52 protein-coding genes and 2 tRNA genes (2 of these 54 running past the window's edge) are annotated in these 56,844 nt (G+C 60.3%); 29 read left to right on the top strand and 25 right to left on the bottom strand.

Translation table 11 applies throughout. The features are described 5' to 3' along the window. On the top strand, positions 1–145 hold the final stretch of the coding sequence (locus GJU48_RS01590) for a YkgJ family cysteine cluster protein (protein ID WP_003171132.1). It extends 290 nt beyond the left edge of the window; only the last 145 of its 435 coding nucleotides appear in the window; its start codon lies off the left edge, out of view; its stop codon occupies positions 143–145. A 346-nt stretch (positions 146–491) separates the two neighbouring features. On the opposite strand, the gene typA is transcribed toward GJU48_RS01590, so the two are convergent. Together typA and thiI are read right to left on the bottom strand one after the other, a co-directional pair. After that, complete coding sequence (gene typA / locus GJU48_RS01585; RefSeq protein ID WP_094952189.1) at positions 492–2,312, bottom strand: translational GTPase TypA; 1,821 nt, start codon at positions 2,310–2,312, stop codon at positions 492–494. A gap of 139 nt (positions 2,313–2,451) precedes the next feature. Continuing rightward, the gene (gene thiI, locus GJU48_RS01580) at positions 2,452–3,906 is read right to left on the bottom strand and encodes a tRNA uracil 4-sulfurtransferase ThiI (protein ID WP_094952188.1); all 1,455 of its coding nucleotides are present in this window, start codon (positions 3,904–3,906) and stop codon (positions 2,452–2,454) included. Between the two features lie 334 nt (positions 3,907–4,240). Between thiI and glnA the strand changes: the two genes are divergently transcribed. Beyond that, a complete protein-coding gene (gene glnA, locus GJU48_RS01575; protein ID WP_017138628.1) occupies positions 4,241–5,647 on the top strand; it encodes a glutamate--ammonia ligase in 1,407 nt (468 codons plus the stop codon). 71 nt (positions 5,648–5,718) lie between these two features. Here glnA and GJU48_RS01570 read toward each other — a convergent pair whose 3' ends face one another. Then, positions 5,719–5,958, bottom strand: coding sequence for a DUF6124 family protein (locus GJU48_RS01570; RefSeq protein ID WP_083355706.1), 240 nt, complete (start codon positions 5,956–5,958; stop codon positions 5,719–5,721). Between the two features lie 349 nt (positions 5,959–6,307). Here GJU48_RS01570 and GJU48_RS01565 point away from each other — a divergent pair, with 349 nt between their 5' ends. From GJU48_RS01565 to ntrC, 3 genes are all read left to right on the top strand, one after another. Beyond that, positions 6,308–6,904, top strand: coding sequence for a chorismate mutase (locus tag GJU48_RS01565; RefSeq protein ID WP_094952187.1), 597 nt, complete (start codon positions 6,308–6,310; stop codon positions 6,902–6,904). Positions 6,905–7,290: 386 nt separating this feature from the next. After that, positions 7,291–8,376, top strand: coding sequence for a nitrogen regulation protein NR(II) (glnL, locus tag GJU48_RS01560; protein ID WP_078046461.1), 1,086 nt, complete (start codon positions 7,291–7,293; stop codon positions 8,374–8,376). Then, positions 8,373–9,809, top strand: a complete 1,437-nt coding sequence (gene ntrC, locus GJU48_RS01555; protein WP_094952186.1) for a nitrogen regulation protein NR(I) — start codon at positions 8,373–8,375, stop codon at positions 9,807–9,809. The genes glnL and ntrC overlap by 4 nt, the downstream gene beginning before the upstream one ends. 624 nt (positions 9,810–10,433) lie before the next feature. Here ntrC and GJU48_RS01550 read toward each other — a convergent pair. After that, positions 10,434–10,874, bottom strand: coding sequence for a hypothetical protein (locus GJU48_RS01550; protein ID WP_094952185.1), 441 nt, complete (start codon positions 10,872–10,874; stop codon positions 10,434–10,436). Between GJU48_RS01550 and GJU48_RS01545 the strand changes: the two genes are divergently transcribed. Next, positions 10,873–11,328 carry a tRNA (cytidine(34)-2'-O)-methyltransferase gene (locus GJU48_RS01545; RefSeq protein ID WP_003171120.1) on the top strand — a complete coding sequence of 152 codons (456 nt, stop codon included), beginning with the start codon at positions 10,873–10,875 and terminating at the stop codon, positions 11,326–11,328. The two genes, GJU48_RS01550 and GJU48_RS01545, sit on opposite strands and share 2 nt — an antisense overlap. Before the next feature lie 104 nt (positions 11,329–11,432). Here the strand turns inward: GJU48_RS01545 and secB are convergent, their stop codons facing one another. The 3 genes from secB to GJU48_RS01530 are packed head-to-tail and all read right to left on the bottom strand — an operon-like array spanning position 11,433 to position 12,624. Further along, a complete protein-coding gene (gene secB / locus GJU48_RS01540; protein WP_083355711.1) occupies positions 11,433–11,912 on the bottom strand; it encodes a protein-export chaperone SecB in 480 nt (159 codons plus the stop codon). 42 nt (positions 11,913–11,954) lie between these two features. Further along, positions 11,955–12,209, bottom strand: coding sequence for a glutaredoxin 3 (grxC, locus tag GJU48_RS01535; RefSeq protein ID WP_094952184.1), 255 nt, complete (start codon positions 12,207–12,209; stop codon positions 11,955–11,957). A gap of 1 nt (position 12,210) precedes the next feature. Next, the gene (locus tag GJU48_RS01530; RefSeq protein ID WP_094952183.1) at positions 12,211–12,624 is read right to left on the bottom strand and encodes a rhodanese-like domain-containing protein; all 414 of its coding nucleotides are present in this window, start codon (positions 12,622–12,624) and stop codon (positions 12,211–12,213) included. A gap of 151 nt (positions 12,625–12,775) precedes the next feature. Here GJU48_RS01530 and gpmI point away from each other — a divergent pair, with 151 nt between their 5' ends. The 5 genes from gpmI (at position 12,776) to GJU48_RS01505 (ending at position 18,213) form a co-directional block, all read left to right on the top strand. Further along, positions 12,776–14,302 (top strand): 2,3-bisphosphoglycerate-independent phosphoglycerate mutase, encoded by a 1,527-nt coding sequence (gene gpmI, locus GJU48_RS01525; protein WP_094952182.1) that lies wholly within the window; start codon positions 12,776–12,778, stop codon positions 14,300–14,302. Between the two features lie 256 nt (positions 14,303–14,558). Beyond that, complete coding sequence (locus GJU48_RS01520) at positions 14,559–15,854, top strand: murein hydrolase activator EnvC family protein (RefSeq protein WP_094952181.1); 1,296 nt, start codon at positions 14,559–14,561, stop codon at positions 15,852–15,854. 30 nt (positions 15,855–15,884) lie between these two features. Next, positions 15,885–17,213: a S41 family peptidase gene (locus GJU48_RS01515; RefSeq protein WP_094952180.1), complete on the top strand. Its 1,329-nt coding sequence runs from the start codon at positions 15,885–15,887 to the stop codon at positions 17,211–17,213. Position 17,214: 1 nt separating this feature from the next. Further along, positions 17,215–18,000, top strand: coding sequence for a divergent polysaccharide deacetylase family protein (locus GJU48_RS01510; protein WP_094952179.1), 786 nt, complete (start codon positions 17,215–17,217; stop codon positions 17,998–18,000). 63 nt (positions 18,001–18,063) lie between these two features. After that, positions 18,064–18,213, top strand: a complete 150-nt coding sequence (locus GJU48_RS01505) for a hypothetical protein (protein ID WP_155295914.1) — start codon at positions 18,064–18,066, stop codon at positions 18,211–18,213. A 101-nt stretch (positions 18,214–18,314) separates the two neighbouring features. On the opposite strand, the gene GJU48_RS01500 is transcribed toward GJU48_RS01505, so the two are convergent. The 7 genes from GJU48_RS01500 to GJU48_RS01470 all read right to left on the bottom strand — a co-directional run bounded on the left by GJU48_RS01500 (position 18,315) and on the right by GJU48_RS01470 (position 24,385). Next, on the bottom strand, positions 18,315–19,070 hold the full coding sequence (locus tag GJU48_RS01500) for a substrate-binding periplasmic protein (RefSeq protein ID WP_094952177.1): 756 nt from the start codon (positions 19,068–19,070) through the stop codon (positions 18,315–18,317). Between the two features lie 66 nt (positions 19,071–19,136). Continuing rightward, complete coding sequence (hisF, locus tag GJU48_RS01495) at positions 19,137–19,907, bottom strand: imidazole glycerol phosphate synthase subunit HisF (protein WP_003171107.1); 771 nt, start codon at positions 19,905–19,907, stop codon at positions 19,137–19,139. Between the two features lie 85 nt (positions 19,908–19,992). Further along, on the bottom strand, positions 19,993–20,730 hold the full coding sequence (gene hisA, locus GJU48_RS01490; protein ID WP_003187784.1) for a 1-(5-phosphoribosyl)-5-[(5-phosphoribosylamino)methylideneamino]imidazole-4-carboxamide isomerase: 738 nt from the start codon (positions 20,728–20,730) through the stop codon (positions 19,993–19,995). A 79-nt stretch (positions 20,731–20,809) separates the two neighbouring features. Beyond that, positions 20,810–21,067: a DUF2164 domain-containing protein gene (locus GJU48_RS01485; protein ID WP_094952176.1), complete on the bottom strand. Its 258-nt coding sequence runs from the start codon at positions 21,065–21,067 to the stop codon at positions 20,810–20,812. Next, positions 21,068–21,706, bottom strand: coding sequence for an imidazole glycerol phosphate synthase subunit HisH (gene hisH / locus GJU48_RS01480; protein WP_094952175.1), 639 nt, complete (start codon positions 21,704–21,706; stop codon positions 21,068–21,070). It abuts the gene before it with no gap. Further along, the gene (gene hisB / locus GJU48_RS01475) at positions 21,706–22,299 is read right to left on the bottom strand and encodes an imidazoleglycerol-phosphate dehydratase HisB (RefSeq protein ID WP_003218037.1); all 594 of its coding nucleotides are present in this window, start codon (positions 22,297–22,299) and stop codon (positions 21,706–21,708) included. The genes hisH and hisB overlap by 1 nt, the downstream gene beginning before the upstream one ends. 424 nt (positions 22,300–22,723) lie before the next feature. Further along, the gene (locus tag GJU48_RS01470) at positions 22,724–24,385 is read right to left on the bottom strand and encodes an OFA family MFS transporter (RefSeq protein WP_094952174.1); all 1,662 of its coding nucleotides are present in this window, start codon (positions 24,383–24,385) and stop codon (positions 22,724–22,726) included. Positions 24,386–24,711: 326 nt separating this feature from the next. Here GJU48_RS01470 and GJU48_RS01465 point away from each other — a divergent pair, with 326 nt between their 5' ends. From GJU48_RS01465 to GJU48_RS01445, 5 genes are all read left to right on the top strand, one after another. Next, positions 24,712–26,928, top strand: a complete 2,217-nt coding sequence (locus tag GJU48_RS01465; protein ID WP_094952173.1) for an AsmA family protein — start codon at positions 24,712–24,714, stop codon at positions 26,926–26,928. After that, positions 26,925–27,992, top strand: coding sequence for an A/G-specific adenine glycosylase (gene mutY / locus GJU48_RS01460; protein ID WP_094952172.1), 1,068 nt, complete (start codon positions 26,925–26,927; stop codon positions 27,990–27,992). The genes GJU48_RS01465 and mutY overlap by 4 nt, the downstream gene beginning before the upstream one ends. Next, complete coding sequence (locus tag GJU48_RS01455) at positions 27,989–28,261, top strand: oxidative damage protection protein (RefSeq protein ID WP_094952171.1); 273 nt, start codon at positions 27,989–27,991, stop codon at positions 28,259–28,261. Before mutY ends, GJU48_RS01455 begins: the two co-directional genes overlap by 4 nt. Before the next feature lie 103 nt (positions 28,262–28,364). After that, positions 28,365–28,440 (top strand) — tRNA-Phe (locus GJU48_RS01450). Positions 28,441–28,589: 149 nt separating this feature from the next. Then, positions 28,590–29,264, top strand: coding sequence for a hypothetical protein (locus GJU48_RS01445; RefSeq protein ID WP_083355727.1), 675 nt, complete (start codon positions 28,590–28,592; stop codon positions 29,262–29,264). 30 nt (positions 29,265–29,294) lie between these two features. On the opposite strand, the gene GJU48_RS01440 is transcribed toward GJU48_RS01445, so the two are convergent. Together GJU48_RS01440 and GJU48_RS01435 are read right to left on the bottom strand one after the other, a co-directional pair. Next, on the bottom strand, positions 29,295–30,902 hold the full coding sequence (locus GJU48_RS01440; protein WP_094953832.1) for an ArnT family glycosyltransferase: 1,608 nt from the start codon (positions 30,900–30,902) through the stop codon (positions 29,295–29,297). Between the two features lie 88 nt (positions 30,903–30,990). Beyond that, complete coding sequence (locus GJU48_RS01435; protein ID WP_094953833.1) at positions 30,991–31,956, bottom strand: arsenic resistance protein; 966 nt, start codon at positions 31,954–31,956, stop codon at positions 30,991–30,993. Positions 31,957–32,126: 170 nt separating this feature from the next. Here GJU48_RS01435 and GJU48_RS01430 point away from each other — a divergent pair, with 170 nt between their 5' ends. Together GJU48_RS01430 and GJU48_RS01425 are read left to right on the top strand one after the other, a co-directional pair. Continuing rightward, entirely contained in the window at positions 32,127–33,035 is a 909-nt protein-coding gene (locus GJU48_RS01430) for an alpha/beta hydrolase family protein (RefSeq protein ID WP_094953834.1), read from the top strand. A 70-nt stretch (positions 33,036–33,105) separates the two neighbouring features. Beyond that, a complete protein-coding gene (locus GJU48_RS01425) occupies positions 33,106–33,519 on the top strand; it encodes a hypothetical protein (protein WP_094953835.1) in 414 nt (137 codons plus the stop codon). A gap of 130 nt (positions 33,520–33,649) precedes the next feature. Here GJU48_RS01425 and gabP read toward each other — a convergent pair whose 3' ends face one another. Next, positions 33,650–35,041 (bottom strand): GABA permease, encoded by a 1,392-nt coding sequence (gabP, locus tag GJU48_RS01420; RefSeq protein ID WP_094952842.1) that lies wholly within the window; start codon positions 35,039–35,041, stop codon positions 33,650–33,652. Between the two features lie 555 nt (positions 35,042–35,596). Between gabP and GJU48_RS01415 the strand changes: the two genes are divergently transcribed. The 5 genes from GJU48_RS01415 (at position 35,597) to GJU48_RS01395 (ending at position 39,746) form a co-directional block, all read left to right on the top strand. Further along, positions 35,597–36,370 carry an ABC transporter ATP-binding protein gene (locus GJU48_RS01415; RefSeq protein WP_094952841.1) on the top strand — a complete coding sequence of 258 codons (774 nt, stop codon included), beginning with the start codon at positions 35,597–35,599 and terminating at the stop codon, positions 36,368–36,370. Positions 36,371–36,383: 13 nt separating this feature from the next. Further along, positions 36,384–37,136, top strand: a complete 753-nt coding sequence (locus GJU48_RS01410) for an ABC transporter substrate-binding protein (protein WP_094952840.1) — start codon at positions 36,384–36,386, stop codon at positions 37,134–37,136. A gap of 74 nt (positions 37,137–37,210) precedes the next feature. Beyond that, the gene (locus GJU48_RS01405; protein WP_094952839.1) at positions 37,211–37,906 is read left to right on the top strand and encodes an ABC transporter permease; all 696 of its coding nucleotides are present in this window, start codon (positions 37,211–37,213) and stop codon (positions 37,904–37,906) included. Between the two features lie 3 nt (positions 37,907–37,909). Then, complete coding sequence (locus GJU48_RS01400) at positions 37,910–38,578, top strand: ABC transporter permease (protein ID WP_155295913.1); 669 nt, start codon at positions 37,910–37,912, stop codon at positions 38,576–38,578. Beyond that, positions 38,559–39,746 (top strand): methyltransferase, encoded by a 1,188-nt coding sequence (locus GJU48_RS01395; protein ID WP_094952838.1) that lies wholly within the window; start codon positions 38,559–38,561, stop codon positions 39,744–39,746. The genes GJU48_RS01400 and GJU48_RS01395 overlap by 20 nt, the downstream gene beginning before the upstream one ends. 240 nt (positions 39,747–39,986) lie before the next feature. Here GJU48_RS01395 and bcsQ (GJU48_RS01390) read toward each other — a convergent pair whose 3' ends face one another. Continuing rightward, complete coding sequence (gene bcsQ, locus GJU48_RS01390) at positions 39,987–40,892, bottom strand: cellulose biosynthesis protein BcsQ (protein WP_094952837.1); 906 nt, start codon at positions 40,890–40,892, stop codon at positions 39,987–39,989. A 168-nt stretch (positions 40,893–41,060) separates the two neighbouring features. After that, positions 41,061–41,975 (bottom strand): cellulose biosynthesis protein BcsQ, encoded by a 915-nt coding sequence (gene bcsQ / locus GJU48_RS01385; RefSeq protein ID WP_242153937.1) that lies wholly within the window; start codon positions 41,973–41,975, stop codon positions 41,061–41,063. A gap of 490 nt (positions 41,976–42,465) precedes the next feature. Here bcsQ (GJU48_RS01385) and GJU48_RS01375 point away from each other — a divergent pair. Continuing rightward, positions 42,466–42,541: transfer RNA gene (locus tag GJU48_RS01375), tRNA-Thr, on the top strand. A gap of 132 nt (positions 42,542–42,673) precedes the next feature. Here the strand turns inward: GJU48_RS01375 and GJU48_RS01370 are convergent. Together GJU48_RS01370 and GJU48_RS01365 are read right to left on the bottom strand one after the other, a co-directional pair. After that, positions 42,674–42,889: a tautomerase family protein gene (locus GJU48_RS01370; RefSeq protein ID WP_155295912.1), complete on the bottom strand. Its 216-nt coding sequence runs from the start codon at positions 42,887–42,889 to the stop codon at positions 42,674–42,676. 205 nt (positions 42,890–43,094) lie between these two features. Further along, on the bottom strand, positions 43,095–44,369 hold the full coding sequence (locus GJU48_RS01365; RefSeq protein ID WP_155295911.1) for an OprD family porin: 1,275 nt from the start codon (positions 44,367–44,369) through the stop codon (positions 43,095–43,097). A 409-nt stretch (positions 44,370–44,778) separates the two neighbouring features. Between GJU48_RS01365 and GJU48_RS01360 the strand changes: the two genes are divergently transcribed. After that, entirely contained in the window at positions 44,779–46,866 is a 2,088-nt protein-coding gene (locus GJU48_RS01360) for a TonB-dependent receptor (RefSeq protein WP_094950901.1), read from the top strand. A gap of 119 nt (positions 46,867–46,985) precedes the next feature. Here GJU48_RS01360 and GJU48_RS01355 read toward each other — a convergent pair whose 3' ends face one another. The 3 genes from GJU48_RS01355 to GJU48_RS01345 form a co-directional block, all read right to left on the bottom strand. After that, complete coding sequence (locus GJU48_RS01355; RefSeq protein ID WP_094950900.1) at positions 46,986–47,201, bottom strand: hypothetical protein; 216 nt, start codon at positions 47,199–47,201, stop codon at positions 46,986–46,988. A gap of 234 nt (positions 47,202–47,435) precedes the next feature. Beyond that, positions 47,436–48,542 carry an agmatine deiminase gene (gene aguA / locus GJU48_RS01350; RefSeq protein ID WP_094950899.1) on the bottom strand — a complete coding sequence of 369 codons (1,107 nt, stop codon included), beginning with the start codon at positions 48,540–48,542 and terminating at the stop codon, positions 47,436–47,438. Positions 48,543–48,663: 121 nt separating this feature from the next. Beyond that, complete coding sequence (locus GJU48_RS01345; protein WP_094950898.1) at positions 48,664–51,567, bottom strand: aminotransferase; 2,904 nt, start codon at positions 51,565–51,567, stop codon at positions 48,664–48,666. 151 nt (positions 51,568–51,718) lie between these two features. Here GJU48_RS01345 and rfbB point away from each other — a divergent pair, with 151 nt between their 5' ends. From rfbB to GJU48_RS01325, 4 genes are all read left to right on the top strand, one after another. Then, positions 51,719–52,801, top strand: a complete 1,083-nt coding sequence (gene rfbB / locus GJU48_RS01340; RefSeq protein ID WP_094950897.1) for a dTDP-glucose 4,6-dehydratase — start codon at positions 51,719–51,721, stop codon at positions 52,799–52,801. A 207-nt stretch (positions 52,802–53,008) separates the two neighbouring features. Next, on the top strand, positions 53,009–54,817 hold the full coding sequence (locus GJU48_RS01335) for a sensor histidine kinase (RefSeq protein ID WP_094950896.1): 1,809 nt from the start codon (positions 53,009–53,011) through the stop codon (positions 54,815–54,817). Then, positions 54,814–56,199 (top strand): sigma-54-dependent transcriptional regulator, encoded by a 1,386-nt coding sequence (locus GJU48_RS01330; RefSeq protein ID WP_083355757.1) that lies wholly within the window; start codon positions 54,814–54,816, stop codon positions 56,197–56,199. Before GJU48_RS01335 ends, GJU48_RS01330 begins: the two co-directional genes overlap by 4 nt. A 26-nt stretch (positions 56,200–56,225) precedes the next feature. After that, entirely contained in the window at positions 56,226–56,681 is a 456-nt protein-coding gene (locus GJU48_RS01325; RefSeq protein ID WP_094950895.1) for a YiiD C-terminal domain-containing protein, read from the top strand. A 128-nt stretch (positions 56,682–56,809) separates the two neighbouring features. Here the strand turns inward: GJU48_RS01325 and cysQ are convergent, their stop codons facing one another. Then, positions 56,810–56,844 carry the 3' end of a 3'(2'),5'-bisphosphate nucleotidase CysQ gene (gene cysQ, locus GJU48_RS01320; protein ID WP_094950894.1) on the bottom strand. The gene runs 802 nt beyond the window's last position, so 35 of the gene's 837 nt are visible here — the last part of the coding sequence; its start codon lies beyond the right edge, outside the window — the gene reads right to left on this strand; it ends in the stop codon at positions 56,810–56,812.

The following is a 56,844-nucleotide window of genomic DNA, read 5'->3' as shown; positions in this document are numbered from 1 at the left end:
TAAGACGCGCTTCTGCACTATTTATGACAAGCGCCCGGATACCTGCCGCAACCACCCGAAAATCGGCCCGCGGCCTGGGTATTGCGCGTATAAGCCGAAGGAAGTGGTGCGCGAGACTAAGTTCAAGACCCTCGATAAGTTCTGATCATCGTTCCCACGCTCTGCGTGGGAACGCCTCTTGGGACGCTCCACGTCCCGCCTTTAAGAGCGGACGCGGAGCGTCCAGGAGCCGGGGGTGGCCCCGAGCAGCACCACCGGTATAAGCCGAAGGAAGTGGTGCGCGAGACTAAGTTCAAGACCCTCGATAAGTTCTGATCATCGTTCCCACGCTCTGCGTGGGAACGCCTCTTGGGACGCTCCACGTCCCGCCTTTAAGAGCGGACGCGGAGCGTCCAGAGCTACATTCCCACGCAGAGCGTGGGAACGATCAGGCATAAAAAAACGCCCCCGGCCTTTCGACCGGGGGCGTTTTTCATTCAGCCTGAGTTAACTCAGTTCTTGGCTTTCTTGGCAGCGCGGGTACGCTCGCCTTCGTCCAGGATCTTCTTACGCAGGCGGATCGACTTAGGCGTAACTTCGCACAGCTCGTCGTCCTGGATGAATTCCAGAGCCTGTTCCAGGGTGAAGCGAACAGGTGGAACCAGAGCGATGGTTTCGTCTTTACCCGAAGCACGCATGTTGTCGAGCTTCTTGCCTTTGGTTGGGTTGACGCCCATGTCGTTGTCACGGCTGTTCAGACCAACGATCTGACCGTTGTAGATCTCTTGACCGTGTTCAACGAACAGCTTGCCACGCGCCTGGAGAGTTTCCAGGGAGTAGGTCAGCGCCTTGCCGGTTTCTACCGATACCAGAACACCGTTCTGACGGCCGGACATGTCGCCGGACTTCATGGTGTCGTAGCGATCGAAGATCGAGGTCAGGATGCCAGCACCGTTGGTCAGGGTCAGGAACTGGTTACGGAAACCGATCAGACCACGAGCAGGGATGTTGTATTCCAGACGCACACGGCCTTTGCCATCCGGCACCATGTTGGTCAGGTCGCCGCGACGCAGGCCCATCTCTTCCATGACTTTGCCCTGGGATTCTTCCGGGGTGTCGATGGTCACGTCTTCAAACGGTTCCTGCTTCACGCCGTCAACCTGGCGGATGATCACTTCCGGACGACCAACGCCCATTTCGAAGCCTTCGCGACGCATGGTTTCAATCAGTACCGAGAGGTGCAGCTCACCACGGCCGGAAACCTTAAACTTGTCAGCCGAGTCGCCTTCTTCAACGCGCAGTGCAACGTTGTACAGCAGCTCTTTGTCCAGACGTTCCTTGATGTTACGGGAAGTCACGAACTTGCCTTCTTTACCGCAGAAAGGCGAGTCGTTTACCTGGAAGGTCATGGAAACGGTTGGCTCGTCAACGGTCAGAGGCTTCATCGCCTCGACAGTGTCCGGCTGGCACAGGGTGTCGGAGATGAACAGCGAGTCCATACCGCTGACGCACACGATGTCGCCTGCGAAAGCTTCTTCAACGTCGATACGGTGCAGACCGTGGTGACCCATCAGTTTCAGGATACGACCGTTACGCTTCTTACCGTCGGCACCGATAGCAACAACCGGAGTGTTCGGCTTGACGCTACCACGAGCGATACGGCCAACGCCGATAACACCCAGGAAGCTGTTGTAGTCCAGTGCCGAGATTTGCATCTGGAACGGGCCTTCACGGTCAACCTTCGGCGGTGGAACGTGGTCAACGATCGCCTGGTACAGCGGGGTCATGTCTTCCGCCATGGCGGTGTGTTCCAGACCGGCAATACCGTTCAGGGCAGAGGCGTAGATCACTTGGAAATCAAGCTGCTCTTCGGTTGCACCCAGGTTGTCGAACAGGTCGAAAATCTGGTCCAGAACCCAGTCCGGACGCGCGCCTGGACGGTCAACCTTGTTGATGCACACGATCGGACGCAGGCCGGCTTCGAAAGCCTTCTTGGTCACGAAACGGGTTTGCGGCATAGGGCCGTCTTGGGCATCAACCAGCAGCAGAACGGAGTCAACCATCGACATTACACGTTCAACTTCACCGCCGAAGTCGGCGTGGCCCGGGGTGTCCACGATGTTGATGTGGTAGCCGTTCCAGTTGATAGCGGTGTTTTTAGCCAGGATGGTAATACCGCGCTCTTTTTCCTGGTCGTTGGAGTCCATCACGCGCTCGTCGTTGAGCTCGTTGCGCTCCAGGGTGCCGGATTGACGCAGGAGTTTGTCTACCAGGGTGGTTTTACCATGGTCAACGTGAGCAATGATGGCGATGTTACGTAGATTTTCGATCACTTGTGTATCTCGATCAGAGGATTCGGTGTGCTGACAGGTCGTGGCAGCGATTAACAGTAGAGTCAGGCCTTGCCGTTACAGCTTGACGGCAGAGTCGGGGGGCCGGTGACGCAGGCCACAGGCAAACAGCCCCGGGCTCTTAGCTCGGTCGATAAACGCGCACATTGGCATGCCCCTCACTGAGCAAATGGTGGGCATGCAGGCGACTCATCACGCCTTTGTCGCAATACAGCAGGTACTGACGGCTGTTATCCAGTTCCTTGAAACGCGCGTTCAATGCGTAGAACGGCAGCGCTTGCACGTCGATGCCAGTGATTTCCAGCGGCTCATCTTCCGCGGCATCCGGGTGACGGATGTCGACGACAATCTGGCCGGCCAGGGCTTCGCTGACTTCTTCGATTTGCACGTCTTGGCCCAGTTCGTCGATTACGCGATCGATCGGGACCATTTTGGCGTTCTCGAGCGCACGCTCCAGAATCGCCATATCGAACTGTTGTTCTTCGTACTCCACGCGGTTGCGCTTGGCGTGGGTCTTGGGGTTCACCGAGATGACCCCGCAATATTCAGGCATGTGCTTGGCGAAATCCGCCGTGCCGATTTCTTCGGCCAGGTCGATGATGTCCTGCTTGTGACTGGCAATCAGCGGGCGCAGCACCAGCTTTTCGGTCACGCAGTCAATCAGCGACAGGTTCGGCAGCGTCTGGCTGGAAACCTGGGAGATCGCTTCGCCGGTCACCAGCGCGTCGATCTGCAACTGATCGGCGATTCGGGACGCAGCGCGCAACATCATACGCTTCAATACTACGCCCATATGACTGTTATCGACTTTGCCGAGAATTTCGCCCAGCACTTCCTCGAACGGTACGCTTACGAATAGCACGCGCTGGGAGCTGCCGTACTTCTTCCAGATAAAGTGCGCGACTTCCATCACGCCCAATTCGTGTGCACGCCCGCCCAGATTAAAGAAGCAGAAGTGGCTCATCAGGCCGCGGCGCATGATCTGGTAGGCCGCCACTGTGGAATCGAAACCGCCGGACATCAGTACCAGGGTCTGTTCCAGGGCGCCCAACGGGTAGCCGCCAATGCTGTTGTGCTGGCTGTGGATCACAAACAACCGTTGGTCGCGAATTTCCATGCGCACTTCAATTTGCGGCGCTTTCAGGGAAATTCCGGCGGCGCCGCACTCGCGACGCAGCTTGCTGCCGACGTATTTCTCGACGTCCATGGAGGTGAAGGTGTGCTTGCCGGCGCGCTTGCAGCGCACCGAAAAAATCTTGCCTTCTAACTCTGTGCCGAAATGCAGTTTGCACTTTTCGGTGATGTCGTCGAAGTCGCCCAGCGGGTACTCATCCACCTGCAGGAAATGCGCGATGCCCGGCATGCAGCTCAGGCGCTCGGTCATGTCCTTCAAGGCTTTGGCGTCGGTGACACGGGTTTCCAGCTCGAGGTTGTCCCACACGCCGTTCACCACCACAGCCGGGTCCAAGTAACGGAGCACGGCACGGATGTTCTTGGCCAACTGACGGATGAAACGCATCCGTACCGGTCGGCTTTTGATGGTGATCTCGGGGAACACTTTAACGATTAATTTCATGGAAACAGCGCGCGCCGGGCCTGCTGAAAAAGGGGGGCGCGGATTATAGCGGAAATCGCTCAAGGTTTAACCAGTTAATATGCATTGACGATACCGCGCACCAAAACGGGTCATTTGCGCAAATTAACGCTACATTGCAGTGCGTTAATTATTCCGCTTCAGCGGATTGCACCGTTATAGGGGCCATTTTGAGGCAAAAAGGCCATGTTGGCGCACTGGCATGCAATTTGCTCTCTTGTGAGGCAGGTTGCCTTGGTCGAGTATTCGCGCCGGCATCACCCACATTCTAAGGGCTAACTCCACTACCCCAGCCCGAAGCCACCCGGAGGACACCATGTCGAAGTCGGTTCAACTCATCAAAGATCATGACGTTAAATGGATTGATCTGCGCTTCACGGACACTAAAGGTACTCAGCACCACGTGACCATGCCGGCTCGCGACGCGCTGGATGATGCTTTCTTCGAAGAAGGCAAAATGTTCGACGGTTCCTCCATTGCTGGCTGGAAAGGCATCGAAGCTTCCGACATGATCCTGATGCCGGACGACAGCACTGCCGTTCTCGACCCGTTCACCGAAGACCCAACCCTGATCATCGTCTGCGACGTGATCGAGCCTTCGACCATGCAAGGCTACGACCGCGACCCACGTGCGATCGCCAAGCGTGCCGAGGAATACCTGAAGTCGACCGGTATCGGCGACACCGTATTCGTTGGCCCAGAGCCAGAATTCTTCATCTTTGATTCGGTCAAGTTCAAGTCCGACATCTCCGGCTCCATGTTCAAGATCTTCTCTGAACAAGGTTCGTGGATGTCCGACCAGGACATCGAAGGCGGCAACAAAGGCCACCGTCCAGGCATCAAAGGTGGCTACTTCCCAGTTCCGCCATTCGACCACGACCACGAAATCCGTACCTCCATGTGCAACGCCATGGAAGAAATGGGCTTGGTCATCGAAGTTCACCACCACGAAGTGGCGACTGCCGGCCAGAACGAAATCGGTGTGAAGTTCAACACCCTGGTGGCCAAGGCTGACGAAGTTCAGACCCTGAAGTACTGCGTACACAACGTGGCTGATGCCTACGGCCGTACCGCTACCTTCATGCCTAAGCCGCTGTATGGCGATAACGGTTCGGGTATGCACGTTCACCTGTCCATCGCCAAAGATGGCAAGAACACCTTCGCTGGCGAAGGTTATGCCGGCCTGTCCGACACCGCCCTGTACTTCATCGGCGGTATCATCAAGCACGGTAAGGCCCTGAACGGCTTCACCAACCCGTCGACCAACTCCTACAAGCGTCTGGTCCCAGGTTTCGAAGCGCCGGTAATGCTGGCCTACTCGGCTCGCAACCGTTCCGCCTCGATCCGTATTCCTTACGTGTCCAGCCCACGCGCTCGCCGTATCGAAGCGCGCTTCCCGGACCCAGCAGCTAACCCGTACCTGGCTTTCGCTGCCCTGGTCATGGCTGGCCTGGACGGTATCCAGAACAAGATCCACCCAGGCGACGCCGCCGACAAAAACTTGTACGACCTGCCGCCTGAAGAGGCCAAAGAGATCCCACAAGTGTGCGGCAGCCTGAAAGAAGCCCTGGAAGAGCTGGACAAGGGCCGTGCGTTCCTGACCAAAGGCGGCGTATTCAGCGACGACTTCATCGATGCCTACATCGAGCTGAAAAGCGAAGAAGAAATCAAAGTACGCACCTTCGTACACCCACTGGAATACGAGCTGTACTACAGCTGCTGATCCGGTAGCGCTGCTTAACGTGGCGTGATGAAAAAAGACCTCCTTCGGGAGGTCTTTTTTTTGCCTGGGGTTCAGCGGGCCGGGGCGTGGCGGTCGAGCATCTTGGCAATCATCAAGGTGCCCAAGGCACTGAGCTGGTGAATCGCCAGAACCGTATCGCGGTGTTTGCCTTCCAGCGCCTCGGACAAATCAAGCAACAAGGTGCTGACCGAGGAGAAGGCTTCGAAGCTGTTGACCAGCAGGGACTCGTCGTCGCTACCGGGATCGATGGTGAAGACGGATGGAGGTGGATTTGGGGTTGGTTTGAACATTTTCTACATTCCTCAATGAGGCCGCCTTCGCTTCGCTACTAAACGAAAGGGTGGCGGCTGTGCGCAGGTTAGTAGACCGGTGAATGTAGAAGCCCGGCGCATCCGAGGATGCCCTGGACTGATGGAGAATGCACGACCTACAATTCGAATCCAGGCTACTAAACCTGATCGCTGATGAGCAGCGACCGAGCAACCTTAAAGACGACAAGCCAGCCGTACAAGCCGGCGGATTCTGGCTCACCTGTAGGCAAGCACGCAAGTTAAGGTAGCCTCTGACTGACACCGCCCCCAACCTGCAAACCCAATCAACATGTGGGCGCTGGCTTGCCTGCGATAGCATCAGCTGGGTATACCTGCTGTACCGAGTTGCCCGCATCGCAGGCAAGCCAGCTCCCACAGGAGATCTGCTTTGAAACATCGACTTGTGTTCGCTTTGTTATTTATCAGCGCCAGTGCGAGCGCCGCGCCGCCCACCCTGGAGCCTCTGCTCAACAGCATCGCCGAGCGCCTGGAGATCGCCGACCAGGTTGCCCTGAGCAAATGGGACAGCCACAAGCCCGTAGAGGACAAGAAGCGCGAACAGGAAGTGATCGCCAGCGTCGTCGCCCAGGCGCCTACTTACAAACTGGACCCCGCCGCCGCCGAGCAATTTTTCTCGGCGCAGATCGAAGCCAATAAGTTGGTGCAATACACCCATCTATCCGACTGGCAGTTCCAAGGCAAAGCGCCCGACAACCCGCGCCCGGACCTGGTGAAGCAGATTCGTCCGCAGCTGGATCAACTGCAAAAACGCCTGCTCCAGCAGCTTGCGGACTTCACCCCACAGCGCACCGACCCACAGTGCCCGCAATGGTTGACGCAAGCCGTCCATGAGCCACAGAACGAACCAATGCGCCAACTGGCGATGATCCGCGCCACCGCTGAGCTGTGCATCTACAAAGGTTAAAGACTGCAAACCCAATCAGAACTGTGGGAGCTGGCTTGCCTGCGATAGCGTCGGCACATTCAATATTGCTATCCACAATTGCTATCGCAGGCAAGCCAGCTCCCACATTGACCTAGATACTCATGCCAATTCATCGCCAGCCCTCACTTCCTGAACAGGTTTCACAAAACCGCACTATATTGGTGCGATAGCCTGCACGCTTCCCATCTGCCCAGCCCATTTTGGTTCGATTCTTCCCGAACAAGCTGGCAGAACGCCACAGTTTCGCGCCTTAAACCCCTATTTCAGGGGTTTAAGGCTTCTTTTCGGAGCCTTGGTTTGGTTTTTGCATTTTCCTTGTATCAGCGTGTGCCTCAAGCCCGCGCCTTGCTCCAAAAGAGGTCCTGATGACCATCAGCGATGCACTGCACCGTTTGTTACTCGACAACCTGACCACCGCGACCATTCTGCTCAATGATGACCTGCGTCTTGAGTACATGAACCCGGCGGCGGAGATGCTCCTGGCCATCAGCGGCCAGCGCAGCCATGGGCAGTTCATCAGCGAATTGTTCACCGAGTCGGCCGAAGCCTTGAGTTCTTTGCGCCAGGCGGTGGAGCAGGCACACCCGTTCACCAAGCGCGAAGCGATGCTCACCGCCCTCACCGGCCAGACGCTGACGGTCGACTACGCCGTGACCCCGATCCTGAGCAACGGCACCACCCTGCTGCTGCTCGAAGTGCACCCACGTGACCGCCTGCTGCGCATCACCAAGGAAGAAGCGCAGCTGTCCAAGCAGGAAACCAGCAAGATGCTGGTGCGTGGCCTGGCCCACGAGATCAAGAACCCGTTGGGCGGGATTCGCGGCGCCGCGCAACTGCTGGCCCGCGAACTGCCGGAGGAGCACCTCAAGGACTACACCAACGTCATCATCGAGGAGGCCGACCGCTTGCGTAACCTGGTGGACCGCATGCTCGGCTCCAACAAGTTGCCATCGCTGGCGATGACCAACGTGCACGAGGTGCTGGAGCGCGTCTGCCAACTGGTCGAGGCCGAAAGCCAAGGCTGCATCACCCTGGTGCGCGACTACGACCCAAGCATTCCCGACGTGTTGATCGACCGCGAACAGATGATCCAGGCGGTGCTCAATATCGTGCGCAACGCCATGCAGGCCATCAGCAGCCAGAACGAGCTGCGCCTGGGCCGCATCAGCCTGCGCACCCGCGCCCTGCGCCAGTTCACCATCGGCCATGTGCGCCATCGCCTGGTGACCAAAGTCGAGATCATCGACAACGGCCCGGGCATTCCTGCGGAACTGCAGGAAACCATTTTCTTTCCCATGGTCAGCGGCCGCCCGGACGGTACCGGGCTGGGCCTGGCCATTACTCAGAACATCATCAGCCAGCACCAGGGCTTGATCGAATGTGAAAGCCATCCCGGCCACACCACGTTCTCGATCTTTCTGCCTCTGGAACAAGGAGCCCCATCGACATGAGCCGTAGTGAAACTGTCTGGATCGTCGATGACGACCGTTCTATCCGCTGGGTCCTCGAGAAAGCCTTGCAACAGGAAGGCATGACCACTCAGAGCTTCGACAGCGCCGACGGCGTGATGAGCCGCCTGGCGCGCCAGCAGCCGGACGTGATCATCTCCGACATCCGCATGCCCGGCGCCAGTGGCCTGGACTTGCTCGCGCGCATCCGTGAGCAGCACCCGCGCCTGCCGGTGATCATCATGACCGCGCACTCGGACCTGGACAGCGCTGTCGCGTCCTATCAAGGCGGCGCCTTTGAATACCTGCCCAAGCCGTTCGACGTGGATGAGGCGGTGGCGCTGGTCAAGCGCGCCAACCAGCACGCCCAGGAACAACAGAACCAGCAAGCCCCACCCGCCCTGACCCGCACCCCGGAAATCATCGGCGAAGCGCCGGCGATGCAGGAAGTGTTTCGCGCCATCGGGCGCTTGAGCCACTCCAACATCACCGTGCTGATCAACGGCGAGTCGGGCACCGGTAAAGAGCTGGTGGCGCATGCACTGCACCGCCACAGCCCACGGGCGGCCTCGCCGTTTATCGCGCTGAACATGGCGGCGATTCCCAAGGATTTGATGGAATCCGAGCTGTTCGGCCATGAGAAAGGCGCCTTCACCGGTGCCGCCAACCTGCGTCGCGGCCGCTTTGAACAGGCCGACGGCGGTACGCTGTTCCTGGATGAGATCGGCGACATGCCGGCCGACACCCAGACCCGCTTGCTGCGCGTATTGGCCGACGGCGAGTTCTATCGCGTTGGCGGGCACACGCCGGTCAAGGTCGACGTGCGCATCATCGCGGCGACCCACCAGAACCTCGAAACCCTGGTGCACGCGGGCAAATTCCGTGAAGACTTGTTCCACCGTCTGAACGTGATCCGTATCCATATCCCACGCATGTCGGACCGTCGCGAAGACATCCCGACCCTGGCCCGCCACTTCCTCAGCCGCGCCGCGCAGGAGCTGGCCGTCGAGCCGAAGCTGCTGAAAAGCGAGACTGAGGAATACCTCAAGAACCTGCCGTGGCCAGGTAACGTGCGCCAGCTGGAAAACACCTGCCGCTGGATCACCGTGATGGCTTCGGGTCGCGAAGTGCATATCAGCGACCTGCCGCCGGAGCTGCTCAGCCTGCCGCAGGACTCAGCCCCTGTGACCAACTGGGAACAGGCGCTGCGCCAATGGGCAGATCAGGCCTTGGCGCGTGGCCAGTCGAACCTGCTCGACAGCGCCGTGCCGGCGTTCGAGCGAATCATGATCGAAACCGCCTTGAAGCACACCGCCGGCCGCCGCCGCGACGCCGCCGTGCTGCTGGGCTGGGGCCGTAATACCCTGACGCGCAAGATCAAGGAGCTGGGGATGAAGGTGGATGGCGGGGATGAAGATGAGGGTGATGAGGGCTGACTGATCGCTCCCACGCTCTGCGTGGGAATGCCTCCCCGGACGCTCCGCGTCCAGGCCTCACTGCAACTTGAGGTCTGTGCACTGGTGACGCGGAGCGTCACACGATGCATTCCCACGCGGAGCGTGGGAACGATCAGATCAGATGCAGTGCACCGCTTCAATGCACCATGAACCGGCATCGGGCATGGATCCAACGCTTGAAACATCAGCCACGCTGAAAAAACCTTGAACAGCAAAAACACCAAAGCCCCGTATTCCGGGGCTTTGCGCTTTATGGCGTGATTTTTTGGCACAAATTACAAACTCTGGCACGCGCCCTGCAATAACCCTTGTACTACCCAGTTTCGGGGACCTTGGTACAGGCAGGCCGAGAATCCCCTCTTTACACCTGGGGTGCTTGATGCGGATCGCGTCGTGCCCCACACCCGTTTCGGGAACCTCGGTACAGGCAGGCCGGGGATTCCCTCTTTAACACCGAAGCCTTTGGCTTCACCCCGTTTTGGGAGCCCTGGTACAGGCAGGCCGGGAACTCCCTTCTTTACACTCGGAGCTTATGCGGCACAGCGCCCATAGCCCCAGCCCGTTTTGGGAACCTTGGTACAGGCAGGCCGGGGATTCCCTCTTTTATTGCTCTTGGAGATGGATCTCAAGCCGCCAGCGGCCATCGGCCTTCTCTCCCTTCCATTCCCCGCGCAACGGCCGAGCCGCCACCAGGTTGAGCAGCAAGCCGCTATCGGTCTTGCGGATGCGCCAGTTCACGTCCTTGTCATTGACCTTGAGTTGCCCATTGGCCACCTTGCCCTGCGCGTCGAACAGCAGCGCCACGGTGCCATCCACCTGCTCGCCGTGCAGCTTGGGCTCGCTGTTGAACCACACCACCACGCCGTCCTTTGCCAGCTCTACCTGTTGCAATTCGACCGGCTCCGGGGTGGTCAGGCGGCCAATCATCAGGCCGATCATCAAACCGACAATCACCATTGAGCCCAAGACCCTGGGCAATAGCTTCGGCCTTGGGTCGTCTTCAGGGGTAGAATGCAGCGCATCTTTGCCTTCGGAGCCGTGCATGTTTCACGTCATCCTTTTTCAACCAGAAATTCCGCCGAATACCGGCAACGTTATCAGGCTGTGCGCCAACAGTGGCTGCCACCTGCATTTGATTGAGCCGCTGGGCTTCGACATGGACGACAAGCGCCTGCGCCGGGCCGGGCTGGACTACCACGAGTACGCCACGCTCAAGCGCCACGCCGATCTGGCCAGCTGCCTGGAAAGCCTGGGCCACCCACGGCTGTTCGCGTTTACCACCAAGGGCTCGCGGCCGTTTCATGATGCCAGCTTTGCCGAAGGCGACGCCTTCCTGTTCGGCCCGGAAAGCCGTGGCCTGCCGGCCGAGGTGCTCGACGCACTGCCCGACGGCCATCGCCTGCGCTTGCCGATGCGCGAGGGTTGCCGCAGCTTGAACCTGTCGAACACCGTGGCCGTCGCGGTCTACGAAGGCTGGCGCCAGCTCGGCTTCAAGTAACACATAAAAACAAATGTGGGAGCGGGCTTGTGTGGGGGGGTGCCGGGGCCCGCAGGCAAGCCAGCTCCCACACAAGCCCGCTCCCACATTTTTACCGCGTCGACTTACTGAACGGTCGACGAACCTTCCTGTTGCATGCGCTGCAGCTCTTGCGCGTACAAGGCATCGAAGTTCACCGGAGCCAGCATCAGCGCAGGGAACGAGCCACGGGTGACCAGGCTGTCCAGGGTCTCACGGGCATACGGGAACAGGATGTTCGGGCAGAACGCGCCCAGGGTGTGGCTCATGGACGCTTCGTCCAGGCCCTGGATCAGGAAGATACCGGCCTGTTGCACTTCAGCGATGAAGGCGACTTCTTCGCCATTCTTGACGGTGACCGACAGGGTCAGCACGACTTCGTGGAAGTCACCTTCCAGTGCCTTTTGACGGGTGTTCAGGTCCAGCGCAACGCTTGGAGTCCATTCCTGACGGAAGATGGCCGGGCTTTTCGGCGCCTCGAACGACAGGTCACGCACGTAGATCCGCTGCAGCGAGAATTGTGGGCCTTGGGTTTCTGCTGCTTCAGTATTCTGTTGGTCAGTCATCACAGATCCTTCTTGATCTTGGGGTCTTTTAGGGTTTAGGAGTCAGACGAGCAGCAGCGCATCGAGTTTACCGGCGCGCTCCAGGGCGAACAGGTCATCGCAACCACCGACATGCTTGTCGCCGATCCAGATCTGCGGCACGGACGTGCGCCCCGCCTTCTGGGTCATTTCGGCGCGCACCTGAGGTTTGCCGTCGACCTTGATCTCTTCGAAGGCAACGCCCTTTTTCTCAAGCAGGGCCTTGGCCCGCATGCAGTAAGGGCACCAATCGCTGGAGTAAACGACAACCTGACTCATGTCACTTCACCAACGGCAGGTTATCGGCCTTCCAACTGCCGATACCGCCGGACAGTTTGGCGGCGGTGAAACCAGCCTTGAGCATCTCGCGGGCGTGGGTCCCGGCGTGCTGGCCTTGGGCGTCGACCAGAATAATGGTCTTGCCTTTGTATTTTTCCAGCTCGACCAGGCGTGCGATGAGCTTGTCCTGTGGAATGTTCAGGGCGCCGACGATATGGCCGGCGGCAAAATCCTTGACCGGGCGAATATCCACGACAACGGCCTCATCCTTGTTGACCAGCGCGGTCAGCTCCGACGTGCTCAGGCTGCGGCCACCGCGGCTCATTTCATGAGCGATCAGCAGCGCCAGCAGGATGACGAAGGCACCCGCGAGCAGGTAGTGGGCAGTGGCAAATGCAATCAGGTGATCAACCATCAAGGAGGTTCCAGGGCGTTAAAATGGCGGTAAGTATACACAGCCGTCAGGGGGGGCCAACCCCCGTAAAGCGGTGACGTGGTCGGAACTTCGCTTTAGACTGCTACTCCCTTTTAGATTGCCTTCCTTTATTACCGCCGCGAGAGGATCTATGACTACTACGCCTAAACCTTTGGTCCTGATAATTCTCGATGGCTTCGGACACAGTGAAAGCCACCACGACAACGCCGTGTACTCGGCCAAGAAGCCGGTACTCGACCGCCTCACCGCCACCGTACCCAACGGTTTGATCTCAGGTTCGGGGATGGATGTAGGCCTGCCGGACGGCCAGATGGGCAACTCGGAAGTCGGCCACATGAACCTCGGCGCCGGACGAGTGGTATACCAAGACTTCACGCGCGTGACCAAATCGATCCGCGACGGCGAGTTCTTCGAGAACCCGACCATTTGCGCGGCGGTGGATAAAGCAGTCGCAGCCGGCAAGGCCGTGCACTTCATGGGCCTGTTGTCCGACGGCGGCGTGCACAGCCACCAGGACCACCTGGTCGCCATGGCCGAGCTGGCGTTCAAGCGCGGCGCCGACAAGATCTACCTGCACGCCTTCCTCGACGGCCGCGACACCCCGCCAAAAAGCGCGCAGTCGTCCATCGAGCTGCTCGACGCCACCTTCGCCGCCCTCGGCAAGGGCCGCATCGCCAGCCTGGTCGGCCGTTACTTCGCCATGGACCGTGACAACCGCTGGGACCGCGTGGCCCAGGCCTACAACCTGATCGTCGACGGCCAGGCCGAATTCAACGCCGCCACCGCACAGGAAGGCCTGGAGGCCGCCTATGCGCGTGGCGAGAGCGATGAATTCGTCAAAGCCACTACCCTCGGCGAGCCGGTGAAAGTCGAAGACGGCGACGCCGTGGTGTTCATGAACTTCCGCGCCGACCGTGCCCGTGAGCTGAGCCACGTGTTCGTCGATGCCGGTTTCAAAGATTTTGAGCGCGCACGCCAACCGAAAGTCGAGTTCGTGATGCTCACCCAATACGCCGCCAACATTCCGGCCCCCTCGGCGTTTGCCCCGGGCAGCCTGGAAAACGTGTTGGGCGACTACCTGGCGAAAAACGGCAAGACCCAGTTGCGCATCGCCGAAACCGAAAAATACGCCCACGTGACCTTCTTCTTCTCCGGCGGGCGTGAAGAACCGTTCCCGGGCGAAGAACGCATCCTGATCCCGTCGCCAAAAGTCGCCACCTACGACCTGCAGCCGGAAATGAGCGCACCCGAAGTCACCGACAAGATCGTCGATGCCATCGACAATCAGCGTTACGACGTGATCGTGGTCAACTACGCCAACGGCGACATGGTGGGCCACAGCGGTAACCTGGAAGCGGCCGTAAAAGCCGTCGAATGCCTGGACCTGTGCGTCGGCCGCATCGTCGACGCCCTGGAGAAAGTCGGCGGCGAAGCGCTGATCACCGCCGACCACGGCAACTGCGAGCAGATGTCCGACGAATCCACCGGGCAAGCCCACACCGCCCACACCACCGAGCCGGTGCCGTTCATCTATGTCGGCAAGCGCGACCTGAAAGTGCGTGAAGGCGGAGTGCTGGCGGATGTGGCGCCGACCATGCTGAAGCTGATGGGGTTGGAGAAGCCGAAAGAGATGACCGGGACTTCGATTCTGGTTTGACCCTGAGACGCACCGCAAGCCCCTGTGGGAGCTGGCTTGCCTGCGATAGCATCAACTCGGTATCTCTGAAGCACCGAGGTGTCCGCATCGCAGGCAAGCCAGCACCCACAGGGTTGGAAGGTGCTTTTGAGGATATCTTTTTGCCACACCAACGCCACTCGGCACCTATCTTGCCCGCAAGCCCCAATTGGGCGTTTTTTTTGCGGCGCTTGGCGGGCATACTAGGCTGTCCCTTTCCCTGGTGTCGCCCGCCTCTATGCTTCGCGCCTTGATTACCCTCGCTCTTGTCTGCCTGCTCCAACCGGCGTTTGCCGATGAGCGCGCACAAACCCAACAACAGTTGGACGCTACGCGTCAGGACATTACTGAGCTGAAAAAACTGCTCGGCAAGCTCCAGGAAGAAAAATCCGGGGTGCAGAAAGACCTGCGCGGCACGGAAACCGAGATGGGCAAGCTCGAGAAGCAGGTCCAGGAGCTGCAAAAAGAATTAAAGAAGAGCGAGTCGGAACTGGAGCGACTCGACGCTGAGAAAAAAAAACTCCAGAGCGCACGCGTTGAACAGCAACGCCTGATCGCGATCCAGGCCCGCGCCGCCTACCAGAGCGGCCGCCAGGAATACCTCAAGCTGCTGCTTAACCAGCAGAACCCAGAAAAATTCGCGCGTACCCTCACCTATTACGACTACCTGAGCAAGGCACGTCTGGCGCAACTTAAGGGTTTTAACGAAACCCTGCGCCAACTGGCCAATGTCGAACAGGAAATTGCCGACCAGCAATCCCAGCTGCTCGACCAGAAAAGCGCCCTCGACACCCAGCGCGACCAACTGGACAAGGTACGTAAGGAGCGCCAGCTGGCACTGGCCAAGCTCAATAACGATGTAAAAGCCCGCGACGCCAAGCTCCAAGCACGCGAGCAGGACCAGGCCGACCTCGGCAAAGTGCTCAAAACCATCGAAGAAACCCTGGCCCGCCAGGCACGTGAGGCTGAAGAAGCGCGCCAGAAAGCGCTGATCGCCCAGCAGGAAGCGGAAAAAAAGCGCCAGCGTGAGGCCGAACTGGCAGCTACCACCGACGCACCGGCGCCCCGTAAACCGCCGCGCGCAGCCCCTGGGCCACTGGTTTCCAGCGCCGGCGAGAACTTCGGCGGCCCTTTTGCTTCAGCGCGCGGCAAACTTCCATGGCCCGTTGATGGTCGACTACTGGCACGCTTCGGTGAAACCCGTGGCGATGACACCCGCGCCAAGTGGGATGGCGTCATGATCAGCGCCGGCGCCGGCAGCCAGGTGCATGCCGTGCATGGTGGCCGTGTGGTGTTTGCCGATTGGCTGCGGGGCGCGGGTTTGTTGGTGATTCTTGACCACGGTAATGGCTATTTGAGCCTTTACGGCCACAATCAGACTTTACTCAAGTCGGCAGGTGATGTTGTAAAAGCCGGTGAATCCATCTCCACTGTCGGTAACAGTGGTGGGCAGGACACGCCAGCGCTGTACTTCGCTATTCGTCAGCAGGGCCGCCCGAGCGACCCTGCACAATGGTGCCGTTCCCAAGGATAGGGCCGCATCTACATTAGGAGTTCGTTCGACATGCTGCATTTGTCCCGCCTCACTTCGCTGGCCCTGACGATCGCCCTGGTGATCGGCGCGCCTCTGGCTTTTGCCGACCAGGCCGCTGGAGCTGCACCCGCCGCCACGACCGCGACCACGGCTGCGACCACCAAGGCCCCGCTGCCGTTGGACGAGCTGCGTACCTTTGCCGAGGTCATGGACCGGATCAAGGCAGCCTATGTCGAACCCGTAGACGATAAAACCCTGCTGGAAAATGCCATCAAGGGCATGCTCAGCAACCTCGACCCGCACTCTGCCTACCTGGGCCCGGAAGATTTCGCTGAGCTGCAGGAAAGCACCAGCGGCGAATTCGGCGGCCTGGGCATCGAAGTCGGCTCCGAAGACGGCCAGATCAAAGTGGTGTCGCCGATCGACGACACCCCAGCATCCAAGGCCGGTATCCAGGCCGGCGACTTGATCGTGAAGATCAACGGCCAGCCGACCCGTGGCCAGTCCATGACCGAAGCCGTCGACAAGATGCGCGGCAAGCTCGGCCAAAAAATCACCCTGACCTTGGTGCGCGACGGCGGCAACCCGTTTGACGTAACCCTGGCCCGCGCGACCATCACGGTCAAGAGCGTGAAGAGCCAGCTGCTGGAGTCGGGCTACGGTTACATCCGTATCACCCAGTTCCAGGTCAAGACCGGCGACGAAGTGGCCAAGGCCCTGGCCAAGCTGCGCAAAGACAACGGCAAGAAACTCAACGGCATCGTGCTCGACCTGCGTAACAACCCGGGCGGCGTGTTGCAGTCGGCGGTGGAAGTGGTCGACCACTTCATCACCAAAGGCCTGATCGTCTACACCAAGGGCCGTATCGCTAACTCCGAACTGCGCTTCTCAGCGACCGGCAATGACCTCAGCGAAAACGTGCCATTGGCTGTGCTGATCAACGGCGGCAGCGCCTCGGCCTCCGAAATCGTCGCCGGCGCCTTGCAAGACCAGAAACGCGGCGTACTGATGGGCACCACCAGTTTCGGCAAAGGCTCGGTGCAAACCGTGTTGCCGCTCAACAACGAGCGCGCGCTGAAGATCACCACGGCGCTGTACTACACGCCGAACGGTCGCTCGATCCAGGCCCAAGGCATCGTGCCGGACATCGAAGTACGTAAAGCCAAGATCACCAACGAGATCGACAGCGAGTACTACAAAGAGGCCGACCTGCAAGGCCACCTGGGCAATGGCAACGGCGGCGCCGACCAGCCGACCGGCAGCGCCACCAAAGCCAAGCCGATGCCGCAGGACGATGATTATCAACTGGCCCAGGCGCTGAGCCTGCTTAAAGGCCTGAGCATTACGCGCAGCCGTTGATATGCGTTTTGCCCTGATCATCGCTGTGCTGTGCAGCCTGGCAGGCGTCGCCCACGCGACGCCTGCGGGCGAGCCGCATAAAGCCTACCTGACCCTTATCATCGACGACCTGGGGCAAAACCTGCCCCGGGATCGTCGCGTGCTGGCCCTGCCTGGGCCGGTGACCATGGCGATCATGCCGGACACGCCCCACGCCGCCGAATTCGCCCGCGAAGCGCACAAGGCCGGCAAGATCGTGATCCTGCACATGCCCATGGACCCGGCTACCGGCCCGTTCGCCTGGCACCCCGACTTGCCCATCGAAGAACTCGGCAAACGCCTGGAGGCCGCCTTCAAGGCCGTGCCCTACACCGCCGGCATCAATAACCACATGGGCAGCCGCATGACCGCCCAACCGGCCGCCATGGCGTGGCTGATGGCCGAGCTGCAACGACGCAACAAGTTCTTTGTCGACAGCCGCACCAGTGCACAGACCGTCGCCGCCGCCGAGGCGCAGAAGATTGGCTTGGCGCATGTCTCGCGGGATGTATTCCTCGATGACGAGCGCACCGAAGCGGCGATCACCACGCAGCTGCAAACCGCAATCAAACTGGCGCACAAACAAGGTTCAGCCGTAATGATCGGCCACCCTTACCCGCAAACCCTGGCGGTATTGGAGCGCGAGTTGCCCAAGCTCAAGGCCCAGGGCATCGACTGGATTGATATCAAGTTGATGATCAGCGTACGTGGCAATCAGGCCATGGCCGGGCATGGGAAAAACGGCATTTATCTTCCGTTGCGTAGATAAATACAGCTCGGCAATGCGCTCGCTCTTCGATAGTTGATACTCCTATCAACTGGAGAGCCTCCAATGAAGCCTCTGCAATTCAACGACCTGCTCATCAACTTTACCAGCGAGTTTCTTCCGCTCTGGAGCGATAAGGGATCAGGCGCGCATAAAGACGTCGGCCTTTATACCGCCTGCTACGCCTGGATGACAGCCAGGTATCAGACACTGTGAGCTACAACAGCGGCGAGCACGTGTACATGAGCCAGTACCCCAGCGTGGAGCCACTGCCTGAGAAAGCGCCTGGAGTAGACCCCCTTGAAGCACAGCCCACACTAGAGATAGCGGGCTATGATCTGTTCGAGGACACCCTCGCCCCGTAACTGATCGAGTGCCGCTTGGAGTTTGGTCACCACGTCATCCGGCACGTCTTTGTTCAGCGCGAGGTAGAGCTGGGCGCTGTTGAAGCGCAACACGGTCTTGAGCCCCGTTACGCCGACCTGGCGCGCCAGGTAACGCCCGGCAGGATCGCCGGTGGCCCACAGGTCGATCTGGCCATCCATGAGCTTTTGCGCGTTGTCTTGGTCGCGCAGCACCACCAACGGGTTGAGGCCCTGTTTTTCCAGGGTCTGGGCAATGGCGTCGCCCTTGTAGGCACCAATCTTGTAACGACGGGCATGCTCAAGGTCCGACAGCTCTATCTTGCTGTCGGCCTTGGCCAACAACACCCAATCATCAGGGCCGATAGGGCCGACCCATTTGAACAAGGCTTCGCGATCCGGCAGGCGCGCCATCACGAATACGCCGTAACCGGGTTTTTCCAGGGCGAGTTTGTAGATTCGCTCCCAAGGAAACCGCAGGGTCAGGTTGTAGGAAATGCCGGCACGCTTGAAAGTCTCGCGGACGATGTCCACGGCGATGCCTTCGATGTTCTCGTCCTTGGCGAAATTTTTGCCGTTTTTCGCCATGTTGTAAGGCGGAAAGTTTTCCGTCAGCAACACCAGGGCGGCGTCAGACGGTTCTTCGGCGTGGGCAGCACCGGCCATAAGCACGGAGGTACTGGCGAGGGCGAGCAACAAGGTCTTGAACATGAAGGCTACCGGAATCCATGGCAAGCGCAAAGAGTGCCGCGCGCCTGCCATGGTGTCCAGTAGCGTTTAGCGAACGACGATACCGCGCGCCGCCATGTAGGCCTTGGCCTCGGGAACGGTGTATTCGCCAAAGTGGAAAATACTCGCCGCCAGCACGGCGCTGGCGTGGCCTTCGATCACGCCGTCGGCCAGGTGCTGCAGGTTGCCGACGCCGCCGGAGGCAATCACCGGAATGCCCAGCGCATCGCTGATGGCGCGGGTGACGCCGAGGTCGAAGCCGTTTTTCATGCCGTCCTGGTCCATGCTGGTCAGCAGGATTTCACCGGCGCCCAGGCCTTCCATCTTCATCGCCCACTCCACCGCGTCCAGCCCGGTGGGCTTGCGGCCGCCGTGAGTGAAGATCTCCCAGCGCGGTGTTTCACCCGGGCCGGAGACTTTTTTGGCGTCGATGGCGACCACGATGCATTGCGAGCCGAAGTGCTGCGCGGCTTCGCCGACAAACTCCGGGTTGAATACCGCCGCGGTATTGATCGAGACCTTGTCCGCGCCGGCATTGAGCAGGTTGCGGATGTCTTGCACGGTACGCACGCCGCCGCCCACGGTCAGCGGGATAAACACCTGGCTGGCCATGCGTTCCACGGTATGCAGCGTGGTGTCGCGGCCGTCGACGCTGGCGGTGATGTCGAGAAAGGTAATCTCGTCAGCACCTTGCTCATCGTAGCGACGCGCGATTTCCACCGGGTCGCCGGCGTCACGGATGTTCTCGAACTTGACGCCCTTGACCACGCGACCGTTGTCGACGTCCAGGCAAGGGATGATGCGTTTGGCCAGCGCCATGGTCAGTCCTCAGCCGTTGTAGGCGTCGCAGTAAGCCTGGGCTTCGGCGACGTCCAGATCGTTTGGCCAGCGCCATGGTCAGTCCTCAGCCGTTGTAGGCGTCGCAGTAAGCCTGGGCTTCGGCGACGTCCAAGGTACCTTCGTAGATCGCGCGGCCAGTGATGGCGCCGATGATGCCAGGCGCCTTGGCGTCCAGCAGCGACTTGATGTCGCCCAGGTTGTGGATACCACCGGAAGCGATCACCGGGATCTTGGTAGCCGCAGCCAAAGCAGCGGTGAACGGTACGTTGCAGCCCTGCATCATGCCGTCTTTGGCGATGTCGGTATAAACGATGGCGGACACACCGTCAGCTTCGAACTGCTTGGCCAGGTCGATCACCTGCACGGTGCTGATTTCAGCCCAGCCGTCGGTGGCGACAAAACCGTCTTTGGCGTCCAGGCCCACGATCACCTTGCCCGGGAACGCGCGGCAGGCTTCAGCAACGAAGGCTGGGTCTTTAACGGCTTTGGTGCCGATGATTACGTAGCTCACGCCGGCTTTGACGTAGTGCTCGATGGTTTCCAAGGAGCGAATACCGCCGCCGATCTGGATCGGCAGGTTCGGGTAGCGCTTGGCGATGGCGGTAACCACCTCACCATTCACCGGCTGGCCTTCGAAGGCGCCGTTCAAGTCCACCAGATGCAGACGACGGCAGCCACCTTCTACCCATTTGGCAGCCATGCTCACCGGGTCGTCGGAGAACACGGTGGAATCTTCCATGCGGCCTTGGCGCAGGCGTACACAAGCGCCGTCCTTGAGATCGATAGCGGGGATAATCAGCATCTGGCAAACCTTATTCGATATTCAGTGGGATAATCAGCATCTGGCAAACCTTATTCGATATTCAGCAATGCTTGGGAAATCAGGGTTTCTCAAGCGACCACAAGTCGCTTTCGATGCTTTCGAACCTTTCTTTAAGGAGCGTCTGCGTGTCGAAAATCGCCCTGTTGTAATAATGCGGCGCCACTTCGGTGGTGAACAACTCAAGAAGCTCGGCGACCTCGAACGAGCCCAGCTTGAGCTCGAAGCGGTCTTCCATGAAGCGCTTGATCGTGAGGGTAGCCTCACCCTCCTGTTCGGGCGTGAGGTTCAAGACCGGCACTTTCGGCTTCTTGGCCATTTACCAGCGACCATCCCACGCGGCGAAGTTCTGCAACAATTGCAGGCCATGGGTATGGCTCTTCTCCGGGTGGAATTGCACGGCAAAACGCGAACCTTCGGCCAGCGCTGCGGCGAAGTCGACGCCGTAGTGCCCGCCACCCACCACCTGGCGCGGGTTACCGGCGGCGATGTAGTAGCTGTGCACGAAGTAGAAACGCGCCATGTCTGGCACTTCGTGCCACAACGGGTGATCCACGGCCTGGCGAACTTCGTTCCAGCCCATATGCGGGACTTTCAGGTGTTCGCCGTCTTCGTGCAGGCCTTTACCGAAGAACTTCACCTGGCCTGGGAACAGGCCGATGCAGTCGACGCCGTCGTTCTCTTCACTGCTGTCGAGCAAAGCTTGCATGCCCACACAGATGCCGAGGAACGGCCGGTCCTGGCTGACTTCACGCACCAGGCTGTCAAAGCCCAGGCGGCGGATCTCAGCCATGCAATCGCGAATCGCGCCCACACCGGGAAATACGACCCGGTCGGCTTCGCGAATCACATTGGCATCGCTGGTGATCAGCACCTTGCCAGCGCCTACGTGTTCGAGGGCCTTGGCCACCGAGTGCAGGTTACCCATGCCGTAATCGATAACCGCGACCGTCTGCATTACAGAACGCCCTTGGTCGAAGGCATTTGCCCGGCCATGCGGTCATCCAGCTCCACCGCCATGCGCAGCGCGCGGCCGAAAGCCTTGAACACGGTTTCGATCTGGTGGTGGGTGTTGGTGCCGCGCAGGTTGTCGATGTGCAGGCTGACAAGTGCGTGGTTGACGAAGCCCTGGAAAAATTCCTGGAACAGGTCGACATCGAAGCCGCCCACGGTGGCGCGGGTGTAGGGCACATGCATCTGCAGGCCTGGGCGGCCGGAGAAGTCGATGACTACGCGCGACAGCGCTTCATCCAGCGGAACATAGGCGTGGCCGTAGCGACGGATGCCTTTTTTGTCACCGATGGCTTTGGCAAATGCCTGGCCCAACGTGATACCGACGTCTTCCACCGTGTGGTGGTCGTCGATATGCAGGTCGCCCTTGCTGACGATATCCAGGTCGATCAGCCCATGGCGGGCGATCTGGTCCAGCATGTGCTCAAGAAAAGGTACACCGATATCAAATCGGGCCTTTCCGGTGCCATCCAGGTTGATCGAGGCTTTGATCTGGGTTTCCAGAGTGTCGCGCTCGACGGACGCCTTACGTTCGGCCATCACCAACTCCGCAAAATCATTGGGCGAAAAAGGCGGCCATTATAGGGGCGCGGGCGCTAAACAGAAACATCGAAGGGGATAAGACTGATGGAGTGTCGGCGATAGACATGTGTGTACAAGCAGGCGCTCCAGAATGGTGCGCCGACCCGATATCTTCAGATGGGTGAAGATCAAGTGTGGGAGCTGGCTCCCACACAAGCCAGCTCCCACATGAGTCCGGCTCCCACAGAAACCGTGCCCACAAGGGGTTACGCGGTGTTAGTGGAACAATACCGCCGTCTTCTGCAAGGCGCTCCAGAATGGTGCGCCGACCCGATATCTTCAGATGGGTGAAGATCAAGTGTGGGAGCTGGCTCCCACACAAGCCAGCTCCCACATGAGTCCGGCTCCCACAGAAACCGTGCCCACAAGGGGTTACGCGGTGTTAGTGGAACAATACCGCCGTCTTCTGCAGGGTCACCCACACACCCCACGCCAACGGAATACCCACCACCAGCCAGGCGGCAATCGCCAATGGCACCGTGCCGGAAGCCGCTTTCCATTCCAGCGAGGTGGAAGCATCCGCCCCTTTGTCATGGCCCAGCGCCTGTTCGGCAGCCAGTTCGGCGTCGGTCATGAAGTACTTGTCAGCCACCGGGCGTACCAGCAGGTTGCAGATGAAGCCCAGCACCAGCAGGCCGGCGAGGATGTACAAGGTGATGTCGTAGGCCGCCGCACGTTCAACGCCGATGCTCAGCTGATACTCACGCAGGTAGTTCACCAGCACCGGGCCCAACACGCCCGCCGCTGCCCATGCGGTCAACAGGCGACCGTGGATCGCGCCAACCATCTGGGTGCCGAACAGGTCGGCCAGGTAAGCCGGGACAGTCGCGAAACCACCGCCGTACATCGACAGGATGATGCAGAACGCCGCCACAAACAGCGCTACGTTGCCCAGATGCCCCAGGTTCGGGATCAGCGCGTACAGGGCAAAACCCAGCGCGAAGAACACAAAGTAGGTGTTTTTACGCCCCAGGTAGTCGGAGAACGACGCCCAGAAGAACCGGCCACCGATGTTGAACAGGCTCAACAAACCGGTGAAGCCCGCGGCGATGGCGGCTATAGACGCAAGCTGCCCAGCATCCAGTTGGCCGAACGGCACATCAACACCCAGCAACTTGCCACCAAACACTTCCTGCAGCAGCGGCGAAGCCATGCCGAGGATGCCGATACCGGCAGACACGTTCAGGCACAGCACCAGCCACACCAGGCGAAATTGCGGGGTTTTCCACGCCACGTTCACGTGCACGTGACGGTGAGTGATCATCGCATTACTGGCTTTTTTCGCCGGCGCGGTCCAGCCCTCAGGCTTCCAGCCGGTCGGCGGAACGCGGTACGACAATGCGCCACCGATCATGAACACGAAGTAGATCGCGGCCATGACCACGAAGCTCTGCCACACGCCCACGCTGGTTGGCGAAGCGAAGTGGCCCATCAGCGCTGCGGCCAACGGTGCACCGACCATCGCGCCGCCGCCGAAGCCCATGATCGCCATGCCGGTGGCCATGCCGCGTTTGTCCGGGAACCACTTGATCAGGGTCGACACGGGCGAGATATAGCCCAGGCCCAGGCCGATGCCGCCAATGACCCCGGAGCCGATCCACATCAGCCAGATCTGGTGAGTATAGATGCCCAACGCCGAGATCAACAGGCCGCCGCACCAGCACAAGGCCGATACAACGCCGGCTTTACGTGGCCCGGCGTGTTCCAGCCAGCCGCCCCAGATCGCTGCCGAGCAGCCCAGGAAGATAAAGAACAGGGTGTAGATCCAGCCCAGCATGGAGATGGGCCAGTCGCATTGCGACGAGAAGACTTGTGCGATGAAGCTCATGTCCGGCGCGCAGGCAACCGGTGCGGTGATACCCAGCGCTTTGGACAGTGGCAACCAAAACACCGAGAACCCGTAGGCCATGCCGATGCACAGGTGGATGGCCAGGGCGGCCGGTGGAACCAGCCAGCGGTTGAACCCCGGCTTGGCGATAATGCGTTCCTTGGACAGGAACGCAGGCTGTGCGGCAGTACTGCCAGCCGCAGTGCTTGTGCTCATTGGTGTTTCCCCCAGTTATTAGTATGTGTCCGTCAGGCGCTCTCTCCCTCGACCTTGCACGCAGAGCGTTGGCCGTTGTTGTTGAGTAAAGCTCCATTTGAGCGCGACGCTGTGTCGCAGACGACAGACGAACCCGCGCAGATTAGCACCAGTGGATGACAGAAAAACCAAACTGACATCACCTTTTTCACGCAACCTGATCTGCCCGACAGCAAAATCCGATTTTGCTGCGTCTAGATACAATGTAACGATGCATGAACTGACGCAGGCCGTCGGGCGTTATACTCTGCGGCTAAATTTTGAAATCGACATACAAGGACTCGCCCATGAAAGCGTTCGGCAAAATCCTGGGTCTGGTACTTCTCGGGCTGTTGCTGATCATTGTGGCCCTGGGCTTTGCCCTGACCCACCTCTTCGATCCCAACGATTACAAAGACGAGATTCGCCAGATTGCCCGCGACAAGGCCCACATCGAGCTGACGCTCAATGGCGATATCGGTTGGAGCCTGTTCCCCTGGCTGGGCCTTGAGTTGCACGAAGCCAGCGTCGCGACCCTGACCAACCCGACCCAACCGTTCGCCGACCTGCAGATGATCGGCCTGTCGGTGCGCGTCCTGCCGCTGCTGCGCCGCGAAGTGCAGATGAGCGATGTGCGTGTCGAGGGCCTGAACCTGCGCCTGACCCGTGACAAACAAGGCCACGGCAACTGGGAGGACATCGGCAAGAACGTGGCCGAGACAACGGCCAATGCGCCGGTGCCTGCGCCAGTGGAAACGCCAGCCGAGCCCGAACCGGAAAAGCCGCCAAAACCGATCCGCCTGGACATCGACAGCCTGACCATCAACAACGCCCGCGTTGAATACAACGATGAGCAGACCGGCAAACAGTACAGCGCCGAAAGCATTCAGTTGAGCGCCGGCGCCGTGCACGAAGGCGCGAGCATTCCGCTCAAACTCACCGCATTCCTGGGCAGCAACCAGCCGCTGATGCGCGTCAAGACCGAGCTGAACGGCAACCTGCGCATTCAACGCGCGCTCCAGCGTTACCAATTCGAAGACATGAAACTCAGCGGCGAAGCCACCGGCGAGCCACTGCAAGGCAAAACCGTAACCTTCTCGACCCAAGGCCAGTTGCTGGTGGACCTGGCGGCTAACATCGCCGAATGGACCAACCTGAAACTTTCCGCCAACCAGCTGCGCGCCTTGGGCGAACTTAAGGTCAACGACCTGAACAAAACCCCGCAACTGAGCGGTGCCCTGTCCATTGCCCAGTTTGACCTGGCCAAGTTCCTCGACAGCGTGGGGCACCCGCTGCCGGCCATGGCCGCGGGCAGCCTGAGTAAAGTCGAGCTGGTCAGCCGCCTTAAAGGCACGCCCACCAGCATGGCGCTGGAAGACTTGAACCTGAAACTCGACAGCAGCACCTTTACCGGCCGCATCGCTGTGGACGACTTCGCCAAGCAATCGCTGCGTGTGCAACTCAAAGGCGACAGCTTCAACGCCGACAACTACCTGCCGGCCAAATCCGAAACCGCCAAAGGTGCAGCCGCCGCACGCCAGGCCGAAGTACAGAACAGCGAAGCCGGCGCCATGGCTGCCGGTGGCACCACACCCCTGCCGGACGCACCGACCAAAGGCGCGTGGAGCACCGACAAGCTGCTGCCATTGACCCGCCTGCGCACCTTGGATATCGACGCCGACCTGGCCTTTGGCGAACTGACCCTGAGCAAACTGCCGATCCAGAACGCCGCGCTCAAAGCGTCCGGCATCGATGGCCAGCTCAAACTCGAGACCCTCAGCGGCGGCCTCTACAACGGCACCTTCCAGGCCAACGGCACACTCGATGTGCGCCAGGACATCCCGGTGCTGGCGTTGCAGACCCGCATCAAGCAGGTACCGGTTGAACGCATCCTGCAAGCCCAGGGGCAAACCCCGCCGGTGAAAGGCCAGATCACCCTCGACAGCAACCTCAACGGCCGTGGTAACAGCCAGAAGGCGCTGATCGACAGCCTGAACGGCACCGCCAGCTTTGTGATCAATAACGGCGCGCTGCTCAACGCCAACATTGAACAACAACTGTGCACCGGCATCGCCCTGCTCAACCGCAAGACCTTGAGCACCACGCCACAAGGCAAAGACACGCCGTTCCAGGAACTGCGCGGCAACCTGACCTTGCGTAACGGTGTGGCCAGCAACCCTGACCTGAAAGTGCGCATCCCGGGCCTGACGGTCAACGGCAACGGTGACGTCGACCTGCGCGTGCTGGGCATGGACTACCGCGTCGGCATCATCGTCGAAGGCGACAAGCGCGACGTGCCGGACCCGGCCTGCCAGGTCGGCTCCAACTTCCAGGGCATCGAAGTGCCACTGCGCTGCCGTGGCCCGCTGGAACTGGGCGCCAAGGCCTGTCGCCTGGACAAGGACGGCTTGACTCAGGTCGCAGTCAAGGCCGCTGGCAACAGGCTCAGCGAGAAGCTCGAAGAGAAACTCGACAAGGTCAACCCGCAGTTGAAAGACGCCCTTAAAGGCCTGTTCAAACGATGAGAAACGAGCAGTTTTCACAGGCAGTGCTGGACTGGTACGACCGCCACGGTCGCCATGACCTGCCCTGGCAACAAGGCATCACGCCTTACCGGGTGTGGGTCTCGGAGATCATGCTGCAACAGACCCAGGTCAGCACGGTGCTCAATTACTTCGACCGTTTCATGGCCTCACTGCCGACGGTCGAAGCCCTGGCCGCCGCGCCGGAAGACGAAGTGCTGCACCTGTGGACCGGCCTGGGTTACTACACCCGCGCACGCAACCTGCAGAAGACCGCCAAGATCGTCGTCGCCGAATACGGCGGCGAGTTTCCCAAGGACGTCGAAAAGCTCACTGAACTGCCCGGCATTGGTTTGTCTACCGCCGGTGCGATCGCCAGCCTGAGCATGGGCCTGCGCGCGCCGATCCTCGACGGCAACGTGAAACGCGTACTGGCGCGTTTTACCGCGCAAGAGGGCTACCCAGGCGAGCCCAAGGTCGCCAAGCAGCTTTGGGCGACCGCAGAGCGCTTTACGCCACACGATCGCGTCAACGCCTACACCCAGGCGATGATGGACATGGGCGCCACGCTCTGCACCCGCAGCAAACCGAGCTGCCTGCTGTGCCCGCTGGAAAAAGGCTGCGAAGCCCATATGCTCGGCCTGGAGACCCGCTACCCGATCCCCAAGCCGCGCAAGACCATCCCGCAAAAGCGCACGCTGATGCCGATGTTGGCCAATGCCGAGGGCGCGATTCTGCTTTACCGTCGCCCTTCCACGGGCCTGTGGGGCGGTTTGTGGAGCTTGCCGGAGCTGGACGACCTCCAAGACCTGGAACACTTGGCCAACCAGCACGCGCTCGAGCTGAGCACGCCGCATGAACTGCCGGGGCTGATCCACACCTTCAGCCATTTCCAGCTGGCTATCGAACCCTGGCTGGTCCAGGTCGAGGAATCCGCCCATCACGTGGCCGAGGCCGACTGGCTCTGGTATAACCTCGCCACCCCGCCGCGCCTGGGCCTTGCCGCCCCGGTGAAAAAACTGCTGAAGCGCGCGGCCGAAGTATTGAACGCAGGAGTTCCGTCATGACCCGCACCATCATGTGCCGCAAGTACCACAAAGAATTGCCCGGCCTCGAACGCCCTCCGTACCCAGGTGCCAAGGGCCAGGACATTTTCGAGCACATCTCTGCACAGGCCTGGGGCGACTGGCTGAAACACCAGACCCTGCTGATCAACGAAAAACGCCTGAACATGATGAACGCCGAAGACCGTAAATACCTGTCAGGCGAGATGGACAAGTTCTTTTCCGGCGAGGATTACGCCAAAGCCGACGGTTACGTACCGCCTGCTCAATAATTGATCAAAAACCGGGGTCGGCACGTAAGCGACGGTAATAATTAAATATTTTTTGAAAACTTGCTTGACGACCCCCTGAAAAACCCGTTTAATGCGCCCCGTTGCCCAGATAGCTCAGTCGGTAGAGCAGGGGATTGAAAATCCCCGTGTCGGCGGTTCGATTCCGTCTCTGGGCACCAAAATACCGAGAAACCCCAAGGAACAATGTGTCCTTGGGGTTTTTTATTGCCTGCGATTTAATGGCGTTTCCGATAATGCCGAGGCTTATTTATCGCCCGGCTCAATCGTTTAGCGGGTACTAAATTTTTTACTGCAAGGTAGTTATTGGATGACCCGGTACTTGTTCTGCACGCTATTACTGCTGACGGCGCTGCTCAGTGGATGCGCCACGCAAATGGACGTAGCGATCAACGCAACACCCGACCCGGACTATCACTTTGATCGACAGGCAACGGTGCTGGTGACGACCTCCGTTGGCGGCAGCGCAGAAAGCACGCTTAACGCCCGCTACTACCTGCGCGATATGGTCAGCGCCATGAAGGACCAGGGTTTTCAAAAAGTGTTTACCGACACCACCCTGCCCAAGAACCACGCACCGATCAAAATGACCATCCTCCTCGATGTCGACAGCCACCAGGTGACCTACCGCTACACCGCCACCGAATATGGCCAGGTGCCAACCAGCACCACCACTCAGTGCAAGAAGAACAAGAAAAAAGAAGACCAACTGACCTGCACCAGCAAACCGAACACCACCTACGGCCCGGTGGGCACCTCAGAGCGAACCGGCTACACCACGCTCACCACCTTCACGGCCACGGCACGCGATGAAGTCAGCAGGCGTGCGGTGTACCTGTTGCGGGCGACGTCCTACAACGAAGACTGCCAGGCTGCCAAGGTCGAGGCCTTTCTGGTGGAACAGGGGCTGCAGAACCTGAATTTCCATGACCGCGTGCAACGCAACTACACCGTCACGATGCCTGAGGGGTACCGCTGCAAATAGCCAGCGGCTCATCCCCTCTCCTTTGCCCGCTTATTTGAGTAAAAACACCATCAGCGGGTTGTCGTTCAGCCGGCCCTCGAAAACGGGGGCCTGCGACGCCATCGGCGTGCCCTTCAACAGCGCAGTCTCCTTGCGCGACACAACAACCCAGGACGGCCTTGGCAACGTCGCCAACTTTTCAAGCTCATAACCCGCGACGAACAGCGGCTGCTCATCGTGATCCAGGTTCATCATGTAGCGCACCGCCCAGGTGTCGCGACCCAAATTGACGAACACCAAAGGCCCAGGCTCGGACACACGCAGCGCCTCGACCTGGCTGACAAACTTGTGGGTATCGAATTGCAGGTCCTTAGCCGGATCGATCACCACCACCAACAGCAACCACTGCGCCGCCAGGGCAATCAGGCTGAGCCACACCAAGCGCACGGCACGGTGCCAGGCAATCAACGCCGCCACTTGCAGAACCACCAGCCCACCGATCAACAGCGGCAACGGCACGTCCGGCCAATAGCCGCGCTTGTGCCAGGACTGCCGACACACAAACAGCACCACCACGCACAACGCCGGCAGCGCGGCGACGAGCCCTTCATAGCAGCGACGCACGCCGACCAGCCAGTTTTGCGCCTGGAGCAGCCCATAGGCGGCCACAGCGGCAAACATCGGCACCATCGGCAGAATGTAATAGGCGCGTTTGAAGTGCGGCACCGACAGCCCGAGCAAAATCATCAAGCCGCAGGCCCCCAGGCGCACGACCAGCTGGACGTCATCATTCACCCAACGTTCAGACCAGCGATGGCGCAGCGCAATCATCGTGGCCAGGGCCAACGGCACCACGGGGAAGTAGCGGTACAAACTCAGCTTGAAGTAAAAGTAGAACGGCTCGCCAGACTCATCCAGGCGCCCGCCGACCTGCATCTTGAACACCTCATCGGCAAAGGCATCGCCCCCGCTGATCCGCGCCAACTTCATCAGCACCCACCAGCACGCCACCAGCAACGCCAGCCCAACGAAGCCGTGGATCAACACCTGCTTGACCCGCTGCCCCGGCCGACCGAGCGCCCAATACACGCAGACCACACCACAGACCTCGATCAACCCCAGTGGCCCGCGAATCGCAAAGGCCAGGGCAAACAACGGGAATACGGCAAGCTGCCTCACTCGCGAGCCTAGACGCTCGCCGCTGTGCAGCAGGTAGAAACTGCCTACGCATAACAGCGCGATCATCAGGTCCAAGCAGACCGAGCGCGACTTATCGAGCAATTGGGTGGTGAGCAGCGTGAGCAGCACCGTCAGCAACGCCCAAGGCCGGCTGGACGGCGCCAGCAGGCGATAGACCACGGCAATCATGCCCGCCGAAGCAAGCGCGGTCGGCAGCACATTGGCCAGGTGATTCGGTGCACCGAACAAGCGCGCGAACACAAAGCTGAAGAAGGTCGCAGTACCGGGGTAATCCGCGTACGGCTGGCCGTAGGTGGTAGGGAAAAGACTCGCGCCATGGCGAAACATTTCCTGCATGAACAGCGCCCAACGCCCATCAAAGCCCTGGGGCTGCTCATCCCAGATGCCCCACGTGAACAACAACAAAGCAATCAGGAAAATGCCCAGGGACTCCAGGCGAAAACGGCTGCGGTGATCCATCGAATGTCCTTTCAGGTAGGCTGCGCCGACTCTATGGTGCCGACTCAGCCCCTGAATAGCGCCTGAACAAACCCGAACATTTATGGATTTAGCGACCGACGCGCCACACCAGCGCCGGAATCAGCCGGATATAGACCAGCTCGCCCACCAGTTCAAGCAGGGTTTGCAGGATGACCACCGTGGCCGCCAGCCCGCGCACGCCTTCAGGCAACGCCAACGCCAGGGGCAGCACCACCAAGGAGTTACGGGTCGACGCACTGAACGTGACCGCGCGCGCCGTCACCGCCGGCAACGCAAACAAGCGTGCAGCCAACGCGCCCATCAGCGGCGCCAGCAATAGAAAGCCCACATACACCGGGATTACCGGCAACAACAAGCCGATATCGCGCACCACCGAGGTGATCTGCGAGGCGATCACCACAAACAGCACCAATGCCATCGCCGGTACCGGTAACCAGGCCCAGGCGTTGTTCCACGCGTTTATCACGCTTGAGCGCCGCGCCAGGGATGTCGTCAGCACCGCCAGGATCATCGGCAGCACAATCAACCACAGGAACGCTTCGACAAACGGCCCCACCGCCACCACCACGGCGGATTGCGCACCCAGCATGAAACCCAAGTAAACCGGCAACAGCACCAGTTGCAGCAACAACAGCACTGGCGTCGCCGCCAACATCAGCCGCGAATCGCCCTTGCCGATATGGGTAAACACCACCACGTAATCGATACACGGCGTGAGCAATACCAGCAACGCCCCCACCAGCAACGCCGGGCGCTCCACCAGGCCACGGGTCAATGCCCACACCAGCAACGGCACCAGAATGAAATTGGCCAACAGTAACGCCGAAATAAAGCGCTTATTGCCCAAGCCTTGGCGCAGGTCCAGAAACGGAATTTGCAGGAACATCGCATACATCAGCAACGCAATGGCGGGCGTGACCAATACACTGAGGCCGTGGGCCGACAACGGCGCGAGCACACCAAATGCGGCCGCCAGGAGGACGGCGACGAAGTAGATGGGGATTTGGTGGTGTTCGAGGGTGTCGCGGGTCATGGGCCGACTCTGGCAGATCAATAGATCGCAAGCCTAAGCACCCAGGGAGCTAAGGTCGAGCATCACGATATTTCTTACGCCCATGACGCCCTAAATTTGTTAATTTCGGTTTCTTATAAAAGCGCGTGGCCCTACAGCCCACACCAAAAGCGCAAGGATCAAGCCGACCTATGAACCTGCCCACCCGACCCGCCCCAGAAGCATTCCGCGAGCCCGCGGCGGATAACTACGCTGTTGGCGGCTTCACCTGGCGCCATGTCAGAACCGACCCGACACGCCCAGTCGTCATCATCAACGCCGCCACCTCCGTACGCTGCCGCCACTACTCACGCTTCGCCGACTACCTGTTTGCCAACGGCTTAGACGTGATCACCTACGACTACCGTGGCATCGGCGAATCCCGCAGCGGCTCACTGCGCGGCTTCAAGGCGTCGTGGTCGGATTGGGGCGTGCTGGATTTCGAGGCGATGTTGCAGCGCGCGCAACGGGAGTTTCCGGGGCAGCCGATTGATGTGGTCGGTCACAGCTTTGGCGGTTGCGCAGCAGGGCTGGGCGCATCAGGTGCGGTGATTCGCCGAATCGTCACGGTCGGCGCGCAGTTTGCGTACTGGCGCGATTATGAAGCGAGCGGGCGCTGGCGAATGTTCGGCAAATGGCACGTGGTGATGCCGCTGGTGACCGCGCTGTACGGTTACTTCCCGGGCAAGCGCCTGGGCTGGCTGGAAGATACGCCGGCCGGCGTAGTGCGCGACTGGGGCACGCCGACACCCAGGTATGAAACCCGCCCCAGTGGGCGTGCCTTGGGTGAGTTGCCCTTTGCCCGCGTAAAGGCTCAGATGCTGGCCATCAGCATCACCGACGACCCGTTTGGCACGGTGGCGGCTATTGAGCGGTTGCTGAGCTATTTTGAAGGCTGCGCGCTTACTCATCTGCGCATTGCCCCCGAGGATATCGGTGAAAAAGCCGTCGGGCATTTCGCATTTTTCCGCAGTGAGTATCAGGATCGGCTGTGGCCGATTGCACTGGCTTGGCTGCAACGAGGCGAGTTGGCACAAGGCACCCCCGGCCAGCGAGTTTAGAAACCCTTGGGATTTCCCCCAACCTGCGCTTCAATACCCCACCCAGATCCTGAACAAAGGACGTGAGCCCATGGCCTCGCCGAACAAGCAGCAAAAACGTGCCCACCGGGCAAAAGCCAAGGCCAAGCAAAATCGTACCCAGCGCGCCGTTGCGACCAAGCCGGATGCGTTCTCCGGCGATGACAGCCGCATTGACCTTGAGTCAGTGGATTTGACCGAGTTGTTTGTAGAGATGCGTGCGGCGGGCGAGACCAGCCAGCAGGCGCTGTGTGCGGTGTTCCTGGCGCACCCACTGCTGGCGTTGGTGCTGGAGCAGGAAGGCGAAGAGGAAGCTACCGACTTTATCCTCGCGGCACTGATCGAGTATCGGCAGTGGGCGACGGATTCCGATGATGAGGCGGCGGCGTTGGCGTGGATCGAGTCGGAGGAGTTTCAGGCGGATTACGTGGCGGCGTCCCAAGCACTCGCCAACTCAGCAGACTGACACAAACCAAATGTGGGAGCCGGGCTTGCCCGCGATAGCGGTGTGAAGTGCGCCCCAAAAGTCGTAGTCGACTGTCAGTCCGTCATCGCGGGCAAGCCCGCTCCCACATTAAAAACCGCATTTCATTACATCAATTGAGTACCGCAGCGCCTACCTTCTGCGCCTTGCGACGGCTCGCCACAAACAACCCCGCCAGCACTACCAGCAAGCTCAGGATACCGGTCGCGATGATCTCGACCCGGTGCGCTTCCTGGAACAGCATGATGGTCAGCGTACCGACGATGAACACCATCACCGCATAGGTCAGACCAGGGAACAGCCACATCTTGAAGACAATCTTCTCGCCCGCCGCCGTACGCTTCTGACGCATGCGCAGTTGCGACACGGCAATCACCAGGTACACCAGCAACGCGATAGCGCCGGAGCTGGCCAGCAAGAACTCGAACACCGCCGCCGGGGCCACGTAGTTGGCGAATACCGCCAGGAACGCCGCGCCAGTGGACAGCAGCACTGCACAATAAGGCGTGCCGCTTTTGTTGGTGCGCTTGGCCATGGCCGGTGCGTCACCGCGACGGCCGAGGGAGAACAGCATGCGCGAGGCGGTGTACAGCGCCGAGTTCAGGCAACTGGTCACGGCAACCAGAACCACCAGGTCGACGATCAGCTTGGCATTCGGGATGCCCATGCGTTCCAGCACGGTCTGGTAGGAACCTACGGCCGCCAGGGTCGGATCGTTCCATGGCACCAGGGACACAACGATGAAGATCGACAGCAGGTAGAACAAACCAATTCGCCAGATCACCGAGTTGGTGGCCTTGGTGATTTGCTGGCCTGGGTTTTTGGATTCAGCGGCAGCGATGGTGACAATCTCGGTGCCCATGAAGGAGAACATGGTGGTCAGGATGGCGGCCAGTACTGCGCCCATGCCGTTGGGCATGAAGCCTTGGGTGTCGAACAGGTGCGACACGCCGCTGACCTGGCTGGTCGGCAGGAAGCCGAAAATGGCGGCCAGGCCGAGGATCACAAAGGCCACAATCGCCACGACTTTGATCAGCGCAAACCAAAACTCGAATTCACCGTAGTTCTTCACGCTGAACAGGTTGGTCGCCGTCAGCAACAAAGTGATGATCAAGGTAAACGCCCAGATGGCCACGTCGGGGAACCAGGCGTGGAGGATGGTCGCAGCGGCGTTGGCTTCCAGCGGAATCACCAACACCCAGAACCACCAGTACAACCAGCCGATGGTGAAACCGGCCCAGTGACCGATCGCGCGGTCGGCGTAGGTAGAGAACGAACCGGTGTCGGGCGATGCTACCGCCATCTCGGCGAGCATGCGCATCACCAACACCACCAGCGTACCCGCAGCGGCGTAAGCCAGCAGCACTGCAGGGCCAGCGGCAGCAATCGCGTGGCCGGAGCCAACAAACAAACCGGCACCGATGACGCCGGCAATCGACAGCATGGTGACGTGCCGCGGTTTGAGCCCCTGTTCGAGGTCATTGGAGCTTTGCGTACTACTCATTGACACACCTTTACGAGGAATTGCGAAAACGGTCCACCCGGCGCGCGATCTTTTTCGTGAAAAGAAACCAACGGGGCGTTCTTTATTTTTTACGCAAGATTTGCGCCAAAATGTTACAGAGCCGCAATTGACGCGGCCTGTAGGACAATTGATCAGCCCTCGCAAGTCGTTGAGAACAATGGCATTCCGCTATAGCGTTACCGTGCGACCCACATTCCAGCCGCATGCGCGCACCAAAAACACACACAAAAAGTGCGTGACGCCCCACAAAAGGGCTGATGTGCACCGTTTGCCCGGTTAACCCTTCCAACACCCGCCCAAAGCTGGCACCATCGCGCCCTTTTTTACGCGAAGCCTGTGGATTTATCGGGTTCAAACGTCTGTTAGGTTGTTGATAGCGCGACACGCTGCTGCGCTGATGCGACACCCTGACGCAGACCACCTGTTAACCGTCCGCAGCGCTGTTGGCTGCCATCTGAGCGCTATGCTAGCTTGGCGCCTCGCCAGGAAGGCGGCCCAACAGCAAGAACGCACTGAACACAATGAGGACCGCACATGGCCGAGGCCGCGCCCGCGCTTGAAATCCGCAACTTGCATAAACGCTATGGTGAGCTGGAGGTGCTTAAAGGTATCTCGCTGACCGCTCGCGACGGTGACGTGATCTCGATCCTGGGCTCCTCCGGTTCCGGCAAGTCCACCTTCCTACGCTGCATCAACCTGCTCGAAAACCCGCACCAGGGGCAGATCTTCGTTGCCGGTGAAGAGCTCAAGCTCAAGGCCATGAAAAACGGCGAGCTGATGGCCGCCGACGGCAAACAGATCAACCGCCTGCGCAGTGAAATCGGTTTTGTGTTTCAAAACTTTAACCTGTGGCCGCACATGAGCATCCTCGATAACATCATCGAGGCGCCGCGCCGTGTGCTTGGCCAGAGCAAGGCCGAGGCGATAGAAGTAGCCGAAGCCCTGCTGGCCAAGGTCGGCATCGGCGACAAGCGCCACGCTTACCCTGCGCAACTGTCTGGCGGCCAGCAACAACGGGCCGCCATTGCGCGCACCCTGGCGATGCAACCCAAGGTCATCCTGTTCGACGAGCCGACATCGGCGCTTGACCCGGAAATGGTCCAGGAAGTACTTAATGTGATCCGCGCGCTGGCCGAAGAAGGCCGCACCATGCTGCTGGTCACCCATGAAATGGGCTTTGCCCGTCAGGTTTCCAGTGAAGTGGTGTTCCTGCACCAGGGCCTGGTCGAAGAGCAAGGATCGCCACAGCAGGTGTTTGAAAACCCGCTTTCGGCGCGCTGCAAACAATTCATGTCCAGCAACCGCTAACGGAGCAACATGCATGCAGAACTATAAAAAATTCCTTCTGGCCGCGGCCGTTTCGATGGCGTTCAGCGCCACGGCCATAGCAGAAACCTTGAAAATGGGGATCGAAGCGGCCTACCCGCCCTTCAACAATAAAGACGCCAGCGGCAACGTCGTCGGCTTCGACAAAGACATCGGCGACGCCCTGTGCGCGAAGATGAAAGTCGAGAAGTGCGAAGTGTATGTGTCTGACTGGGACGGCATCATCCCGGCCCTGAACGCCAAGAAGTTCGACTTCCTGGTGTCCTCGCTGTCCATCACCGATGAACGCAAGCAGGCTGTCGACTTCACCGACCCGTACTACTCCAACAAGCTGCAATTCATCGCGCCTAAAGCCACTGCGGACTTCAAGACTGACGCGGCTTACCTGAAGGGCAAGATCATCGGCGCCCAGCGCGCGACGCTGGCCGGTACTTATCTGGAAGACAAGCTGCCGGACACCGAGGCCAAGCTCTACGACACCCAGGAAAACGCCTACCTCGACCTGACGTCCGGCCGCTTGGACGGCATCCTCGCCGACAAATACGTGCAGTACGAATGGCTCAAGAGCAAAGACGGTTCGGCCTATGAATTCAAAGGCGACCCGGTTGTAGAAAGCGACAAGATCGGTATCGCCGTACGCAAAGGCGACCCACTGCGCGAACGCCTGAACAAAGCCCTGGCAGAGATCAAGGCAGACGGCACCTACAAGAAGATCAACGACAAGTACTTCCCGTTCAGCATCGAATGATCTGAACGGCCTGACCGGCGCGCTGCTTTGAGCGCGCCGGCTTTCAGCAATGCCTGCCGCGATATGAAAACACCATGAATTTCGATCTCTACGGATTCGGCCCGGCGCTCGCCGCCGGCGCGCTGATGACCGTCAAACTGGCGCTCACGGCCCTGTGCCTGGGGCTGGTGCTGGGCCTTGCCGGCGCCCTCGGCAAGACCTCCCCGTACAAGCCGCTGCAATGGCTTGGCGGCGCATACTCGACCATCGTTCGTGGCATTCCCGAACTGTTGTGGGTACTGCTGATTTATTTCGGCACGGTCAATTTGATGCGTGCCCTGGGGGAGTTTTTCGGCAACCCCGACCTTTCGCTCAGTGCCTTTGCCGCCGGGGTTATCGCCCTGGGCCTGTGCTTTGGCGCCTACGCCACCGAAGTGTTTCGTGGCGCGATCCTCGCCATTCCCAAGGGCCACCGCGAAGCCGGTGTGGCGTTGGGGCTGTCAAAGTTTCGGATTTTCACCCGTTTGATCATGCCGCAGATGTGGCGCATCGCCCTGCCGGGCCTGGGCAACCTGTTCATGATCCTGATGAAAGACACCGCACTGGTGTCGGTGATCGGCCTTGAAGAAATCATGCGCCATGCGCAGATCGGCGTGACCGTGACCAAACAGCCGTTCACCTTCTTTATGGTCGCCGCCTTCATGTACCTGGGCCTCACCGTGCTGGCCATGACCGGCATGTACTTCCTGGAAAAACGCGCCGCCCGCGGCTTTGCGAGGAGCACCCAATGAGCGGTGACTACGTGCCAACTGGCCCAGGGCGCGACCCTGACCCTGGAACTGGTGGCCATCGCCGTGATCGCCGGTTTGCTGCTGGCGATCCCACTGGGCATTGCCCGCTCCTCGCGCCGTTGGTACGTGAGCGCCCTGCCCTACGCCTACATTTTCTTCTTCCGTGGTACGCCGCTGCTGGTGCAGTTGTTCCTGGTCTATTACGGCCTGGCGCAGTTCGATGCCGTGCGTGAGAGCTTCATGTGGCCGTACCTGCGCGACCCGTTCTGGTGTGCCACCGCCACCATGACCCTGCACACCGCCGCCTACATCGCCGAGATCCTGCGCGGCGCGATCCAGGCCATCCCGCCGGGTGAAATCGAAGCGGCGCGCGCGCTGGGCATGTCCAAGCCCAAGACGCTGTTCTACATCATCCTGCCGCGTGCCTCGCGCATCGGCCTGCCGGCGTACAGCAACGAAGTGATCCTGATGCTCAAGGCCAGCGCCCTGGCCAGTACCGTGACCTTGCTGGAACTGACCGGCATGGCGCGGACCATCATCGCGCGCACCTACCTGCCGGTGGAGATCTTCTTCGCCGCAGGGCTGTTCTATCTGCTGATGGCTTACATCCTGGTACGCGGCTTCAAACTGCTCGAACGCTGGCTGCGCGTCGATGCTTGCCAAGGACGCTGAAGCACGCTTTGCGGCGCTGGATGCGTTTTTAATCGAGCACCAAGGGCTGTGGCGACCACGGCCCTTTACCCATCTGCATTTACCCTGGGAAACCCAGCACCCCGAGCTGGCCCAATGGCTGCGCCAACGCTCGTTGGCCGATGCCGACAGCTGCCACAACCACCCTCATGACCTGCCGGCGCCCGCGCCTTTTCCACAGCTGGCCGAACAGGCGCTGCAGCTCAGTGCTGTGGATAAATTACCGACACAGACGCTGCAACCCGCTCGCCATCGACTGAATGTCGACGTGCCGGGCCGCAAGTGGCAACAGATCGAAGCCTTCGGCGCCGCGCTGCATTTCGCGCAAACGCCCACGCACTGGCTGGACTGGTGCGCCGGCAAAGGCCACCTCGGCCGCCGCCTGCTGCAACCCGGCCAGCAGCTGACGTGCCTGGAATACGACCCGGCCCTTATCGCCTCGGGTCAGGCCCTGAGCGAGCATCACGGCCTGCCCGCTACCCATCGCCTGCAAGACGTGATGGCGCCTGTGTCGATCAGCGCCGACCACACCCCCGTCGCCCTGCATGCCTGCGGCGACCTGCACGTGCGCCTGCTGCAACTGGCCAGCGCAGCGGGCTGCAAGCAACTGGCGCTGGCGCCCTGCTGTTACAACCGCATCAATGCCGACCGCTATCAAGCCGTGTCTGACGCGGGGCGCGCGTCGAAACTTAAGCTGTCGATTGATGACCTCGGCCTGCCGCTGAGCGAAACGGTCACCGCCGGCAACCGTGTACGCCAGCAACGGGACTCGTCCATGGCCCGGCGCCTGGGGTTCGATCAGCTACAACGGCAACTGCGCGGCTGCGACGAGTACCTGCCCACACCGTCCCTGCCCGCCAATTGGCTGGATAAACCCTTCGCTGACTATTGCCGAGCGCTGGCGAGCCTCAAAGGTTTATCCACAGGTGAACAGGATTGGGCGGCGCTGGAGGCGCACGGCTGGCGGCGCCTGGCCCACGTGCGAAACCTGGAGTTGGTGCGCGGTCTGTTTCGGCGCCCACTGGAGATGTGGCTGGTGCTGGATCGGGCACTTTTTTTGGCGGAACAGGGCTACAAGGTCGAGATAGGCAACTTCTGCGAAACGACGTTGACCCCGCGCAACTTGATGGTGCTGGCCGAGCGCGATTAGAGGGCAAAAATCTTACACGCGCCCTGTGGATAACTCTGTTGATGAAATCTTTACAGAGGCTGTAGTTATCAGCGCTACAGGGCAAAAGGTGCCCTGGTCATTTTTTGTTCATAAAATAAAATGCACACAAAACAGGCAGTTGCAGCGCATTGAGAACAGCGCCACAAAATGGCAGTTTGTGGGCAGGTTCAACCAACCGATTGTGCATAAGCATCTGGCGTTAAGCGTATAAACCGCACTTTAGGCGCGTCTTTTCGGCGCCTTCAGCACCCGACAAATCTCGCCGATATCGTCACTCGCCAAGCGTTTCGCCACGTTGTCCAGCGGGTCGGCGGCGAACGCCAGTGCCTCGTTGATTGCCATATCGCGATGAACCTCCAACGGCGCCGTGCCAAGGCGCTGTTTGAACGCCTCAACCATGTCCAGGCTGAAAGGGTTGCCCTCATCCACCTGATTGACCACCACCTGCACAGTCGGTGGGTTGTCGCCCTCAAGGTGCGGGGCGAGCAGCACATCCAGATGATCCAAGGTGCCAAGGCACGCGGCATCGGCTTGCACAATCACCAACACCACATCGGCGACGTTCAGCGCCTGATGGAAGTAGACGTTATTGCCGGCGGGGGTATCGATGATCACCGTCTGCCGCTCGCTCAGCCCCAAAGACGCAAGGCGCTGCGCCAACCAGGTGGGCTCGTGCTTGAGCCAACGCTCGAGGTTTTCCTGCTGCTGAATGTCGATATCGCCAAAGGTAATAACCTGGCAACCGGCAAAGCCGAGCTGCTGCAAAGGGCTCCACTGCCCGTGCTCCAGGCTGGTGCGGCCGATACCGGGCAACGCGGCACTGACGCCAAAGTGATGGTGCAAGGCGTTCTGCGGGTCCAGGTCCAGCGCCACAACGGATTCGCCATAACGCTGCAAACCGCTGCTCAAGGCCGTGGCCAGGGTGCTGCGGCCGACGCCGCCATTCATCGACACCAACGCCACCACTTTGGGGCGCAGCGCTGCGATATCGGTCAATTGGGAGTGGGCAGGGAGGGTTTCATTAGCAGGCACGCTGCCAAAAAAGTGCATGCGCGCATTAATGCCTTCGGCATCATGGGTGACGTTCTTGCCGAACAACGCCAGAAGTTCTTCGCTAAGGCTCATAGCCAGCTCCTCACGACGCAGCTTAAAGACGTGAAGGTCGGCAAGCAGGCACTTACCGCAGGTCTTATTATGGGCGTCTTAGTGAGGCATTCTGTGACAGGCGCAGGAAAGTGTCATTATTTTGATGTTTTGACTGGTTATTTTTTAGACAGGCGGTAAACAGTCAAATTAATGGCCTTGGTGCAGTCGCCCCTTCAAGGCCCGGCATAAAGCATTTATATCCTGGCCGCCAACACTGTTAAGCGACGGGTCGAGCGGGTCGCGCCCGTAGGCCTGGGCCTCGATGAAAGCAGGGTCGCGGTGCACCGCACCCAGCACCGCATCGCCCAGGCGCAGCTTGAACACCCCGGCCATGTCCTGGCTGAAGGCGTGGCCAGCGTCCACTTGGTTGATCACGTAAAACCGTTGCAGTGGAGATTCGCTGGCGAGGTAAGGCGCGAGCACTTCGTCCATTTTCGCCAAGCGGCGAAACGAAGCCGCGTCCGGCTGGACCACCACCAACACCGCATCCGCCACCGACAGCGCCTGGCTGAGGTACACCGAATTACCCGCAGGCACATCGATCACCACCGTGTCCTGCCCATTCAACCCGAGCCCGGCCAGACGCTTGCGCAGAAACTCGAGGTCCTGCCCCAGCCAGCGATTCAAACTTTGCTGCTGCACCGGGTCGGTCTCGCCAAAGGCCACCACACGGCACCCGGCAAACCCGCGCTTAGGCAAGGCCTCCCAGGTCTGGTTGAGCAGGCTCACAGCCCCGAGACCCGGCAAATCAAACCCCGGGCACAAGTGATCACGCAGCGCGTTTTGCGGGTCCAGGTCCAACGCCAACGCCGGATGCCCCTGACGCTGCAAACCACTGGCAAGCGCCGCCGCCAACGTGCTGCGCCCCACACCGCCCGTGGCAGAAACCACCACCACGACCGTCGGCGCCGAAGCATCCGAATACACCTCGCCATGCGGGCCTTCAACCACCTCAGGCGGGCGAAGAGATTGCGCAACGCCTTGGTTCAGTTGCTCGAGCAAACGCTGCAAAGGCTCAGCCAGCGCGGTGCTTGGTGTTGAACTGTGATCTGCACGCCCCACTGACTGCTCCCCGGCTTAAACCGCTGAATTATTGTGGCGCGCATTGTGTGAAATCAAAATGATGCTGTCAGTATTTGGATGTTTGTAACGAAATGCTTATGATGCTGTCAGTATTTGGATGTTTGTAACGAAATGCTTTCAGATGAGTGGCATGACGCCACGCAATACACAACCCGACAAAACCCGCACACAGCCCAGCTACCTCCCAGGCATTCAATGAGCCCAACCCACCGTTGATGCCCCAGAGGACGCCCGCACGGGCTACGGCGTAGTGAATGCGCGGATGACGTATCTGGACTCCAAGGGCCAGGCGCAGATGCTGAAATAGCTGAAATTCACCGACGATTGCGGCGACGGGAATTGAGCTGATTTGCAGGCCCTGAAGCGACGAAAAAGCGGTGATCGCAAAAAAACCTTCACTTCTGCAAAAATAGTCAGAATTCAGGGGTTTACAGAAGCTTGCCAATCGCTATAATCGTCGCCCTAACACGCCGGTATAGCTCAGTTGGTAGAGCAACTGACTTGTAATCAGTAGGTCCCGGGTTCGACTCCTGGTGCCGGCACCATATAAATCAAGTGCTTGCAGCGATGCAGGCCCTTGTTTTTTGCGCTAGACGTAACAAGCGACGTAATAAGCCGTCCCTATGCCCTCCCCTGGTGTGGGGCCCACACGTCGGAACGGCCCAGCGGCGGACGTCTTAGCACACAGCAGCGCGCAACCCGGGAAGCCAGCCATACCAGGGCGGACTTTCTAAACCCCAGTTATCGGTGTCGACTTCTTCGATCACGATGTGGGTCAGGTCGGGGCGTTTGTTGAGGACGCGTTCGAGGGTTTCGGTGAATTCGGCGATGACCTGGGCTTTTTGCTCCGGGGTAACGCCGTCACGGGTGATGCGCAGGCTGACAAAGGGCATGGCAGTGGCTCCAGTGGCCGGCCATAGGGGTGATGGGCGGGCAAGTGGGGCTAATTTAGGCGTGCGCCTGAAGGGCATAAAGGTGGCGCGGAGTACTTCATTAGTACTGCGATGTAACAAGTCAGAGGCCGGTTGGCGCGCATAAAAAAACCCCGAACCAGTCGGGGTTTTTTATCGCCTGGAATCAGGCGCGACGCCGAATCAATTAGAAAACGTTGATTGGGTAGTCGGCGAACAGACGGATTTCGTTACCGCCTACGTTGTACTCGCTGGCGTTGCTGGAGACGCGCAACCAGGAGGCACGAGCGCGCAGGCTCAGGTCTTTGGCTGGGCCGCTCTGAACGACGTATTTGAACTGGTTGAAGATTTCACGCTCGGTGCCACGGCCGCGGTTGGTACCGTCGTCAATGTTGGTGCCGCGCACGTAGGCGATGTTGTAGGTCAGGCCAGGCACGCCGAAGGCGCTGAAGTCCAGGCCGTAACCTGCTTGCCAGGAGCGCTCGTCCTTACCGTTGAAGTCGGACCAGTAGGAGTTGGCCAGCAGGATGGTGTTGCCGCCGTCGCCGATGCCGCCAGCGTTGCGGTAGCCGCCGTACAGGTAGCCGGTGTCGCCGGTGCTGCGCTGGTGAGCGACGGTGAAGCTGTGCGGGCCAACAGCCCAGGTAGCGCCCAGGCTCCAGATTTTGTTGTCGCGGGCGTCCGCATCACCTTGGTTTTCCAGGGCGAAGCTGCGGTCCAGCTTGGTTTTGTAGCCGTTGAAGTCAAAGGTCAACGATTGCTTCTCTGGCAGGGCCAGCACGTAGTTGACGTTGACGTATTGCTTCTTCAGCACGTCTTGCATGTCGGAGGCATACAGAGCAGCCGACAGGCTTTCGGTGAATTTGTAGCTACCACCGATGTAGTCGATGCTTTTCAGGCGACCGCTGTCGGTGCCTTCGGCGCTCTTGCGCGCTTCTTTGGTGAAGTGACCGGCGTCCAGTTGCAGACCGGCGATCTCTTTGGAAACGATCGAAGTACCGGTGTAGGTTTCGGACAACAGACGCGAGCTGTCGTACTGCAGCACAGGCACAGCCGGGAACTGATCACCGTACTTCAGTACAGTGTTGGAAACCCGGAATTTGACGGCTGCGCCGCCCTTGGCTCGCGTGGTGCTTGCGCCTTCTTTGAAGAAGTCGATACCGCCAGCGCCGGCACTGCCTCTGCCACCGTCCAGGCGAATAGCGTATTGACCGATCACGTCCACACCCACACCGACTGTGCCTTGGGTGAAACCGGATTCAAACTTGCCGATGAAGCCTTGGCCCCATTCGGCTTTGTCTTGCTTGGGGTTTTTGTAGTCACGGCTGATGTAGGCATTACGTGCTGCGATATTCAGGTGGCTGTCTTCAACAAAACCCTTGGATTGCTCCTGGTCGTTAGCCATTGCCTGAGTGGCGCTCAAAATCCCCAGAGCGATCAAACCCATCCGTTGCTTCAACATTTCTTATATTCCTTATTACTGGTTGAGTACGCGCTGTGACACCAGGCCCCGTGTTGCTTTTCTGGTGTCAACTTTCTCCAGGAAAAAGAAGGCCCGCGGACGACTGAACTGCCGCAGGCCTTTTTTATTGGATGAGTTATGGCTGTTAGCCACAGGCGTTGGGCGCAATCGTATGCGCGCGTTGAACTATGTGTCAATTTCGTGAATCGTCTGTATTTATTCAAAAAAAGTCTAAAGACGGCTCTAAACTGCTGATACAAAACGCTGAAAAATCCTCTTACACCTCTCAGAAACACATCAAGTAACAATATTTAGCGCCTACATGTTTGGGAATAGATAACGCACGCAAATACAAAGCATTAACATTCGCGCGTTTTTTACTTCCCGAACTTTTTGGATGCCTGCCCCCATGCCTGCCTCTCGCCTGACGCCCATCACCCTTGGGCTTTCTGTTCTGCTGTCTGCCGGTTTTGCCGGCGCGACCACGGTCTTACCCGCCACTTCAATCAGCACCGAAGCTGACGAAGACGACCCACGCGTCAAAGAGACCAACACCGCCACTCGCACGGCCACGTCGGTGCGTTATGTGCCCCAGGCCATCGACTCGGTCAAAACCGAAAGCCTGCGCTCTTACGGCACAAACGACCTGGGCCAGGCACTCAGCGGGATTCCCAACGTCAGCAGCGGCGCCGACACGCGCTTCGACAGCCTGCGCATCCGTGGTTTTGACGCGAGCAATGACTTCTACCTGGACGGCATTCGCGACGACAGCCAGTACGTGCGCGACCTGCACAACATCGAGCGCATCGAAGTGCTCAAAGGCCCGGCAGCCGTGCTGTACGGGCGAGGCGGCCAGGGCGGCATCGTCAACCGCGTAAGCAAATTGCCCACGGCGGGGCAAAAATCCAGTATCGAAGCCCAAGGCGGCAGCAACGACCTGCGCAGCCTGTATGCCGACCTCAGCACCGACCCCACCGACACCATCAGCCTGCGCCTGAACATGGGCAACCAGGACAACAACAGCTTCCGTGATGGCGTCAGCGGCAACCGCCAGCTGTTCGCGCCGTCGATGAGCTGGCAGCTGACGCCCGACCTGAATTGGTTGGTGCAATACGAATACAGCCGCTACAACCGCACACCAGACCGTGGCATCCCCGGGGTCAACGGTCGCCCGGCGGACGTGAGCCGCAGCAGCACTTACTTTGACAGCCGCGACTACATCGACGACAAATCCCAGTCCCTGCGCTCCAAGCTTGCCTATGAACTCAACGCCAACTGGCAACTGCGCCACACCCTCGGCGTGTTCAAGCTCGACAGCGATTTCGACAACACCTACCAGACCGGCTACGACCCCAAAGCCAACCAGGTCACGCGCCAGCGTTGGCAGCAGGACCTGACCACCCGCAACGTGTTCAACAACCTTGAGCTGGAAGGTGGGTTTGACACCTTCGGCCTGGAGCACCGCCTGCTCACCGGTATAGAGCTGGGCAGCCAACGTCGCGATCCGAAGCTCTACAGCGCCACCGCCGTCAACCGGGGCGGCCAGGCCGTACCGAGCCTGGACCTCAACCAGCCCAACCGCCACCTGAGCCACACTGGGCGGATGAGCCTTTCAAGTAACAACCACACCGAAGTCGAAAGCCGTGCCGTGTACGTGCAGGACCAACTGCGCCTCAACGATCAATGGCAACTGCTGGCAGGCCTGCGTTACGACCACTTTGAAGTGGACACCACCAGCAAGGTGCTCAACACCCAGCAAGACGTCGACAGCCGCAGCACCAGCCCGCGCGTAGGCTTGGTGTGGACGCCGCTGGAACAGCACTCGTTTTATGCCTCGTGGAGCAAGACCTTCTCCCCGGCAGGCGGTGGCCTGATTGGCATCACGCCGAATGCCGCCGGCAGCGTCAACGACCTGAGCCCCGAGCTGACCAAGCAAAAGGAAATCGGCGTAAAAAGCGACTGGCTCGACGACCGCCTGAGCACCACCCTCGCCGTGTACGAGCTTGAACTCTACAACCGCCGCACCAGCGACCCGCTGGACCGCACCATCACCCTGCTCAGCGGCCTGCAACGCTCACGCGGCGTGGAGCTGACCGCCACCGGCAAGATTGTGGATAACTGGTATGTGCGCGGTGGCGTCGGCCTGCAGGACGCCAAGGTCGAGAAAGACAACAACGGCTTTGCAGGCAAGCGTGTCAGCGATGTGGCCAAGCGTAATGCCAGCCTGTTTATCACCTGGAAACCGGAAATGGGTTGGTATGCAGAAACTGGTTTGACCTTGGTAGGCGACCGTTATGCCGACAGCCTCAACACTGTGGTGTTGCCGGGTTATGGTCGCTGGGATGCGTTGGCGGGGTTCCGCCAGAAGGAATGGGACGTGCGCGCGGCGCTGAACAATATCGCTGACAAAAACTACTACGCCTCGGCGACGAGCGCGGCGCAGATCCAGCCGGGTGAGCCGCGTAGCTTGGTGGTCACAGGCACCTACAGTTTCTAACGCCGATCACGCTCTAATGTGGGAGCAAGCTTGTGGTGAGGAGCGGGCTTGTTGTTGAAAGCGGCTTCCGGAAGTCGAATCGTCGCACCGCCGCTCCCACAATTGATCGTGGTGCTTTTTCAGTTTTGCATCAACTCACACAACGCATGCACTTCATCCTCACTGAACAACCCCACCGGGTAACGTTCACTCATCACGCTGCGCAAGTCAGGCTGTTGCCTTGCCTGTCGCGAGCCGTTTGCCTTCAACCAAAGCGCCAGCGCCTGGATCGCTTCACCGTTGACCCGCGTGGGGTGGAATGGGCGCGTGTGGATCAGGTTGATATCGGCATTCATTTCAGCGCTCTCTCCTACTGCTTGAGCGGCTAACTTACTCAAGGTTTATGACAGAACTGTGCAGTCACGACCTTGGGTTACTGTGCCAACACCGATACAAGAGCTATGCCAATGTCCTGTGTTTATAGACATTCGAACACAAAAAAGCCCGCGGCCTTGCTGGGCCGCGGGCTTGCTGTGAGCGCTATAAACAGGTAGCGCCGGGGTTTCGCTCAAGCGCTGTTACAACTGCACTCAGTTTTTGTGCGGCGCCGGCTGTTGTTGGGTCAGGCAGTGGATATTGCCGCCGCCCAGTAACAGTTCGCGGCCCGGCACCATCACTACTTCGTGCTGCGGGAACAGGTTCTGCAGGATTTCCTTGGCCTGGCGGTCCATAGGGTCGTCGAAGCTCGGCGCGATGATGCCGCCGTTGACGATCAGGAAATTCACGTAGGAACCGGCCAAGCGCACGCTCGGGTTACGTTCCTGGCTGCCATCCACCGGGTCCACACCGGCGCACTCTTCTTCGGTGGCGTACAACGGGCCGGGGATCGGCATTTTATGCACGGTGAACGCGCGTCCCTGGGCGTCGGTGCTGCTTTGCAGCACGTTCATGGCCGCGTGGCAGCGCGCGTAGTTCGGGTCTTGCGGGTCATCGGTCCAGGCCAGCAGCACTTCGCCCGGGCGTACGTAGCAGCAGAAGTTATCCACATGGCCGTCGGTTTCGTCGTTGACCAGGCCGTCCGGCAGCCAGATGATCTTATCCACAGCCAGGTTGGCGCTGAGCACCGCTTCGATGGCCGCGCGATCCAGGTGCGGGTTGCGATTGCGGTTCAACAGGCATTCTTCGGTGGTGATCAGCGTGCCTTCGCCGTCGACGTGGATCGAACCGCCTTCCAGCACAAAACCCTCAGTGCGGTAACGCGGCGCGCGCTCGATCTCGAGGATCTTGCCACCCACCTGCGAATCACGGTTCCACGGCGAGTACAGGCCGCCGTCAAAGCCGCCCCAGGCGTTGAAATCCCAGTTCACACCGCGCACTTCGCCGCTGTTGTTGATCACGAAGGTTGGGCCGGTGTCGCGCACCCAGGCGTCGTCGTTGGACATTTCCACCACACGGATATTGGGCACGTCCAAACGCGCACGCGCGTTTTCGTACTGCCCGGCGGACACACCGACCGTCACCGGCTCGAACCGCGCAATGGCCTTGGCCACGGCCGCGTGGGCCGCCTGCGCCGGCTTGCCGCCCAGGCGCCAGTTGTCGGGGCGCTCAGGCCAGATCATCCACGTTTGGGTCTGTGGCGCCCATTCGGCGGGCATGTAGAAGCCATCGGCGCGAGGTGTGCTGTGCAGGGTGGTCATGGCGTTCAGGACTCCGAATGGGATGAAGGCCGATTTTATAACGGATAAAAATCGGCCTTAAAAGCGATTGAATATAATAGCTGGCAAACATGACGGTTAATAGCCGATAACAATCGGCTATCTAGCGTAGCTCCTCCAGCACCTTCGACAGCATGTCGACAAAGAAATCCACACTGCGTTTAGAGGTGACCATTGGCGGTTTGATCTTCAAGATGTTGAGGTAGTCGCCGGTCGGCTGCATGAAAATCCCCAGTTCCCGCAAGCGATCACACAGCAGCGCGGTTTCTTCTGTGGCGGGCTCCAGGGTATCGCGGTCGCGCACCAACTCCAGGCCCAAATAGAAGCCGGAACCATGAACCGCCCCCACCAGCGGGTGACGATCAATCAGTGCTTGCAGCCGAGCTTTGAAATGCCCACCAACTACTTGGGCGTTTTCCCACAGCTTTTCTTCCTCCATCACATCCAGCACGGCCATGCCAATGCGACAGCTGACCGGGCTGCCGCCCGACGAGGAGAAGAAATACCCCTCGGCCTCCAGCGCTTCGGCGATTTCGCGCCGGGTAATCACCGCGCCCAGCGGCTGGCCGTTGCCCATGCCCTTGGCCATGGTGATGATGTCCGGCACCACGCCCTGCTCCTCAAAGCCCCAGAAGAAATGGCCCATGCGGCCGTAACCCACCTGCACTTCATCGGCGATGCACACGCCGCCCTGGGCGCGCACCAACCCGTACACCTGCTGCAAATAGCCCGGCGGCAGGGAGATGCCACCGGCGTTGCCGTACACCGGCTCGCAAATGAAACCCGCCAACTGGCGTTTGCTCTCGGCGATTTTCGCCAGGTTGTGTTCCACACTTCGCACGTAGTCAGGCGCACTATCCTGCCCACGGAACTCGCCGCGATAGGTATTCGGTGCCGTCACCGGGTGCACCCAGTCCGGGCGGCTGCTCAGTGCCTGCGGGTTGTCGGCAATCGAGGTGGACACCGCATCCGACGCCACCGACCAGCCGTGGTAAGCCTCCAGCACGCTGAGCATGTCGCGCCCGCCGCTGTAGGCCCAGGCCAGGCGAATCGCCAGGTCATTGGCCTCGGTGCCGCTGTTGACCAGGAAGACCCGGTCCATGCCTTCCGGCGCCAACGCCAGCAAACGCTCGGAGAACTCTGCAATTGCTGCGTAGTGAAAGCGCGAGTTGGTGTTGAGCAGCGACCATTGCCGCGCCGCCACCGCCGCCATGCGTGGGTGGCCATGGCCCAGCACCGCCACGTTGTTGAGCATGTCCAGGTAGGAACGTCCCTGCATGTCGATCAGGTGGTTGCGCCAGCCGCGCTCGATGCGTGGCGGGTCGACGTAATAGTGTTTTTGCGAACGGGCGAAGCTGGCGTCACGGCGCGCCAGCAAGGCCTCGGCGTCCAACTCGGGTTCCGCATCACAGGCCAGCCCCAGCAGCGTGGCGGGCGATGGGCAGAGGGCCTGCCAGGCCTGCGCCTGAGACGGCGTGCAGAACAACGGCGGCTCAAGGTCGGCGCGGCATAACTGCACGGTGAGCGGCGCGTGGACCTCACCGAGGAGTTGGCCTTTCACCAGCACCGCGCCCGGTTTCAACGCGGTGGTTACACCCCATAAACGCAGGCTCAACTGGGCGTCATGCACGCACAGCAAACCGTCGGCGCCCTGGCGCAGCGTCCCGCCAAACGGCGCGTCCAATACAGTGCCATGGGGCAGGTGCAATTCCACGTGAAGCGGGAACGTTTGCGGCTCGATGGCACTGTCGGCACAGGTCCGCGACAGCCGGTATTGCCCATAGCGGCTGGCCGCCAACCCATGCACTGCCGCCGCTTCATCCAGCAACCGCCGGTCTATGCCGGGCAACGCCCAATTGCCGGCCTCGAAATGCGGGCTGAGTACGCCCAGGTCGATCAGCGCAAATTCACGCCCCACCAGGCCCGGCAGCAAAGGTGCGAAGTCTTGGTCGGCCATCGGCGGCAATGCTTCACCGACACACCCCAGAACCGCCGCTTCCATCAGCTCAAACGGCACCGAGGTCGCCACATGGAAGATTTCCCACTCGTGCTCGGCGTTTTTCAGTAAGTAGGTGTTATCCGGGTCCAGGCGTTGCTGCTGTTCGCTGCTGAGCACCAGCACCGCCGCGCGCGCCACGATCAACGGCCACAGCGCTTGCAGCTCCTGGCGCCGCAACGGTGTCACCGCGCGACACGCCTGGATCGCCGGCAGGATGGCAAACGGGTCACCGTCAGCGTGGTGCAACAGGGCTGCGCAGGTCACCGACAAGTCGGCAATGCGCCAGGTGTGCACCAAGTCGCCGAAATCAATCACGCCCTGAACCTGCCAGTGCCGCTGGGCGTCGCACTGCCAGACCACATTGTCATCGGTAATGTCCATGTGCACGGCTTGCCACGGCAGGTGCTCGGCCAACGGCCGAATGCGCGCCTCTACGTGCTCGCCCACCCGTTCGATAGCGTCGCGATGCGGCAGGTTTTCCAAGGTGGCCAGCAGGTGCTTGATCAGTGCATGCGCATGGCGCGGGTCCCATTGCAACGTGCGGTCCAGGCCCGGGTGTTCGAACCGTGCGAGGGCATGGCTGACCTGGCCGCACAGTTCACCGAAGCCTGCGATTACGTCGCGGCCCAGGTGAGGTAAATGGGTCAGGGGCTGGCCGTCGATGTAGTCCAGCACCCTCAGGTGCACGGTTTGCCCGTCGACGGCCACGCTCAGCAACTCCTCACCGGTCAGTGCGCGGATCACCTTGGGTACGCGTACGTGTGCTTGCAGGTCATGGAGAGCGGCATGCTGGGCGTGCAGCTCAACCGCCGCGTAGTCACCCCGGCAGATTTTCAGAACAAACCGGCCACGGGCGCTGTCGATTCGGTAATTGAGGTCTTGTTGGCTGCCCAGCGACTGCAATGTGCCTGTCAGGCCGTAATGTTGCTCGAGCAACTGCGCAGCTTGATCAGCACTCACGTCTGGGCAAGGCAAGCTGGCACGGTGGATCAACGTGGCGAGTAACATTGTGGCGACCTCTGCGTTTTCAGGCGCCTATATCGCCATTGTTCGGGGGCGTTAATCAACCCCTCACGCATACCGCGCTTGCACGGGCCCGATTCACAACTCAAGCTATGTCTCATTCGCCCAGTGTCCGTCTAAGGAAAAGGCCCTCGACATGCGTATTCTCATCACCGGCGGTGCCGGCTTTATTGGCTCCGCCCTGGTTCGCCACCTGATTCAAAACACCGAGCACGAAGTGCTCAACTTGGACAAACTCACCTACGCCGGCAACCTGGAGTCGCTGACCAGCATCGCGTCCAACAGCCGCTATGAGTTCGTGCAGGCCGATATCATCGACCAGGCCGCTGTCAGCGCCGTGCTGGCGCGCTTTGAGCCCCAGGCGATCATGCACCTGGCCGCCGAGTCGCACGTCGACCGTTCCATTGACGGCCCGTCGGATTTTATCCAGACCAATATCGTCGGCACCTACAGCCTGCTGGAAGCCACTCGTGCTTATTGGCAAACGCTGCAAGAGCCAGCCAAGAGCGCGTTCCGCTTCCACCACATCTCCACCGACGAGGTCTACGGCGACCTGCATGGCGTGGACGACCTGTTCACTGAAACCACGCCCTACGCGCCCAGCTCGCCGTACTCCGCCAGCAAAGCGGCGTCCGACCACCTGGTTCGCGCCTGGCAGCGCACTTATGGCCTGCCGGTGTTGCTGACTAACTGCTCGAACAACTACGGGCCGTTCCATTTCCCTGAGAAGTTGATCCCGCTGGTGATCCTCAACGCCCTCGCGGGCAAGCCACTGCCGGTCTACGGTGACGGTTTGCAGGTGCGCGACTGGCTGTTCGTCGAAGATCACGCCCGCGCGCTGTTAAAAGTCGTGACCGAAGGCGTGGTAGGCGAGACCTACAACATCGGTGGCCACAACGAGCAGAAGAACATCGATGTTGTGCGCGGCATTTGTGGCCTGTTGGAAGAGCTAGCGCCACAACGCCCGGCCGGTGTGGATAAATTCACCGACCTGATCACATTCGTCAAAGACCGCCCAGGCCATGACCAACGCTACGCAATCGATGCGAGCAAGATCGAGCGCGAATTGGGTTGGGTTCCGCAAGAAACCTTCGAAACCGGCCTGCGCAAAACCGTGCAGTGGTACCTCGATAACCTCGACTGGTGCGGCCGAGTCCAGGACGGTAGCTATCAAGGCGAACGGCTTGGCAACACCGAGCCAAAAGACCTGATCGCATAACAAAGCATCACGCACCACAGCTAGGCATAATGCGCCTGTACCCACAGGCGCACGACTCCCATGACCGACTGGTGCGGCCGAGTCCAGGACGGTAGCTATCAAGGCGAACGGCTTGGCAACACCGAGCCAAAAGACCTGATCGCATAACAAAGCATCACGCACCACAGCTAGGCATAATGCGCCTGTACCCACAGGCGCACGACTCCCATGACTCCTCCCCTCCCGCGAAGACCCCGCTGGCGCAGCCTCGCCTTGTTGGCGTTGTGCCTGGCACCGCTGCTGTGGCCGCTGGAGCACTTGGCCGAGCGCTATTACCGCAGCGAACTCGCCGGGCAAAACCGCCAGACCCTCGACCTGTACGTCGCCAACCTGCTCGGCACGTTGCACCGCTATGAAGTGCTGCCGCAGATCCTCGGTGACTTGCCGGCCCTGCGCACCGTGCTGGATGCGCCCCACGTCAGCACCAACCTAGCCAATGCCAACCTGCTGCTCAAGGACGTCGCCGCCCAGGCCGGGGTGGAAGTGATGTACCTGATGGACACCACCGGCAAGACCCTCGCCGCCTCCAACTGGGATAAACAGGACAGCTTTGTCGGCCGCAACTTCTCATTCCGCCCCTACTTCAGCGAAGCCATGGCCGGGCGCCTGGGGCGGTTTTTCGGCCTGGGCACCACGTCGGCCAAGCGCGGCTACTTCTTCGCCGCCGCCGTGCGCGATGGCGACACCATCATTGGCGTGCTGGTGGTCAAGGTCGACCTGGACCACACCGAAAGCCTGTGGGGCAACACGCCGGAACAACTGCTGGTCACCGACCATAACGGCGTGGTGATCCTCACCTCGCGCCCGCAATGGCGGTTCCGCGCCACGCGGCCACTGACCGCCGAAGAGCACCAGGCAATCATCGCGATCCAGCCCTACCCAACCCGCGACCCGCAGCCGCTGGCACTCAGTTCCACGGCGTGGTTGCGCCAATCCACCGCCATCGCCGAGACCGGCTGGAATGTGGAAATCCTCGCGCCACGCTCGCTGATCAACCGCCCGGTGCGCACGGTGGTCGCTGTGGGTGGTGCGACGTTGCTGGTGTTGATGTTGCTGCTGGGGTTGATGATGCAGCGCCGTCGTCATTACCTGGAGCGCATCGCCTTTGAAGCCAAGGCGCGCCGTGAGCTGGAAGCCCGTGTGGTCGAGCGCACCAGCGACCTGGAAGGCCTCAACCGGCGCCTGAAACAGGAAGTGCTCGAGCGCGAACACGCCCAGCAGGAGTTGGTTCGCGCCCAGGACGACCTGGTGCAAGCCGGCAAACTGTCGGCGCTGGGAACCATGTCGGCGAGCATCAGCCACGAACTCAATCAACCGCTTGCGGCGATTCGCAGCTATGCGGAAAACGCCGAGATCCTGCTCGACCACGAGCGCACCAATGACGCTCGCGGCAACCTCAAACTGATCAGCGAACTGACCGGGCGCATGGCCTCGATCATCGCGCATTTGCGTGCGTTCGCCCGGCGCGACCGTCACGCCCCGGAAAGCGTGGCCCTGCAGCCAGCGCTGGACGATGCGCTGGCGTTGCTGGCCAAGCGGCGGCGGTCGATGGAAGTCGAGCTGATCCGCGATTTGCCGGAGGCGACCCTGTGGGTGCAAGCCGGGGAAACCCGTCTGCGCCAGGTGCTGGGCAACTTGCTGGCCAACGCCCTCGACGCCCTCACCGAAAAAGGCCCGCCGCGCAAGCTCTGGCTGAGTGCCGAAGCCACCGAACAGGGCGTCAACCTGTACATTCGCGACAATGGCCCAGGCTTTTGCATGGAAGCCCTGGGCCGCGCCAGCGAGCCGTTCTACACCACCAAGACCCGCACCCAAGGCTTGGGGTTGGGGCTGGCGATTTGTGACACGCTGATGCGTGCCTTTGGCGGCGATTTGTCGTTCGCCAACCACAAGGAAGGCGGCGCGCTGTTAACCTTGAAATTGCGTGCCGGCTCGCCGGGCGTCAGTCTGCAACCGTCCGAGGACCGCAGTGTATGAGTATCGATAACCAGATTCAGGTGGTGCTGATCGACGACGATCCACACCTGCGTCAGGCCCTGTGCCAGACCCTGGACCTGGCCGGGCTGAACGTCCTGACTCTGGGCGAAGCCACCGGCCTCACCGCGCGCTTGTCGCGGGACTGGCCGGGCGTGGTGGTCAGTGACATCCGCATGCCTGGCATGGACGGCCTGGAGCTGCTCACCGAACTGCACGGCCAGGACCCGGAGCTGCCGGTGCTGTTGATCACCGGCCACGGCGACGTACCGCTGGCGGTGCAAGCGATGCGCGCCGGCGCTTACGACTTCCTGGAAAAACCCTTCGCCAGCGACGCGCTGCTCGACAGCGTGCGCCGCGCCCTGGCCCTGCGCCGGCTGGTGCTGGACAACCGCAGCCTGCGCCTGGCCCTCAGTGACCGCCAGCAATTGAGCACGCGGCTGGTGGGGCACTCGCCGCAGATGCTGCGCTTGCGCGAGCAGATCGGCGCCCTGGCCGCAACCCGCGCCGACGTGCTGATCCTCGGCGAAACCGGTGCCGGTAAGGAAGTGGTGGCGCGTGCGCTGCACGACCTGTCGAACCGGCGCAGCGGGCCGTTTGTGGCGATCAACGCCGGTGCCCTGGCCGAATCGGTGGTCGAAAGCGAGCTGTTCGGCCATGAGCCGGGCGCGTTTACCGGCGCGCAAAAACGCCGTATCGGCAAATTCGAATTCGCCAATGGCGGCACGCTGTTTCTCGATGAAATCGAAAGCATGAGCCTGGATGTGCAGGTCAAGCTGCTGCGCCTGTTGCAGGAGCGTGTGGTCGAACGCCTGGGCGGCAATCAGCTGATCCCGCTGGATATCCGCATCATCGCCGCCACCAAGGAAGACCTACGCCAGGCGGCCGATCAAGGCCGCTTCCGTGCCGACTTGTATTACCGCCTCAACGTCGCGCCGCTGCGCATTCCGCCGCTGCGCGAGCGCGGTGAAGATGCCTTGATGCTGTTCCAACATTTTGCCGACGAAGCCAGCAGCCGCCACGGCCTACCCTTGCACGAGCTGCAACCGGGCCAGCGGGCGCTGCTGTTGCGCCACAGTTGGCCGGGCAACGTGCGCGAGCTGCAAAATGCAGCCGAACGCTTTGCCCTTGGGTTGGAGCTGGCACTGGACGCCACAGCGGATAACCCCGCCGCCGGCGTGCTGACTTCCACCCCAGGTGGTTTGAGTGAGCAGGTCGAGCAGTTCGAAAAAAGCCTGATCGCCGCCGAACTGACCCGCCCCCACAGCTCCGTGCGCAGCCTCGCCGAAGCCCTGGGCATACCGCGCAAAACCCTGCACGACAAACTGCGCAAGCACGGCCTGAACTTCGCCGACAGCGCCAGCCACAGCGCCGACGACGAATGACCCCGCCCACCCGCCAAGAGGCCGCCATGAGCCGCAACAGCCGTTACCTGGAATCCATCCTCCACCACGACATCCCCTTGACCCGAGAAATGGGCCTCAAGGTGCTCGACTGGCAACACGGCCAACTGCAACTGCACCTGCCCTTGCAAGCCAACATCAACCACAAGAGCACCATGTTCGGTGGCAGCCTCTACTGCGGCACGGTGCTGGCGGGCTGGGGTTGGCTGCACCTGCAATTACGTGAAGAAGGTATTGAAGACGGGCATATCGTGATTCAGGAAGGGCAGATCAGTTACCCGCTGCCGGTCACGCGGGATGCGACGGTGGTGTGCCAGGCGCCAGAGGAGAAGGTGTGGAAGCGCTTTTTGGCGACGTACAGGCGTTATGGCCGGGCGCGGTTGACGCTGGAAACGTGGGTTGTGAATGAGGGCAGTGAGGAGCAGGCGGTGACCTTCACCGGCCAGTACGTCCTGCACCGCTAACCGCCACAACACAAAAACCAATGTGGGAGCTGGCTTGCCTGCGATAGCGGTAGATCAGTCACTTAAGCGGTGACTGTCAGATCGCTATCGCAGGCAAACCAGCTCCCACATTTTGATTTTTTGAGGCCTTAAGAACGGGCCAGGGTCAGCAGGCGCTCGCGCC

This window comes from Pseudomonas sp. IB20, assembly GCF_009707325.1.
Lineage (GTDB): Bacteria > Pseudomonadota > Gammaproteobacteria > Pseudomonadales > Pseudomonadaceae > Aquipseudomonas.
Note: the sequence above shows the minus strand (reverse complement) of the source record. Positions and strands in the feature narration are given on the sequence as shown.

What these genes read in the sequence shown, in the direction of transcription:
- hisA (WP_003187784.1), bottom strand. Translation starts at nt 20,730, where the DNA reads ATGCTGATTATCCCCGCTATCGATCTCAAGGACGGCGCTTGTGTACGC.
- GJU48_RS01550 (WP_094952185.1), bottom strand. Translation starts at nt 10,874, where the DNA reads ATGCACGGCTCCGAAGGCAAAGATGCGCTGCATTCTACCCCTGAAGAC.
- grxC (WP_094952184.1), bottom strand. Translation starts at nt 12,209, where the DNA reads ATGAGTCAGGTTGTCGTTTACTCCAGCGATTGGTGCCCTTACTGCATG.
- GJU48_RS01415 (WP_094952841.1), top strand. Translation starts at nt 35,597, where the DNA reads ATGGCCGAGGCCGCGCCCGCGCTTGAAATCCGCAACTTGCATAAACGC.
- GJU48_RS01545 (WP_003171120.1), top strand. Translation starts at nt 10,873, where the DNA reads ATGTTTCACGTCATCCTTTTTCAACCAGAAATTCCGCCGAATACCGGC.
- secB (WP_083355711.1), bottom strand. Translation starts at nt 11,912, where the DNA reads ATGACTGACCAACAGAATACTGAAGCAGCAGAAACCCAAGGCCCACAA.
- GJU48_RS01430 (WP_094953834.1), top strand. Translation starts at nt 32,127, where the DNA reads ATGAACCTGCCCACCCGACCCGCCCCAGAAGCATTCCGCGAGCCCGCG.
- rfbB (WP_094950897.1), top strand. Translation starts at nt 51,719, where the DNA reads ATGCGTATTCTCATCACCGGCGGTGCCGGCTTTATTGGCTCCGCCCTG.
- glnA (WP_017138628.1), top strand. Translation starts at nt 4,241, where the DNA reads ATGTCGAAGTCGGTTCAACTCATCAAAGATCATGACGTTAAATGGATT.
- mutY (WP_094952172.1), top strand. Translation starts at nt 26,925, where the DNA reads ATGAGAAACGAGCAGTTTTCACAGGCAGTGCTGGACTGGTACGACCGC.
- GJU48_RS01500 (WP_094952177.1), bottom strand. Translation starts at nt 19,070, where the DNA reads ATGTTCAAGACCTTGTTGCTCGCCCTCGCCAGTACCTCCGTGCTTATG.
- GJU48_RS01435 (WP_094953833.1), bottom strand. Translation starts at nt 31,956, where the DNA reads ATGACCCGCGACACCCTCGAACACCACCAAATCCCCATCTACTTCGTC.
- aguA (WP_094950899.1), bottom strand. Translation starts at nt 48,542, where the DNA reads ATGACCACCCTGCACAGCACACCTCGCGCCGATGGCTTCTACATGCCC.
- GJU48_RS01330 (WP_083355757.1), top strand. Translation starts at nt 54,814, where the DNA reads ATGAGTATCGATAACCAGATTCAGGTGGTGCTGATCGACGACGATCCA.
- GJU48_RS01325 (WP_094950895.1), top strand. Translation starts at nt 56,226, where the DNA reads ATGAGCCGCAACAGCCGTTACCTGGAATCCATCCTCCACCACGACATC.
- GJU48_RS01405 (WP_094952839.1), top strand. Translation starts at nt 37,211, where the DNA reads ATGAATTTCGATCTCTACGGATTCGGCCCGGCGCTCGCCGCCGGCGCG.
- GJU48_RS01345 (WP_094950898.1), bottom strand. Translation starts at nt 51,567, where the DNA reads ATGTTACTCGCCACGTTGATCCACCGTGCCAGCTTGCCTTGCCCAGAC.
- GJU48_RS01515 (WP_094952180.1), top strand. Translation starts at nt 15,885, where the DNA reads ATGCTGCATTTGTCCCGCCTCACTTCGCTGGCCCTGACGATCGCCCTG.
- hisB (WP_003218037.1), bottom strand. Translation starts at nt 22,299, where the DNA reads ATGGCCGAACGTAAGGCGTCCGTCGAGCGCGACACTCTGGAAACCCAG.
- hisH (WP_094952175.1), bottom strand. Translation starts at nt 21,706, where the DNA reads ATGCAGACGGTCGCGGTTATCGATTACGGCATGGGTAACCTGCACTCG.
- ntrC (WP_094952186.1), top strand. Translation starts at nt 8,373, where the DNA reads ATGAGCCGTAGTGAAACTGTCTGGATCGTCGATGACGACCGTTCTATC.
- GJU48_RS01510 (WP_094952179.1), top strand. Translation starts at nt 17,215, where the DNA reads ATGCGTTTTGCCCTGATCATCGCTGTGCTGTGCAGCCTGGCAGGCGTC.
- GJU48_RS01365 (WP_155295911.1), bottom strand. Translation starts at nt 44,369, where the DNA reads ATGTTGAAGCAACGGATGGGTTTGATCGCTCTGGGGATTTTGAGCGCC.
- GJU48_RS01370 (WP_155295912.1), bottom strand. Translation starts at nt 42,889, where the DNA reads ATGCCCTTTGTCAGCCTGCGCATCACCCGTGACGGCGTTACCCCGGAG.
- GJU48_RS01445 (WP_083355727.1), top strand. Translation starts at nt 28,590, where the DNA reads ATGACCCGGTACTTGTTCTGCACGCTATTACTGCTGACGGCGCTGCTC.
- bcsQ (WP_094952837.1), bottom strand. Translation starts at nt 40,892, where the DNA reads ATGAGCCTTAGCGAAGAACTTCTGGCGTTGTTCGGCAAGAACGTCACC.
- GJU48_RS01410 (WP_094952840.1), top strand. Translation starts at nt 36,384, where the DNA reads ATGCAGAACTATAAAAAATTCCTTCTGGCCGCGGCCGTTTCGATGGCG.
- GJU48_RS01485 (WP_094952176.1), bottom strand. Translation starts at nt 21,067, where the DNA reads ATGGCCAAGAAGCCGAAAGTGCCGGTCTTGAACCTCACGCCCGAACAG.
- GJU48_RS01440 (WP_094953832.1), bottom strand. Translation starts at nt 30,902, where the DNA reads ATGGATCACCGCAGCCGTTTTCGCCTGGAGTCCCTGGGCATTTTCCTG.
- glnL (WP_078046461.1), top strand. Translation starts at nt 7,291, where the DNA reads ATGACCATCAGCGATGCACTGCACCGTTTGTTACTCGACAACCTGACC.
- hisF (WP_003171107.1), bottom strand. Translation starts at nt 19,907, where the DNA reads ATGGCGCTGGCCAAACGCATCATCCCTTGCCTGGACGTCGACAACGGT.
- gpmI (WP_094952182.1), top strand. Translation starts at nt 12,776, where the DNA reads ATGACTACTACGCCTAAACCTTTGGTCCTGATAATTCTCGATGGCTTC.
- GJU48_RS01520 (WP_094952181.1), top strand. Translation starts at nt 14,559, where the DNA reads ATGCTTCGCGCCTTGATTACCCTCGCTCTTGTCTGCCTGCTCCAACCG.
- GJU48_RS01470 (WP_094952174.1), bottom strand. Translation starts at nt 24,385, where the DNA reads ATGAGCACAAGCACTGCGGCTGGCAGTACTGCCGCACAGCCTGCGTTC.
- GJU48_RS01530 (WP_094952183.1), bottom strand. Translation starts at nt 12,624, where the DNA reads ATGGTTGATCACCTGATTGCATTTGCCACTGCCCACTACCTGCTCGCG.
- GJU48_RS01455 (WP_094952171.1), top strand. Translation starts at nt 27,989, where the DNA reads ATGACCCGCACCATCATGTGCCGCAAGTACCACAAAGAATTGCCCGGC.
- GJU48_RS01360 (WP_094950901.1), top strand. Translation starts at nt 44,779, where the DNA reads ATGCCTGCCTCTCGCCTGACGCCCATCACCCTTGGGCTTTCTGTTCTG.
- GJU48_RS01505 (WP_155295914.1), top strand. Translation starts at nt 18,064, where the DNA reads ATGAAGCCTCTGCAATTCAACGACCTGCTCATCAACTTTACCAGCGAG.
- GJU48_RS01425 (WP_094953835.1), top strand. Translation starts at nt 33,106, where the DNA reads ATGGCCTCGCCGAACAAGCAGCAAAAACGTGCCCACCGGGCAAAAGCC.
- thiI (WP_094952188.1), bottom strand. Translation starts at nt 3,906, where the DNA reads ATGAAATTAATCGTTAAAGTGTTCCCCGAGATCACCATCAAAAGCCGA.
- GJU48_RS01355 (WP_094950900.1), bottom strand. Translation starts at nt 47,201, where the DNA reads ATGAATGCCGATATCAACCTGATCCACACGCGCCCATTCCACCCCACG.
- GJU48_RS01570 (WP_083355706.1), bottom strand. Translation starts at nt 5,958, where the DNA reads ATGTTCAAACCAACCCCAAATCCACCTCCATCCGTCTTCACCATCGAT.
- GJU48_RS01335 (WP_094950896.1), top strand. Translation starts at nt 53,009, where the DNA reads ATGACTCCTCCCCTCCCGCGAAGACCCCGCTGGCGCAGCCTCGCCTTG.
- gabP (WP_094952842.1), bottom strand. Translation starts at nt 35,041, where the DNA reads ATGAGTAGTACGCAAAGCTCCAATGACCTCGAACAGGGGCTCAAACCG.
- GJU48_RS01465 (WP_094952173.1), top strand. Translation starts at nt 24,712, where the DNA reads ATGAAAGCGTTCGGCAAAATCCTGGGTCTGGTACTTCTCGGGCTGTTG.
- GJU48_RS01395 (WP_094952838.1), top strand. Translation starts at nt 38,559, where the DNA reads ATGCTTGCCAAGGACGCTGAAGCACGCTTTGCGGCGCTGGATGCGTTT.